General features: G+C 65.1%; 39 protein-coding genes and 1 pseudogene. 16 read left to right on the top strand and 24 right to left on the bottom strand.

Annotated features, from left to right (window positions below; genetic code table 11):
• Window positions 1-102 precede the first annotated feature (102 nt).
• The 6 genes from D0Z08_RS00390 to D0Z08_RS00365 all read right to left on the bottom strand — a co-directional run bounded on the left by D0Z08_RS00390 (window position 103) and on the right by D0Z08_RS00365 (window position 6,047).
• Entirely contained in the window at window positions 103-747 is a 645-nt protein-coding gene (locus tag D0Z08_RS00390) for an HAD family hydrolase (protein ID WP_245993437.1), read from the bottom strand.
• A gap of 38 nt (window positions 748-785) precedes the next feature.
• The gene (locus tag D0Z08_RS00385) at window positions 786-1,499 is read right to left on the bottom strand and encodes an LOG family protein (protein ID WP_118921559.1); all 714 of its coding nucleotides are present in this window, start codon (window positions 1,497-1,499) and stop codon (window positions 786-788) included.
• Between the two features lie 100 nt (window positions 1,500-1,599).
• Window positions 1,600-2,421, bottom strand: coding sequence for a DUF1097 domain-containing protein (locus D0Z08_RS00380; RefSeq protein ID WP_245993435.1), 822 nt, complete (start codon window positions 2,419-2,421; stop codon window positions 1,600-1,602).
• Between the two features lie 38 nt (window positions 2,422-2,459).
• Window positions 2,460-3,482, bottom strand: a complete 1,023-nt coding sequence (locus D0Z08_RS00375) for a carbon-nitrogen hydrolase family protein (protein WP_118921555.1) — start codon at window positions 3,480-3,482, stop codon at window positions 2,460-2,462.
• A 16-nt stretch (window positions 3,483-3,498) separates the two neighbouring features.
• Window positions 3,499-4,512, bottom strand: coding sequence for an SIS domain-containing protein (locus D0Z08_RS00370; protein WP_118921553.1), 1,014 nt, complete (start codon window positions 4,510-4,512; stop codon window positions 3,499-3,501).
• A 62-nt stretch (window positions 4,513-4,574) separates the two neighbouring features.
• Window positions 4,575-6,047: a nicotinate phosphoribosyltransferase gene (locus tag D0Z08_RS00365; protein ID WP_118921551.1), complete on the bottom strand. Its 1,473-nt coding sequence runs from the start codon at window positions 6,045-6,047 to the stop codon at window positions 4,575-4,577.
• A gap of 201 nt (window positions 6,048-6,248) precedes the next feature.
• Between D0Z08_RS00365 and npdG the strand changes: the two genes are divergently transcribed.
• On the top strand, window positions 6,249-6,923 hold the full coding sequence (gene npdG / locus D0Z08_RS00360) for an NADPH-dependent F420 reductase (RefSeq protein ID WP_118921549.1): 675 nt from the start codon (window positions 6,249-6,251) through the stop codon (window positions 6,921-6,923).
• A gap of 61 nt (window positions 6,924-6,984) precedes the next feature.
• Here the strand turns inward: npdG and D0Z08_RS00355 are convergent, their stop codons facing one another.
• From D0Z08_RS00355 to D0Z08_RS00340, 4 genes are all read right to left on the bottom strand, one after another.
• On the bottom strand, window positions 6,985-8,007 hold the full coding sequence (locus D0Z08_RS00355; protein ID WP_118921547.1) for a LacI family DNA-binding transcriptional regulator: 1,023 nt from the start codon (window positions 8,005-8,007) through the stop codon (window positions 6,985-6,987).
• 157 nt (window positions 8,008-8,164) lie between these two features.
• Window positions 8,165-8,698 carry a pyridoxamine 5'-phosphate oxidase family protein gene (locus tag D0Z08_RS00350; protein ID WP_147381268.1) on the bottom strand — a complete coding sequence of 178 codons (534 nt, stop codon included), beginning with the start codon at window positions 8,696-8,698 and terminating at the stop codon, window positions 8,165-8,167.
• A complete protein-coding gene (locus tag D0Z08_RS00345; RefSeq protein WP_118921543.1) occupies window positions 8,695-9,204 on the bottom strand; it encodes a hypothetical protein in 510 nt (169 codons plus the stop codon). The genes D0Z08_RS00350 and D0Z08_RS00345 overlap by 4 nt, the downstream gene beginning before the upstream one ends.
• 3 nt (window positions 9,205-9,207) lie before the next feature.
• Complete coding sequence (locus D0Z08_RS00340; RefSeq protein WP_118921569.1) at window positions 9,208-10,677, bottom strand: aldehyde dehydrogenase family protein; 1,470 nt, start codon at window positions 10,675-10,677, stop codon at window positions 9,208-9,210.
• A gap of 186 nt (window positions 10,678-10,863) precedes the next feature.
• Between D0Z08_RS00340 and D0Z08_RS00335 the strand changes: the two genes are divergently transcribed.
• The 3 genes from D0Z08_RS00335 (at window position 10,864) to D0Z08_RS31840 (ending at window position 13,622) form a co-directional block, all read left to right on the top strand.
• Window positions 10,864-11,784: a pseudouridine-5'-phosphate glycosidase gene (locus D0Z08_RS00335; protein ID WP_118921541.1), complete on the top strand. Its 921-nt coding sequence runs from the start codon at window positions 10,864-10,866 to the stop codon at window positions 11,782-11,784.
• A 2-nt stretch (window positions 11,785-11,786) separates the two neighbouring features.
• Window positions 11,787-12,767 carry a ribose-phosphate diphosphokinase gene (locus D0Z08_RS00330; protein ID WP_118921540.1) on the top strand — a complete coding sequence of 327 codons (981 nt, stop codon included), beginning with the start codon at window positions 11,787-11,789 and terminating at the stop codon, window positions 12,765-12,767.
• Window positions 12,768-13,175: 408 nt separating this feature from the next.
• Complete coding sequence (locus D0Z08_RS31840; protein WP_182481073.1) at window positions 13,176-13,622, top strand: hypothetical protein; 447 nt, start codon at window positions 13,176-13,178, stop codon at window positions 13,620-13,622.
• Between the two features lie 254 nt (window positions 13,623-13,876).
• Here D0Z08_RS31840 and D0Z08_RS00320 read toward each other — a convergent pair whose 3' ends face one another.
• The 3 genes from D0Z08_RS00320 to mftA all read right to left on the bottom strand — a co-directional run bounded on the left by D0Z08_RS00320 (window position 13,877) and on the right by mftA (window position 16,218).
• Window positions 13,877-15,568: an AMP-binding protein gene (locus D0Z08_RS00320; protein ID WP_118921538.1), complete on the bottom strand. Its 1,692-nt coding sequence runs from the start codon at window positions 15,566-15,568 to the stop codon at window positions 13,877-13,879.
• A 268-nt stretch (window positions 15,569-15,836) separates the two neighbouring features.
• On the bottom strand, window positions 15,837-16,106 hold the full coding sequence (mftB, locus tag D0Z08_RS00310; protein ID WP_118921536.1) for a mycofactocin biosynthesis chaperone MftB: 270 nt from the start codon (window positions 16,104-16,106) through the stop codon (window positions 15,837-15,839).
• A gap of 7 nt (window positions 16,107-16,113) precedes the next feature.
• Window positions 16,114-16,218, bottom strand: coding sequence for a mycofactocin precursor MftA (gene mftA, locus D0Z08_RS00305; RefSeq protein WP_118921534.1), 105 nt, complete (start codon window positions 16,216-16,218; stop codon window positions 16,114-16,116).
• Window positions 16,219-16,355: 137 nt separating this feature from the next.
• On the opposite strand from mftA, the gene D0Z08_RS00300 reads away from it, so the two are divergent.
• The gene (locus tag D0Z08_RS00300; RefSeq protein WP_118921532.1) at window positions 16,356-17,468 is read left to right on the top strand and encodes a Zn-dependent alcohol dehydrogenase; all 1,113 of its coding nucleotides are present in this window, start codon (window positions 16,356-16,358) and stop codon (window positions 17,466-17,468) included.
• Between the two features lie 105 nt (window positions 17,469-17,573).
• On the opposite strand, the gene D0Z08_RS00295 is transcribed toward D0Z08_RS00300, so the two are convergent.
• The 3 genes from D0Z08_RS00295 to D0Z08_RS00285 all read right to left on the bottom strand — a co-directional run bounded on the left by D0Z08_RS00295 (window position 17,574) and on the right by D0Z08_RS00285 (window position 22,138).
• Entirely contained in the window at window positions 17,574-19,070 is a 1,497-nt protein-coding gene (locus tag D0Z08_RS00295; RefSeq protein ID WP_118921530.1) for an aldehyde dehydrogenase family protein, read from the bottom strand.
• Window positions 19,071-19,180: 110 nt separating this feature from the next.
• On the bottom strand, window positions 19,181-20,431 hold the full coding sequence (locus tag D0Z08_RS00290) for a hypothetical protein (protein ID WP_147381266.1): 1,251 nt from the start codon (window positions 20,429-20,431) through the stop codon (window positions 19,181-19,183).
• A 45-nt stretch (window positions 20,432-20,476) separates the two neighbouring features.
• Window positions 20,477-22,138 (bottom strand): sigma-54-dependent Fis family transcriptional regulator, encoded by a 1,662-nt coding sequence (locus tag D0Z08_RS00285; protein ID WP_182481072.1) that lies wholly within the window; start codon window positions 22,136-22,138, stop codon window positions 20,477-20,479.
• A gap of 265 nt (window positions 22,139-22,403) precedes the next feature.
• Between D0Z08_RS00285 and D0Z08_RS31835 the strand changes: the two genes are divergently transcribed.
• On the top strand, window positions 22,404-22,613 hold the full coding sequence (locus D0Z08_RS31835) for a hypothetical protein (RefSeq protein WP_118921526.1): 210 nt from the start codon (window positions 22,404-22,406) through the stop codon (window positions 22,611-22,613).
• Between the two features lie 435 nt (window positions 22,614-23,048).
• Here D0Z08_RS31835 and D0Z08_RS00275 read toward each other — a convergent pair whose 3' ends face one another.
• Complete coding sequence (locus tag D0Z08_RS00275; protein ID WP_118921524.1) at window positions 23,049-24,314, bottom strand: PucR family transcriptional regulator; 1,266 nt, start codon at window positions 24,312-24,314, stop codon at window positions 23,049-23,051.
• 251 nt (window positions 24,315-24,565) lie between these two features.
• On the opposite strand from D0Z08_RS00275, the gene D0Z08_RS00270 reads away from it, so the two are divergent.
• The 6 genes and pseudogenes from D0Z08_RS00270 (at window position 24,566) to D0Z08_RS00245 (ending at window position 29,964) form a co-directional block, all read left to right on the top strand.
• A complete protein-coding gene (locus tag D0Z08_RS00270; protein WP_118921522.1) occupies window positions 24,566-25,411 on the top strand; it encodes a cupin domain-containing protein in 846 nt (281 codons plus the stop codon).
• A 522-nt stretch (window positions 25,412-25,933) separates the two neighbouring features.
• Window positions 25,934-26,107, top strand: a pseudogene (locus tag D0Z08_RS00265) (DUF255 domain-containing protein); the annotation flags it as partial.
• A gap of 487 nt (window positions 26,108-26,594) precedes the next feature.
• Window positions 26,595-27,152 carry a hypothetical protein gene (locus tag D0Z08_RS00260; RefSeq protein WP_182481071.1) on the top strand — a complete coding sequence of 186 codons (558 nt, stop codon included), beginning with the start codon at window positions 26,595-26,597 and terminating at the stop codon, window positions 27,150-27,152.
• A gap of 51 nt (window positions 27,153-27,203) precedes the next feature.
• Entirely contained in the window at window positions 27,204-28,811 is a 1,608-nt protein-coding gene (locus tag D0Z08_RS00255) for an IS1182 family transposase (protein ID WP_118921520.1), read from the top strand.
• A gap of 176 nt (window positions 28,812-28,987) precedes the next feature.
• Window positions 28,988-29,341 (top strand): hypothetical protein, encoded by a 354-nt coding sequence (locus D0Z08_RS31830; RefSeq protein WP_182481070.1) that lies wholly within the window; start codon window positions 28,988-28,990, stop codon window positions 29,339-29,341.
• A gap of 101 nt (window positions 29,342-29,442) precedes the next feature.
• Window positions 29,443-29,964, top strand: a complete 522-nt coding sequence (locus D0Z08_RS00245) for a flavin reductase family protein (RefSeq protein ID WP_220453943.1) — start codon at window positions 29,443-29,445, stop codon at window positions 29,962-29,964.
• Window positions 29,965-30,256: 292 nt separating this feature from the next.
• On the opposite strand, the gene D0Z08_RS00240 is transcribed toward D0Z08_RS00245, so the two are convergent.
• The 6 genes from D0Z08_RS00240 to D0Z08_RS00220 form a co-directional block, all read right to left on the bottom strand.
• Complete coding sequence (locus D0Z08_RS00240; RefSeq protein ID WP_118921516.1) at window positions 30,257-30,778, bottom strand: hypothetical protein; 522 nt, start codon at window positions 30,776-30,778, stop codon at window positions 30,257-30,259.
• Between the two features lie 273 nt (window positions 30,779-31,051).
• Window positions 31,052-31,900 carry a mycofactocin-coupled SDR family oxidoreductase gene (locus D0Z08_RS00235; protein ID WP_118921514.1) on the bottom strand — a complete coding sequence of 283 codons (849 nt, stop codon included), beginning with the start codon at window positions 31,898-31,900 and terminating at the stop codon, window positions 31,052-31,054.
• An 83-nt stretch (window positions 31,901-31,983) separates the two neighbouring features.
• Window positions 31,984-32,838 (bottom strand): dioxygenase family protein, encoded by an 855-nt coding sequence (locus D0Z08_RS00230; protein ID WP_118921512.1) that lies wholly within the window; start codon window positions 32,836-32,838, stop codon window positions 31,984-31,986.
• 11 nt (window positions 32,839-32,849) lie between these two features.
• Complete coding sequence (locus tag D0Z08_RS00225) at window positions 32,850-34,433, bottom strand: 4-hydroxyphenylacetate 3-hydroxylase family protein (protein WP_118921510.1); 1,584 nt, start codon at window positions 34,431-34,433, stop codon at window positions 32,850-32,852.
• A gap of 36 nt (window positions 34,434-34,469) precedes the next feature.
• On the bottom strand, window positions 34,470-34,613 hold the full coding sequence (locus D0Z08_RS31825; RefSeq protein ID WP_182481069.1) for a hypothetical protein: 144 nt from the start codon (window positions 34,611-34,613) through the stop codon (window positions 34,470-34,472).
• Between the two features lie 7 nt (window positions 34,614-34,620).
• The gene (locus D0Z08_RS00220; RefSeq protein ID WP_118921563.1) at window positions 34,621-37,206 is read right to left on the bottom strand and encodes a flavin-containing monooxygenase; all 2,586 of its coding nucleotides are present in this window, start codon (window positions 37,204-37,206) and stop codon (window positions 34,621-34,623) included.
• A gap of 447 nt (window positions 37,207-37,653) precedes the next feature.
• On the opposite strand from D0Z08_RS00220, the gene D0Z08_RS00215 reads away from it, so the two are divergent.
• The 4 genes from D0Z08_RS00215 to D0Z08_RS00200 all read left to right on the top strand — a co-directional run bounded on the left by D0Z08_RS00215 (window position 37,654) and on the right by D0Z08_RS00200 (window position 41,151).
• Entirely contained in the window at window positions 37,654-39,291 is a 1,638-nt protein-coding gene (locus D0Z08_RS00215) for a long-chain fatty acid--CoA ligase (protein WP_118921508.1), read from the top strand.
• A gap of 66 nt (window positions 39,292-39,357) precedes the next feature.
• Entirely contained in the window at window positions 39,358-40,197 is an 840-nt protein-coding gene (locus D0Z08_RS00210; protein ID WP_220453941.1) for a beta-keto acid cleavage family enzyme, read from the top strand.
• 54 nt (window positions 40,198-40,251) lie between these two features.
• The gene (locus D0Z08_RS00205) at window positions 40,252-40,689 is read left to right on the top strand and encodes a tautomerase family protein (RefSeq protein ID WP_118921506.1); all 438 of its coding nucleotides are present in this window, start codon (window positions 40,252-40,254) and stop codon (window positions 40,687-40,689) included.
• Window positions 40,690-40,758: 69 nt separating this feature from the next.
• Entirely contained in the window at window positions 40,759-41,151 is a 393-nt protein-coding gene (locus tag D0Z08_RS00200) for a tautomerase family protein (RefSeq protein WP_118921504.1), read from the top strand.
• 488 nt (window positions 41,152-41,639) lie between these two features.
• Here D0Z08_RS00200 and D0Z08_RS32520 read toward each other — a convergent pair.
• A partial coding sequence (locus D0Z08_RS32520) for a hypothetical protein (protein ID WP_220453944.1) occupies window positions 41,640-41,907 on the bottom strand: 268 nt, incomplete at its 5' end.

Raw genomic sequence — 41,907 nt, 5'->3', positions numbered from 1 at the left:
ACTTACGGAGTGCCTTTCCGCTGGGGCTTCTTGGACTGTCGCAAGAACAAGAATCCCAAGCAGGACGGGCACTTCCGTGCTTTCAGCCCAGGTGTCGCCGGGTCACCGACGAAATGCCGAGGCTAGGGGCTGCTCACTAGCGGAGGGTAGCGTCAGGTCTGCGTGGGCGACTTTGTCGGGATTGATGTAGGGGTTCGGGATGGCGATGCAGCGCAGACCGGCTGCCTGGGCGGCGCTGACACCGTGGGGCGTGTCCTCGACTGCTATCGCGGCATGCGCGGCAAGCCCGAGTCGTCCCAGGCAGAGCTTGTAAACCGCCGGGTTCGGTTTGGGTACGTCCACCTCATCACCACAGGCGAGCACCTCGAAGCGATCTAGGACCCCCACCCGCTCCAGGTGCTCTACGATCCAGGCTCTAGGCGAAGACGAAGCGACCGCCAGTCGCAGGCCCAACTGGTTTGCTTCCTGTAGCCAAGCGCCGACTCCAGGGTTCAATTCAAGGTCCTCGTGGAGCCCGGCCCGGAATGCCAGCCGACGCTTTTCGCTGACATCCCGACGGAAGGATGGGCCGACCGCATCTGCGAGCTTCGCGAATCGTTCCTCCGTGACATCGCCGCCGTGATCCGCGAAAAAGCCTTCCTTTGAGATCTCCAGACCCCATGCAGCCCACTCGAAGGTCCAGCTTTGAAGGAGCGTTGTCTCGGTGTCGATCAAGAGACCGTCGAAATCAAAGATCACCGCTTCCACGCGGCGCTCGGGACGTGGCGACCTCAACGGCTCTGAGTTCACGAGGCGCAGCCGGGCTGGGCGTCAGACATGATCTTGACGGCAAGGTCGATATCGTCGGTGCTGGCAATCAGGTCTAGGTCTTCCACCGCGATGTTCCCGTGTTTGACGACTCGTGCGCGTAGCCAGTCGATGAGGCCGGCCCAGTAATCGACGCCGATCAAGACCACTGGGAACGCGGTGACCTTTCCGGTTTGTGCCAGTGTGAGTGCCTCGAATACCTCGTCGAGGGTGCCATAGCCACCTGGTAGCACGATGAAGCCTTGAGAGTACTTGACGAACATCGTCTTGCGGACGAAGAAGTATCGGAAGCTGATTCCAAGATTGACGAAGTCATTGAGTCCTGACTCGTAGGGCAGTTCCACGTCGAGCCCCACGCTCCGACCGCCAGCCTCGTAGGCACCTTTGTTGGCAGCCTCCATTATGCCCGGACCGCCACCGGTTATTACCGCGAAGCCTGCATTCACCAACTTTGCCGCCACTTCTTCGCCGAGCTTAAAGAAGGGATCATCGCTGCTGGTGCGCGCGGACCCGAATACGGAGATTGCGGGACCAAGGTCAGCCAAGGCGCCGAACCCGTTGACAAATTCCGACTGGATGCGAAGGACTCGCCATGGGTCGGTGTGTATCCACCCGGGCTCGCCGCCCCTCGAATCAAGTAGTTCCTGGTCATCAGTCGAAGATGACTGATGCTTTGCGGTTGTGCCCGCCATTGTTGAACGCCTGGCCACCACGTAGTTTCCCTTTCAGCTAGTGACGACCTGGTCTTGCGCGGTTGGGCGGCGGGCCGGGTGAGTCGGCATATCCGCCGGGTTAGCGACCCTTGACTCGGGTGCCCTGCCGTGTGTCGACTTCCGCTTCGGCCATGTCATCAACACCAGCCTGCCTTTGTCGCGCGAAGAAACTTGCGAGCTTGACCGACAGCACGCCAAGGACGACGCCGCAGAACAGACTGGCTGTGACACCCGCCCACACCCATCCGAACGGCGTCGAGATCACTCCGCCGAACGCGCCGGTTCCTGCCGTCGCAGGGTCGCTCAACGAGTTGACTGTGTTTTCCGACCCACCGCCGCCGGGCGTCCAGAAGTCCAGACCAGTAGCAATCCAGTAATAGAAGACAGCCGCGAAGGCACCGAAACTAGCCGGTACATATGTCCATTCGTCGAAGACGCCAAGGATGATCAACGGCACTGACATCACTCCGACCCAGACTGCGATACCCCAGAAGTCTGGGAAATCCGCTGTTTTGGACGAGAGCGCCATCGTCGCGAGCGCCGCCAAACCGCCGGACAGGATCGCGGTTCCCACTTTAACGACCGCTCGGTTGTCCGCTCCCGCAGCAAAGAAGAATCCCCATCCGATGAAACCTGCCGGCACGATCAACTGGAAGTTCGCCGGTAGTTCCAGCCCATTGCCAAGATCTCCTGCGGTAACCCAGTGGAAACTGAAACTCAAAGCGAAGTGAGTCCAGGCGTACGCGAGGATTCCAACGACAATTGCGAGCGGAAGCGTGGCCTTGATCTTCTGAAGCATTTTCGACACCTTCTTATCTCTGGGTGGAATGTTGTCTTGCTGGCTTGAAAGCTGCGACGTCTTGAGCGCGAAGGTGTCAGGCGCCGCGCTCGGTTGGGACAAGGGCGATTCGTTGGTATCGCGAAGACGCGCGCCGTGCCCTAGTCGCCACGTGTGCAAGGGTGTTGCTCAGACCTGGTTTGACTGCGAGCGGCTGTCGCCGAGCGGGCAACCTTGGGCCGTCCTTGTCTGGCATGCACATCGTCTTGCTCGACGAGATCGCTCGATGCCGTTGACACCTTCAAAGTAAAGAGGTCTCCTCGTGAGTAGTGACCGACGACGTCGAAGTCGAGTTGGCTACGAGCGATTTCGTCGAAGTCCAGGGTCGCGGTTAGTACGGCTTCCCCTGAACGCTCGGGGCCGGCCAACACGTTGCCGAGCGGATCGACGATCATGCTGCCCCCAGTGGTGAGAACCTCGTCCGACGGCACGTCCAAGGGGTAGTCCGGGGGGTAGTCGCTCCTCTTGCTGAACTGGTTGGAACTCAGGACGAAGCACCGCCCTTCCAGGGCGATGTGCCTCATCGTGGCCTCCCAACCATCTCGATCGTCTGCTGTTGGTGCGCACCAGATGCGAACGCCCTGGCTGTACATGTAGGTGCGCAGCAACGGCATGTAGTTTTCCCAGCAGATGGCGACTCCGACCTGCCCGTGTCGCGTCCGCACCACCGGCGGGAGGGACAGGTCGCCCTGCCCCCACACCACACGTTCGGCTGCCGTCGGAAGGAGCTTCCGTCGCCATCCGATCAGCCCGTCGCCCGGGTCGATGACAAGAGCAGTGCAGTAGAGAGTCCCTCCCGACCGTTCAATGACGCCCATTAACAGTGTCATGTCGGTGTCGCTCGAGATGCGTTGCAGTTCAGCGACCTGAGGCCCGTCCAACTCGACGGCCGCTCCGTGGTACCGGCGGTACCACTCGCGACCCTCGGCGCTACGGCGACCAACCGTGGCACCGAAGGTCATGCCCCTGGGGTACCCGCCGAGAAACGCTTCAGGGAAGAGCGTCAATTTGGAACCGTCATGAGCCGCCTGCTCGGCAAGTCGCCGTGCGGTCTCGAGCGATGCGTCAGGCTCAAACGGCACTCCCGCGGACTGGACGACGGCGACGGTGAGCGCATTTGTCACGTCGGCGCGTCCGTCCTCACAGGCGGATACCGGTCATGACGGTCCGCCAAGGCTCGCGGCCGCCATGCATCGTGTCGGGATCGGTCCCGCGCTTCCTTGCAAGCTCGGCCGTCAGGCGTTGCAGGGGGAGGATGCTGCACATCGGCTGGAGGAGCGGATGGGGTGTAACGAATCCCAGGCCGCTCGAGTCCTCGTCGCGCATCACCCGGATCGTGATCATCCCCAAGTCCTCCAGGACCTCGCCGAGCCTGTTCATCCGTCCGCCGTCGTCGTGCGGAGGATCGATCAGGATCCCAGCAATCCCCCGGTGGTAGCTCGCCGGCGTGCCGTGGAGAGCGAACTCCGGCGACATACCCTCGGTCCACATCCAAGCGCCCTCCTTGATCTTCAGGGCGGCCTCCTGCGCCGTGGCGAGATCGATGCCGAACCCGACGATCAGAAGGGCTTCGAGATCGGCGACATGAGATGCAACCCCAACGGGATCCCCCATGCTCAATGTCTTCTCCAGGGCTCCTGGCAGTTCCTCCAGAGCAGCGGCGAACTCACCTCCCGACGTCGTGTCGAGGGAAACGGCGAGCTTTGCCAGAATCGCCAGAGAGCTGAGATACGAGACCGTGAATGTGCCGGCCGTCTCGTCCGGGCATGCGCGGACCGTGAAATCGGCGGCCTGCTCAGGAGCCGCCTCCCCGACTACTGCCAGGGTCCTCGCTCCTGCCCCCCGCGCCCTCGCGAGGGACGCATGAGGGAAGGTCTTCGTCCCTCGGTGACTGATGACGACCGACTGCTCATTCGGCAGTATCGTCGACCAAGTCCCATAGTCATGAGCATCTACCGCACGACTGCGGACTGCGCCGTTGCTCAGCGTCGTGACCCAGTCCGAGGCGATCCGGGCTGCATGGAGCGAGGTGCCTACCCCGACAAAGCTGACGGGATGGCCAGCGTCGAGAGCTGGGACGTCGAGATCCGCGATCGTCTTGCCGACGATCTCGGGGATGGACGCAATCTGGGTATCCAGGTTGAAGGAAGTCATTAAACACTCATTTCTAGCTGCGGGGTCGTGTCGAGGTTCCGCCATTCGGGTGCCTGTGCCTGCTATGCATTGACGCCGCGCGTGGCCGCGTCCACCTGCCGTGCGGCCCTGATCTCGGCGACCGCGTCGACGTAGTAGGACTCCGGCACCTCCTTCTCACTGTTGGCGATCAGCTCGTCGAACTCCCACATCTTCAGCAGTTTCCCGTTGCGGAAGACGGGCTGAAGAAGGTTTTGCTCTGCAGGCACAGAGTCTCGGCGAACCGTCCGGTAGTCGTCGCCGTCCTTGACAAGCGCTAGGCGGCCACCCTTTGAGTGCTTCACACCGTCACCAGATGGCGCCTTCGACACGTCCCGCCACTCTCCGTTCACACATACGGCGTTGACCTTCATCCCGAAGGCCATCGTGTCCCGGTTGACGTGCTGGAGTAGGCCACCGCCCATCCCGTAGACAGCGTTGTCGATGGCAAGCCCGCGTCGTTCGAGTTCCATGAGGATCTGCGGGAACGAGTGCCGGGTCACGCCATCGCCCTGGACGACCTTCACGCAACTCGGCAGGACCTTGAAGCCCTTCGAGTTGACCGTGTACCCGAAGGAATCCATCAGCCACTCAGCCGTGTCAGCCGTGACCTGTACAGGGTCGCCCGAGTCCGGCCGGATGCCCACCAGTCCAGGGAAGTTCTCGACCGTCTCCTTGAGCTCTCCGCCGATGATGTTCTTCACGGCGTGCTCGTGGTTGTAGGTATCCGTCAGCACGATGGCGACGCCGACGTGTCGGTACGTGTCCAGCATGTTCTTAATAGCCTCGGCCTCGTTCTCGCGACCCCACGACGACAGGACGGCGTGCTCCGTGTTGGGCCCAGAACTGCTCGTGTAGCCGGCGTTGTAGTAGCGCTTCGCCGCCACGATCCCTGAGATGGTGTCGGACTGACTGAAACTGACCAGACTGGCCAGCCCACCGAGCGCGGCCGACTCGAGAGAGCTGACTCCACGTGCGCCGTAGTCGTGGAGGACCCGACGCGCCAGACCATCGGAGTCTGAGGTTGCCTCGGCGACGTCCCGAATCTGCTGCTTGGCCCGCCAGGCGACCGTACCGACGGTCATCGGGTACCAGATGGCGCGGATCAGTGCGGTCTCGATGAAAGTAGTGACCCAGTGATACTTCGGGTCAGTGTTGACGACTTGTAGTAGCACGTTCCGAATCGGAAGCACCGTGCCCTCCGGCACCGCCTCGATCTCCAACGGCAGGTAGCCGTCGTGGTCCTGCAGGATGCCCATCCAGATGTCGCGGTTGAAGTGCATCCCCTGCTCGCGGGCGATGAACTCCGCCTCGTTGATGTGCTCGAGGGTGACCGGCTGCGAGAGGTACTCCCGAAGGAACGCCTGCAGGCCCACGAACATCCCCGCGGGGATCTCTCCGCCACGAGCCTCGATGTAGGCCGACACGTACTCGGTGCCCGGCGGGTACAAGGCGTAGTGGCAGTTCTTGTAGCTGTCGGTGTTGGTGATGATGTTGTGGAAGTCGAACTTGCTCATCGCTCACTCCTGGATAGAAACGATTCGAGGTGGCGCCAAACTACACAAGTTCTAGAGCCCTGGGAAGAGGAATGGAAAGGTTTCTAGTATGTTACGTGTCGAGGTGGGACGACACGTCACGACAGCGTGGCAGTTCTTCGCACCCCTGTCTTGGAGTCGAGGTGGATGCCGTCCACGACCCACCCTTAGTTGAGGAGACACGTGGCTTTGCAAACCATCGCAGTCATCGGCGGTACCGGCCCGCAAGGCAAGGGCCTGGGGCTGCGGTTCGCCCAGCACGGCCACCACGTCCTGCTTGGCTCGCGCTCACCGGACCGTGCGGAAGCGGCAGCTGCAGAAATCAACGCGAAAAGCCCGGCAGCCCCCCGCGCGCAGGGGGGCACGAACTCGGATGTCGCAGCCGCCGCCGACTTGGTCCTCCTCGCCATCCCCTTTGCGGGGCACGATGAGATCGTTGGATGCCTGACTAAGGCGCTTGCCGGCAAGATCGTGATCTCGTGTGTCAACCCGCTGGCCTTTGACCGCTCTGGTCCCTACGCCCTCGGGGTGGACCACGGATCCGCGGCCGAAGCCGCTGCCGTCCTCGCTCCGGAGTCCCAGGTCGTGGGCGCGTTTCACCACGTCTCTGCCTCGGCTCTCTGGTCCGACCGGCCTTCCCTGCACCATGAGGACGTCTTAGTGTGCGGCGACCACGAGGAGGCCAAGTCGGTGGTCCAGGAGCTCGCCCGGAGCGTCACCGGACGCCGAGGCATCGATGCCGGCCCGTTGCGGATGGCACGTCAGTTAGAACCGTGGACCGCAGTGTTGATCTCCATCAACAAGAGATACAAGACCCAGAGCGGTGTCCGTATCTCCGGGATCGACGGGTCGCACTGAGTGCGCCCGACACCGGCGTCGGGCGCCAGCTATCGATGAATCTCGTCCGGGCCGCCCACCCTTAATGCGTTCGCGTGGCACAGGTATCCGGTGCCGCCACCGAGTCGCGGACGACGAGCGTCGTCGGGAGTGGGGAACTGACGTCCGCGCATTCACCGCCGTCAAGCAGCCTGAACAGGGTGTCCGCCGCCAGCTGGCCCATCGTGCGCGCAGGCTGACTCACGGTCGTCAGCCCTGGGGTCACGAGCTCGGCGATTGGAATGTCGTCAAAGCCGACAATGCTGACGTCCCCAGGTACTGCGAGGCCAAGGGCCCGGCAGTGCTTGAGCACACCCAGCGCCATGAGGTCGTTGGCGCAGATGAACGCCGTGGGTCGGGCCGAGGCTGGTCCCTGCAGCAGCTCGGAGGCGATCGACGCTCCCGAATCGATCCTGTGATCGCCAACTCGCACCGTGACGCTGTGGAGAGGGACCTTGTAGCCAGCAAGCGCCTCCTGGAACCCAAACATCCGCTGTTCAGAGGTCCACAGAGCCTCAGGCCCACCGATGATGGCGACGCGCGTGTGCCCGAGGGCGAGTACATGTTCAGCGGCCGCGCGCGCTCCGCCTCGGCTGTCAGCAACCACACTAGGCACCTCGAACCCGCGGATCCGCTCATCGACCATGACCACCGGGCCAGCCTCAGCGAGCTCGAGAGCCAAGCTCAAGGTCATCCCCTCGCCGCCAGGTAGATAGATCAATCCATCCAGCCTCTGGCTGCGAAGGAGTCGCGCGTAATACTGCGTCGGCCGGTCAATCGCCTCTGGGGCACACAGGACAACGAGTGCCTCTTGCTCGGCCGCGGCCTGCTCGACCCCCTCAGCGACCAGTGCGAAGAACTGGTTGCTGAGATCGGGCACGATGAGACCGATGGTGGCTGTTGACTTGTTGCGCAGCCTGCGCGCGGACTCGTTCGGCGTGTACCCCAGCAGACGTACGGCGTCCAGTACTCGGGCTCGACGAGCGCCTGCAACCGGCCCGCTGTCGTTCACCACGTAACTGACAGTGCTGAGCGAGACGCCAGCCTGCCGCGCGACGTCCTTCATTGTCGGGCGTCGCGACGTCTCCCTCTCTTGAGAGTCCTCGCCTCGTGACGGGCTCATGCCAGCTCACCTGCTCACTGAAAAGGGGTCCCGAGTCTTCAACCTGACTGACAGGTCGATCCTATGTGAGGGCGGTTGAACCGAAGGGGTCTACGGAGGTTTACCCGCGCTCGCCGCCCCGTTCGTAGAGCCTACTGGCTAGCTGGCGTGGGAAGGTGTGCCGCTCCCTACCCTGGGCATGGGTGTTCTCTCGGGAGTCCCAGCCGACCATCTTCGTGGGAACGAGCTCGAAGTAGCGTCGACCTGACCATTCGCCGAACTCGAAATAGGACTCCGCATGCGGGTGTCCGACGTAGAAGTACTTTTCGAACAGGAGATCAGGCATCACGCTAACGATCGCCGGGTCCGTCACTTCTTTGGCCTCGCCGACTATCGTCAGGCCGCTGAGGGACCTGTAGTCATCGCCCTGGTCAACGACCGCCGAGAACGCTCGGCCCGCTTTGAAGTTGTCACCATGGCGGCTTGAGTCCACCACCATAATCAGGCGTTCGCCGGTAACCGCATACCAGATAGGCGAGAGGTAGATCGAGCCGTCCTTATTCAAGGACGCGACGCGCATCGTCTTCGCTTGACGAAGATACGCCCACCGTTTCGCTTTGGGGAACACGTTGTGCCGAATTCGGTCTTCCGTCACGAGACTCCCCCTCGCGCCGCGACCAGCTGGGCGCCGTAATCCCGTGCGCTCATGCCCTTGCGTGGCGACGGCCCACTGGTCCAAAAGAGCATCGTTCTGATCTCGGTCGGCACCCAGCGATAGTGGTATCCCGCGGGCAAGAAAAGGTGCTCACCCGGCCCCGCCTCGAGAGTCACCTCTGCACCTACCGAGTCGACTGCGTCAACCCGGATAACCCCTTCCAGGCAGTACTGCGTCTCGTCGAAATTCGCGGGGAACCACTCGTAAGGTGTGGCATCTACCTCGATCCAACAGTATCCGTGTCGGAAGTACCGGGCATCATCGCGTTCCCTGGTCAAGAACACGACGCTCTCGATGCCCGGACTGTAGGTGAGAAGCGGGAGGGAGTCGATTTCAGCCTGATCGATGACTCGTGGGTACCGGCGCGCATTCGGGGCAGACGCGTCGTAGCCGCCCGAACCATCATCCTGACCGTCATCGACCGGAGCAGTCGAGAGATCCTGCATATGTCAGCTCACATCCCCGAACATCGATTTGATCTCGAGAAACTCGCGAACTCCGTGCGCCCCGGCCTCCCGACCGTTGCCCGACCTCTTGTACCCGCCGAAGGGAGCGAGTGGGTTGGCTGAGGCGCCGTTGATGTGGACCATGCCCGTGCGCATCCGCCGCGCGACCGCCTTCGCGCGATCGGGGTCGGCAGCTGAGACCATGCCGGCAAGCCCATAAGGGCTGTCGTTCGCAATCTCCACGGCCTCGTCTTCGCTGTCATAGCCGATCAGCGTGAGCACCGGGCCGAAGATCTCCTCACGCGCGATGCGCATGTCATTGGTGGCATCTGCAAAAACCGTGGGCTTTGCATAGAAGCCCTGCTCGAGCCCCTCGGGCCGTCCCGTCCCGCCGGTGACGAGCGTTGCCCCTTGGTCGATGCCCGACTGGATGAGGTCCTGAACTTTGTCGAACTGCGCCTGCGACACGAGCGGGCCCAGTTCGGTCGACTCATTGGTCGGCGACCCCACGATCAGTCCCTCCGCGTACTCCTTCGCGATCGCCGCCGCCTGCTCCATCAGCTCGTTAGGCACGAGGATCCGCGTCCCAGCGTTGCACGACTGGCCGGAGTTCACGAACATCTTGGCAATGTCCCTCTTGAGGACGGTCTCGAGGTCGACGTCCTTCAAGATGATGTTGGCCGACTTGCCACCCATTTCCTGAGCCACTCGCTTGATGGTCCCGGCCGCACGGCGTGCAACATCGGCTCCCGCTCGCTCCGAGCCAGTGAACGACACCATGTCGATGCCCGGGTGCTCAGATATCGCAGCCCCCACCGTCGGCCCATCGCCTTGCACCAGATTGAAGACGCCGGCCGGCACCCCCGCCTCCTCCAGCACGGCGGCGAACATGATCCCGCTCAACGGCGCAATCTCAGACGGCTTGACGACCATGGTGCAGCCTGCCGCCAAGGCGGGGCCCACCTTCAGCGCCATCTGGTTGAGCGGCCAGTTCCACGGCGTAATCAGGCCGCAGACTCCAATCGGCTCGTACCGGACGGTCGTCGTGCCCAGTTGCTGCTCAAACTCAAACTCCTTCAGGGCAACCAGCGTGTTCTTGAGGTGACCGAGTCCCGCAGGTGCCTGCCGGGCGCGGGCGACGGTGATCGGCGCCCCCATCTCCAGACTCACGGCCGCCGCGATGTCTTCCAGCCGAGACTCATAGATGGTGATGACCCGTTCTAGCAGCGCCACGCGCTCCTCAACGCTGGTCGCCGCGAAGTCCGGAAACGCCGTGCGAGCAGCCCGCACCGCGGCATCGACATCGGCCTGGGACCCGAGGGTGATGGACGCGACCGGGCCCTCGGTGGCCGGGTTGATGACCTCGAGGGCCGTAGAACCCATGGGCTTGACCCACTGTCCACCGATGAACGCGTGGTCAAGGTGTCTCGCGACCGCCTCGGGAAGGTTCAGGGCTGCAGTCGTGTCAGTCATGGTCATGTTCCTGCTCCGATCATGTTGGCGTGTGGTTCGAAGTGGTGAAGTAGAAACGTATCAGAATCAATCCAGACGGCCAATCTGAGCGTCTCGCGGGCGCATCTGCACCACTTGCGCGCAACATACTAGAAAGGTTTATGGTAGGGTCCGGCGCCAGTCGTACCAACGAGAGAGGAACACCGCGTGTCGCAGATCGTGTACAGCGCAGAGGTTGCATCTGCCTTGGCTGAGCATCGACCGATCGTCGCCCTCGAATCGGCCACGTTGAGGGCCTTCGCCAACTCCGATGGTCTTGAAGTTGCCCGGGAGTCGGAGGAGCTCATCCGCAAGAACGGCGCAGTGCCCGCAACGGTTGCGGTGACCGATGGACGAATCCACGTTGGTCTCGAGACGGAGCAGTTCGAGCGCCTGTCAACAGCAACGAACTACAAGAAGATCGGCGCGCGGGAGATTGCCTCGTGCCAAGTCCTGGGACAGACAGGCCTGACAACGATCGGAGCCACGATCGCTGTCGCGAAATTGACCGGGATCCGGTTCAGTGCGGCGAGCGGACTGGGCGGGGTCCATCACGGCTACGCGGAGCGACCAGACATCTCGGCGGACCTCGGTGAGATGGCGACAGCGCCCATTCTCGTCGTCGCTAGCGGCGTCAAGTCGTTCCTCGACGTCTCGGCCACCGCGGAGGTGCTTGAGACGCTGTCCATTCCGGTGCTGGGCTGGAGATCAGACTCGTTGCCGCTCTACTACGTTGCCGCAGGTGGACCACCTGTCTCAGCGAGGGTCGAGGAAGCCCGAGAGGCTGCTGCGATCGCTTGGCATCACTGGTCCACCCTCAAGCGCAGCGGCGGGATCCTGCTGGGGTGCCCTCCGGCGGCCGACCTATCTGAGGTAGACGAGTACATCGCTGACGCTCTCAGAGCGGCCAGGACCGAGGGAATCGCCGGCCCAGCGGTGACGCCGTTCGTGTTGGCTCACGTGCACCGTCGCAGCGAAGGCCGTTCGGTGGAAGCCAGTAAGCAACTCATCCTCGACAACTCGGCCCTAGCTGCCGAGGTGGCGCTCGCCTATTCGGCAGTGGCCCACGATCTCGACAGCAAGGAGTGATCGTGACCGGACTCAAGAGAGCTCCTTACAAACACCTCATGGTGTTCAGCGGTCGGGCGCATCCTGAGCTTGCCGAAGAGGTCGTCTCGCTGCTCGGGACCGATCTGGTGCCGCAGTCGGCATATGAGTTCGCGAACTCCGAGATCTACGTCCGCTACGAGGAGTCGGTCCGCGGCTGCGACGCGTTCGTGATCCAGAGCCACACCGCGCCGATCAATGAGTGGATCATGGAGCACCTGATCATGGTCGACGCACTAAAGCGCGCGTCCGCTAAGCGGATCACCGTGGTGATGCCGTTCTATGGCTACGCCCGCCAGGACAAGAAGCACCGTGGCCGCGAGCCCATCACCGCCCGGTTGATGGCAGACTTGTTCAAGACCGCCGGTGCCGACCGGCTGATCACCGTGGACCTGCACACCGACCAGATCCAGGGCTTCTTCAACGGACCGGTCGACCACCTGATGGCGCTGCCGATCCTGGCCGACCACGTCCGCGCCAAGTACGGCGACCAACTGCTGGCCGTCGTGTCGCCGGACGCTGGCCGGATCAAGGTCGCGGAGCAGTGGGCGTCCCGGCTCGGTGGCGTGCCGCTGGCCTTCATCCATAAGAGCCGCGACATCGACCGGCCTAATGAGACCGTCGCGAATCGGGTCGTGGGCGACGTCGACGGCCGGCTGTGCGTGCTGGTCGACGACATGATCGACACCGGCGGCACCATCGCCAACGCCGCTGACGCGCTGATGGCTCAGGGCGCGGCCGGCGTGGTCATCGCCGCGACCCATGCGATCTTGTCGGAGCCCGCGGTGGACCGGCTCAAGAACTGCCCCGTGCAGGAGGTAGTTGTCACCAACACCCTGCCCCTCTCACCCGACCGAAGGTTCGACAAGTTGACCCAGCTCTCCATCGCCCCCCTCGTCGCGCGGGCGATCCGCGAGATTTTCGCGGACGGCTCAGTCACCTCGATCTTCGACGGACGCGCCTAGTGGCCCCGCGCCCAACGCCGAAGTCACTTACCCGCGCGACCGGACACCTATGCGGGACTTTGGCGCGTCTAACAAGCAGCCACGACTTGCGACCACGGAGGGATGGCAACTTGCGTGCGTGACCCCATCGGTCACCTACTTCTGGACAGCCCCAACCGGCCGGCGGTTCGAGGTTTCCTTGATGATGCACTTTCCGGCTCCCCTTTGTTGTCAACCGGTGGTCTGTGGGGTCCTGGGTCGAGTGGTCTTCCGGGAGGGCCGCGGTAGTTGTAGCGGCGGTTTCGCGGGCCCGGGAAGTGGCTGATCCGAAGTGTCGATGTGCGGGGGCAGGTCGACCGCGCTGGATGTTAGAGACGCCCCGCAGTGCCCTTCCGGGCCCGTGCTAACTGGCTCAGTCGCGCTGGTGAGTTGGGTCCGTTCGGCGTCGACGAGGAGTTGGCGGTAGATGGCGTCGGAGATCCTTCGCTTCAGGCAGCGCAGTGCTTCGAGCCTGGTCTTGCCGGCGGCCAGCTTGCGCCGGTCGTCTTCTCCCACGACAACAACAACGCGAAGTTCAACCAGGCCCACCTCTACCTGATCAACCCGGACGGGACCGGCTTGACCCAGATCACCAACCACACACCGCAACATCTACCCGGATTGGGGACCGGCCGGGTAGCGGGCATGCAAGCGGGAGTCGAATTTCTGATCGTGTGGAACAGGCTGAATCCCAAGGCAGAGGGACGTCTTACCGGCCCGCCTCTGGACTGCAACGGCGAATGCCACCAGTGCGGCTATCACGTTCATAGCGGCTGGGAGGACCTCACCGAGAAGCAGCTCGACCAATACGACGCAGCGGACAAGCAACCGCGGTGATAGCAATCGTGATCGTCGTCGCCGGCATCCTCGGCACGCTATAGCTGTACGGGTTCATTGGCCCGCGCCCGTGGCGCTGATCCTCGGCCCCGCTGAATGGGGCCACCAAGAGCCGACTGCGCCATCGCTCTCCCCGGCGTGTGCCGCACGCTGTTGCCGTTCGTCCTTGTCACGCGACGATCTTCACCAGGCGCTGCACAGATCCGAACACAATGGCGTCGGGCGACTCAGGACGTGCGAGCACGCGGTCGCAGTCAGCCTTTGAGCTCGGGGAACTGGTCGTCCCGGAACTCGGTGTCGGCTCCCCCGAACTCCTGTTCACGACCTCTGAGCTCGACTCGGCGGATCTTGCCGCTGATTGTCTTGGGTAGTTCGAAGAACTCCAACCGCCGTACGCGCTGGTAGGGCGCGAGATGCTCCCGGGCGTACTTCAAGATGGCGAAGGCGGTCTCGTTCGTCGGCTGGTGACCGGGTGCGAGCGCGACGTACGCCTTGGGTACTGCCAGGCGGACGGGGTCCGGAGCCGGAACGACTGCCGCCTCGGCGACGGCGGGGTGCTCGATCAGCACCGACTCGAGCTCGAACGGGCTGATCTTGTAGTCGCTGGCCTTGAACACGTCGTCGGTGCGTCCGACGTAGGTGATATAGCCGTCGTCGTCCATCGACGCGACGTCGCCGGTGTGGTAGTAGCCGCCGGCCATGGCGTCGGCGTTGCGCTCCTCGTCACCTCGGTACCCGGTCATCAGTGTGAAAGGGCGCTGGGACAGGTCGAGACAGATCTCACCCTCGTCAGCGGTTGGCTGCCCGGTCAGCGGATCGATCAGCACAACGGGTATGCCGGGCAGCGGGCGGCCCATCGAGCCGGGCTTCACGACTGCGCCGGGGGTGTTGCCGATCGAGGCCGTGGTCTCGGTCTGGCCGAAGCCGTCGCGGATGGTGAGGCCCCACTTGCGTTCGACCTGCGCGATGACCTCGGGGTTGAGCGGCTCACCGGCGCCGATCACTTCGCGAAGCGATCCGCGGCCGCCAGATAGGTTGGTGTTGATGAGCATCCGCCACACCGTCGGCGGCGCGCAGAACGTCGTGACATGTTGGTCGCGCAGCACGTCGAGCAGGGCGGCAGCGTCGAAACGGACGTAGTTGTAGGCGAGGATCGTCGCCTCCGCCAGCCACGGTGCGAAGAAGCAGGACCACGCGTGCTTGGCCCAGCCGGGCGAGGAGATGTTGAGGTGCACGTCACCGGGCTGCAGGCCGATCCAGTACATGGTCGAGAGGTGACCGACCGGGTATGTCACCTGGGTGTGCTCGACGAGCTTCGGCCTGCTCGTCGTACCGGAGGTGAAGTAGAGGAGCAGCGGGTCACTCGGTGCGGTGCCGGGATGCGGCACCGGCTTGGCCCCGAGCACGTACGCCGCGGTCAGGTCCTGGGTCGTGAGGATCCGGTAGGAGCCGGCAACGTCGACGAACTTCTCCAAGTCGTCCGGGTTGCAGATCACGAAGCGGGCCGAGCCGCGTTCGATCCGGTCCACCAGCTCGGCCGGACCGACCGCGGTCGTGGTCGGCATGATCACCGCCCCGAGCTTCATCACCGCGAGCATCGTCTGCCACAATTCGACCTGGTTTCCAAGCATGATGATCACCGCGTCGCCCTTGCGCACGCCCCGCTCAGCCAGCCAGGCGGCTACCTGGTCGGAGCTGCGGGTCAGCTCGTCGAAGGAGTACGCCGCCGAGGCGCCGTCCTCCTCCACCACAACCAGCCCGGGACGGGTGTTGCCCCGGGCGAAGCGGTCGAACCAGTCATGGGCCCAGTTGAACTGCTCCCCGACATCTGGCCAAACGAACTCCTGCACGGCCTTGGAATGGTCGCCCTGCAGGGCAAGCAGATGGTCGCGAGCGGTACGGAGTGCGTCGGCTGCCGTCGTCGGCTTCTCTGGGTTCGTCTCCACGGGTCATTCTCCTGTTCGGGCCGGTTGGACCCGGCGATTGGGACGGGTTGGTAGCAGCGCGCGTGTCGACCTGCCACGCAGGGCACCCAGCCAGAGGCCTGCGCCGTAGGCGAGGTCGTCGAGCCGCCGTGCCGCGGCGAAGCGGACCGGGTCGAGGGCAGGCGCCAGGCGCTGGTAGTCGATGACGGCGCCGAACAATGCAGCTCGCCGTACTCGAACTGCTCCACGAGCGATCCCGTGGTCGGCCGCTCCGCAGCGAGGGCGCTCATTACGCCACCTCCCGGATCATGTCGGCCGACGCAAGACCGCGAAGTGCCTCGGCGTACGCCGGCCACTGCTGCTCCGGCACACCGGCCTCACGAAGGGCCTCCCGGACACACGCAGCGCTCTCGAGTAGGGGTACGGCGCGCACCAGTTCGGGACGCTTGAGGAAGGTCAGCCGCCGGTTCCCGAAGTGGTAGGCCAGTGCGCCGAACGGCTCGGGGCGCAGGGCGACGGCGGGCGAGAGCCTCCACGACTCGTCGAGCATGGTGTTCATCGGGGGCTCAGTAGACGCCGCACATGCCGTCGATCGAGATCTCCTCGATCAGCAGCTCGGCGAGCACGTCGTCAGTGGTCTCCACTTCGGTCTCGGGGCCGTCGTACGTCATGGGTTCCTCCTTGGGTTGGCGAGGTCTCCATCGTTGGCGATGTCGGGCCCCGGTGACTGTTCAGAAGTTGGACAGGCCGCTCCCCCCGCACGGGCAGAGATTGGGAGACGTCTCAACACCACTCACGAGGAGTACCCATGAAGACCAGAGCAGCTGTCATCTACGAAACCGGCAAGCCGTTCGTGATCGAGGAGCTTGAGCTCGACGCACCGCGCGAGGGCGAGGTGCTGATCAAGTACCTCTACGCCGGGCTCTGCCACTCCGACGTCCACGTCGCCCACGGAGACCTCGAGGCGCGCCTGCCCATGGTTCTCGGGCACGAGGGCGCCGGCATCGTGATGGAGGTCGGACCCGGAGTCGACCGGGTCAAGCCCGGGGACCACGTGGTCTGCTCCATGATCCCGAACTGCGGCACCTGTCGGTACTGCGCGACCGGCCGCCAGTCACTGTGCGACATCGGCGCCCAGATCCTCGAGGGCTACCTCCCGGGCGGTCGCTTCCCGATGACCGGCCCGGCCGGCGAGTACGGCGCCATGTGCATGCTCGGCACGTTCAGCCAGTACGGCGTGATCCACCAGAACTCCACCATCAGGGTCGACGACAGCATCCCCCTGGACAAGGCAGTCCTCGTGGGCTGCGGTGTACCGACCGGGTGGGGGTCGGCGGTCTACTCCGCCAACGTCCAAGTTGGGCAGACGGTGGCGGTGTACGGCGTCGGTGGCCTCGGCGCCAATGCCGTCCAGGGCGCGAAGCACGCCGGAGCCAAGAACATCGTGGCTATCGACCCGCTGGAGAACAAGCTCGAGGCGGCGACCCTGATGGGTGCCACCCACACCTTCGCCGACGCAGGCGAGGCCCTGGACGCCATCACCGACCTGACCCGCGGCCAGGGCGCCGACTCGGCGATCCTGACCCCGGACCTGGTCACCAAGCAGATCGTCACCGACGCGTTCAACGCCGTCGGCAAGGACGGGGTGGTGGTCGTGGTCGGCCTCAACAAGCTGATGGAGCCGACGATCGAGCTCCCGGGCTCGATCCTGACGCTGTTCAAGAAAACCGTGAAGGGCAGCCTCTTCGGAGACTGCAACCCGACGTACGACATCCCGCGCATCCTGGACCTCTACATGTCCGGGAACTTCAAGCTCGACGAGCTGGTCACGCGCACCTACACGCTCGACGAGGTCAACCTCGGGTACGACGACCTGCTCGACGGCAAGAACGTCCGGGGTGTGCTGGTGCACGAGCACTGACCGCCCGACACGACGACGCCCGCCACGGTTCGTGGCGGGCGTCGCTGTGTGGTGGTGCCGACGGGCGGACGGTCTCGCCAACCGCCCGCCCGCCGGGTCAAGGGATCACAGAGCGATGTTGACGGCCTTCGTCTGCGTGTAGAGGTCGAGGGCGGCGGCGCCGAGCTCGCGGCCCCAACCGGACTGCTTGTAGCCACCGAACGGGAGAGCGGTGTCAAAGCCGTTGTACTGGTTGACCCAGATCGACCCGGCTTTCAGCTGCTTGGCGACCTTGTGGGCCCGCGAGATGTCCTTGGTCCAGATGCCGGCGGCCAGGCCGTACTCGCTGTCGTTGGCCGCGGCCGCGATGCCGTCGGAAGCGTTGAAGGGCATGGCGGCCACCACTGGTCCGAAGATCTCCTCCTTCACGATCGAGAACGACGGGTCGACGTCGACGAACACGGTCGGCTCGACGAAGAAGCCACGGTCCCCGAACCGCTTGCCCCCGGTCAGCGCGCGGGCACCGTCAGCAAGGCCCGCCTGGAGGTAGCCGGTCACCCTGTCGAACTGCTCCTGAGAGACCAGGGGACCCAGTTGGGTGGTCGGGTCCAGCCCGGGACCGATCTTGACCTGCGAGGCAGCCTCGGCCACCGCGGCGGTGAAGTCGTCGAAGATCTTGTCCTCGACGAACAGCCGGGTGCCGGCGACGCAGGACTGGCCGTGGTTGAAGAGCCAAGCGTTGACCGAGCCGGCGACGGCCAGGTCGAAGTCGGCATCGGCGAACACGATGTTGGGGCTCTTGCCGCCCAGCTCGAGCGAGACCTTCTTCAGGTTGCCCTTGGCTGCATCGATGACGAGCTTGCCGACCTCGGTGGAGCCAGTGAAGGCCACCTTGTCCACGTCGTGGTGGGCGGAGAGCGCGGCACCGGCGTCGCCGTACCCCGTGACGATGTTGACCACGCCGGGAGGGAAGCCGGCCTCCTCGAACAGCTCACCGAGCAGGAGCGCGGTCAGCGGCGTCTGCTCTGCCGGCTTGAGTACGACGGTGTTCCCGGCCGCCAGGGCCGGGGCGATCTTCCAGGCTGCCATCAGCAGCGGGAAGTTCCACGGCACGATCTGGCCGCACACTCCGACCGCCTCCCGCAGCGTGTAGGCGTGGAACTCCGCGTCCGGAGCGAAGGGCATCGACACGTTGACGGTGCTGCCCTCGATCTTGGTCGCCCAGCCGGCGTAGTAGCGGAAGACGTCGGCCGACCACTGGGTGTCGACGACCTGCGCGATCACCGCGGACTTGCCGTTGTCGAGCGACTCGAGCTGGCCGAAGGCCTCAGCCCGCTCGGAGAGCAGGTCCCCGATGCGCCAGATCAGGCGCTCACGTTCTGCTGACTTCATCCGCGACCAGGGGCCCTCGAAGGCCCGGCGTGCAGCCTTGACGGCTCGGTCGATGTCGGTGGCGTCGCCGTACGCGACGTCGGCGAGCTTCTCCCCCGTCGCCGGGTCGAACGTTGCGAACGTTCGACCCGACGCGGCGTCAACCCACTCCCCGCCGATGAGCAGCTTCTTGCTGCCGGCAAGAAACTCGCGGACACGGGGCTGGAGTTGGACTTCTAGAACGGCGGTCATGGTGCGCCTCCTGGTGCGATACCTCGGTGTGTGACCTGGACGTCAACACGCTAGGTACGGTGAGGAGGGGGGAACTGTTCAGGAAGTGAACAGGCTTGAAGCCGCTGGCCCTAGGCCGACTTGCGGGTCGCGAAGTGGCCGCCGAATGCCACCGCGTGCCACAGGACGATCAGGATGGTCCAGTCGATAAACGCCAGCGGGTCGCCGCCGTAGCTTCCCTTGATCGCTGGGAAGTGGAGGACGGACGTCGCCAGGAATCGCGTGAAGACGACGTAGGTAGTGATAGCGAGAACTGCGACCAGGGCGGTCCGAGCCGCCCGGCTGACACCGACTGACCCGGACTCGCCGGGTGCGAACAGCAGGCCGACAATCAGCGCCCAAAGACTGAAGCAGACTCCCAGCTGAGCGGACTCGACCGCCGCCGAGAAAGTCGGGAGAGCCTCGATGCCCGCTGGGACGACGGCCCTCACCACTGCCTCGAGCGCGAGCTTCAGCAGGTAGCCGCCGCCCAGCGTGGCGACCAGGGCAACCAACGCGCGGGCGTGACGGTTGCCGATGCCGGCCCACGGCCAGTTCTGCCACTGCATCGCCGCCACGATCGCGACCACGATGCTGGAGTAGGCCCAACCCAACGCGTCCGGAAGCAGGATCGGAGCGTTCGCGGCGAGCTGAGCGTTGAAGTTGGGGTACACCAGGACGACCACACCGACCAGCGTGATGAAGGCACCGACGAAGAACTGCCCAACACTGGCCAGCGGAGCCGACACGGACTCGAACGGATACCCTCCCCAACTGGCGGAGGCCAGCGTGAAGGCGTAGAAGCCGACAAGCACGATGAACGCCGTCGCTGTGTATCCAGCACCACCCCCGGTTTCAGCCGAGAACGTCGGGTCCCAGCTGCCCACGCCACGGGTGAAGAGCAGTGTCGCGCCCACCCCGATCATCACGGTGGCGGTCACCTGGGCAAGGCCCGCCACTGGTTGAGGCAGGGTGGAGAACGGCCAGTTCGCAAACGTGAAGCCGGTAAACAGGCAACCGAGAATCGTCCAGAACAGCACACAACTGACAACCGGGGCCGAGGCACCCGTGAGACTCCACCGGGGATCGGCCAGAAGCCACCAACTGACCACGGACACTGCGAAGATCACTGCGACGGTCACGACCGGGGTCGCCCGTCCGAATGCGGGGACGCGGGCGGCTTGGGCCGCGGCGACCGTCGTCACGTCCGCTTCACTGCTTTGCTCATACGTTGTCATTGCCCCTCCTGGGGTGAGATGGGATGCAGCGTCGCAGCGAGATGGCCGTGGCGGTCGCCACCGGCATCCAGGTGCGATGCCCGTGGCGAGGCGGGCATCAGCCACGCTAAGGACGGCGAGGAGGGGCGGACTGTTCAGGAAGTGAACAGGTCAGAAGCCGGTGATCTTGAGCGCGCGAATGCGGGCGTACAGGGTGGTTCTGCTGATGCCCAGCTCCTGGGCCGCCTTGACCTTGTTGCCGTCGCAACGCCGTAGCGCCGCGAGGATCGCATCGTGTTCGGCCTGCTCGCGACCCCACAGCTGCCGTGCCCCTGAGCTGGTGCGGTAGGCCTCGGGCAGGTCGGTCAGCGTGACGTCGCCCGCCGACCGGTGCTGGACGACGTGGGCCAAGACGGCCTTGAGCTCGTGCAGGTTGCCCGGCCACGGCCGGGTGGCCAATGACTCGATCACGCTCGGGATGAGCCGCACGTTGGCGGCCGGGTTGAGCTCTCGGATGAGGCGCATCGCGATCTCCGACACCTCGGCGCCACGGTTACGCAAGGGCTTGAGCTCGATGCGCTCGACGATCATGGTGGCCAGGCCGAGGTGGGCACCCCTGAGCTCCTCGAGCTCGATCGTCGTGAGTCCCAGGCGCGGCCCCTTGCCTGCGTCGATGCTCTCCACGACGACCGGCACCAGCGCATCAGGCAGCAACTCGACGTTCTCGAGACAGACCGATCCCGCGGGGTTCGCGAGGCGATCGCGAAGCCTGCGCCCAAAGGCCATCTCGCCCTCCATGGCGGCGTCAGCGCAGTTGAAGTAATCAGCCGAGTCACCGAAGATCCGCCGAGCCTCGGTGCTCCGCCCGGTGCCCGGTGAGCCGTGGATGAGCAGGGGTGTACCGGCATCACCGACTGGTATGACCGGGGCTCGCGGGGAACGGAGGCGGGGTTCGGCGACGGGCTCGAAGTGGAACATCGTCCCCTCTCCGGCGCCGGCGACTCGCGCCAGGTGCACGTGCACCGAGGCACCCGACGAGAGGCTCACCTCCGCGCTACGTTCAGGCGTCCGTTCCAGGTCGTCCATGAGCATCCGCATGAGCGCGTAGTCACCGGGCTCGAGCAGGTCGAGGGCAGCCTTGTTGGTCAGCACAATGTCGTCGCCGAGGGCTGCCACCGCGCGCTGCCGGTGCCGTGAGGCTGATTGGAATGCCGCCAGCAGTGCCCGCTCCGACGCTTTGGCCTGGTCGAGCAGCCGCTGTTCGATGTCCTCCACGGCTCGCACGAGGAACGGCGCGAGCAGTGGGTTGGCATCGGCCGCGATGCCAGTGATGTCGAGGACGCCCTCGATCCGACGGGTGACCGGGTGCCGGATCGGGTGGCCGTAGCACGAGAACCGTTTGAACGACTCGATGTAGTGCTCCGTCCCGTGCACGACTATGCCGTGCCGGGTCTCGATGGCCGTGCCGAGCGCGTTCGTCCCCACCGAGTCCTCGCCGATGTTCGCGCCGTGCCGCAGGCCGAGCGAGTCCATCACGGTCTCGAACTTCGGCTCGTCGAACCAGCGGTACATCAGCCGGCAGTCCCGGTCGGCGAGGAGCAGGCTGTAGTTGGTGCCCGTCAACTTGGCGACCATCTGGTCGAGCACCGGCGAGGCCGCTGTCAACAGGCGGCTGGAGGGATCGATGTCGATGACGGGCAACTCATCGAGACCTTGCAGCTCTGGAGTGATGCCGTTGAGCACGGATCGCTTCCACGACAGCTCGATTTCCGGACGCGCCTGAGTGCTCCCCGAGGCTCCGTCGGACGGCGAGTTCATGATCCTCCAAGCCACGCTAACTCCTCCAGCGTATGCCTGAGATCGCAGACCTGTCATCCCTGTCATCGAGCCTGTCGTCGAGGTGGGCACATGCCCAAGTCTCAGCCACCACACCCCCGTGACCTGTCCAGAAACTGAACACGAATCGGGGAGATTTGGGGCGCACAGTGGATCTATGCCTATTCGTTGGCAGGCCGCTCTGCAAGGGGAAGACCGTGGGCGGCGCAACATCATCAAGCACCACGAACTGGACAATCCGACCTCGAGCAGGTGATCCGTCATGAACAGCATCCCCGCCGATGCGCCAGCCACGTTCGCAGCGCTGCTGCGCAAGGTCCTGCTCGATCTGGCGCGCCGCGAAGACGACAAGGCTATGTCCGAAAGCGCCGCGGTTCCGTACTGGGCACCGCCCCCGTCGTCCGTGATGGGCCACCGCGTTGCCGCCGATGCCCTCCGCTCCGAAGCCGATCGCTTCCTCGAAGCGTCGTGACCAGCCGGTTGGAGGTGAGAGCGATGTACGAGGCTATGACGCAGAACGAGTACTACCTGCGCAACCCATTCGGTTCGCCAATTTGGACTTGGCCGAGGCGGAAAGTCGCGACAGGTGATCGTGCACAACTCTTGTGTGGTGCTCCGTCATGACGTGGCACACCGCGATAGCCGCCAAGAACGAGCTTCGGGTTCTGCTCGGCACCATCCGCAGTGCAGGTGGCATCATCACACGCAGTTGCCCCTGCTCTGTCGGCTTCGTTGTCACCTACGTGACAGTCGGTGATTGATCCGATGGATGAAGAAGGTCTCAGCCCCGATGATGCAGCCGAGATTGCCGCATGGTGGGCACAGGCGATGGCGGCACTTGCGGACCTGGACGCCTGACGGCCAAAAGTCCCCGCCGGGCGCTTTTGTCGCCAATGGACAGGCTCGCTCAGGGCTCCTTGGAAACCAGCACCGCGGGGCCCAGCCATTGGCAGGCGATCAGAGCGAGCTCAAGGTCGAGGCGGTCTTCGTCCACGGGCCGACCCCGTTCCTCGACCGCCCGCTTCAACCGGTACTTCACGGTGTTCTTGTGCAGGTGGAGGCGCGCGGAGGTCGTCGTGTGGCTCCCCTTCTCTGCCAGGAAAACGAGCGTCGTCTCGCGAAGCCGGTCGGCGGACTCGGTGTCCAGGGCGAGCCCGCCAAGCGTGGTGCGGACGAGGCGTCGGGCCGCCTCGAGGTCGTGCACCAGCAGGGAGGCGACACGTACCCCGGGGTCGCCGAATGACGTGACTCGTGCGCCCCGGTCACTGGCCACAAGTGCCACCTGCTGTGCCCGGCACGCCTCGAGGTGGGTCGCCCGGAAACCACTCGGCCCCGCCGCCGGGGTGCCGAGCGCCACGCGCACCTGCGGGTCGATCCCTGCCAGGCTGTCCTCCAGCTGCCGCGGGTCGGGCATCTCTACGTCGGCGTGGACGGACAGCCAGGCCCAGCCGGTGGCCCGGTCCTTGGGCCAGAACATGGGCGTCCCCCGGCCGTCGATCGCGCGGTTAAGCCTGGCCACGACGTTCTCCAGCATGGCCAGGTCGGCAGCGACGGCCGCGGGGTCGGCGGTCCACAACAGCACACCCACGTGATGCTGCCGGAGCCGGTGTCCGAGGCCCTTCTCGGCGCTGTCGACGTCGACCGCGTCGCCGACGAGGAGGCGTTCGAGGGTGTCCGCGACGACGGTGCTGCGATGGGCAAGCCAGCGCTCGCGTTCCTCCTGGTACTCCGCCACAACCTGCTCGGAGATCGAGTCGACGTAGCGGTAGGTGACCTGCGCCAGTGCGTGGTAGGACTCCAGCGCCAGGGGGGCGTCGACCGTCTCGACGAGCTTCGCGAAGCCCCAGTCCATCAGCATCCGTTGGCCCAGACGGTAGGCCCGCAGCAGCGCGATCAGTGACACGCCGTGCTGGGCAAGACGCCGAGCATATTCGCGCGCTCCTATCGGCGTGATGACGAAGTCCACGTCGACGACGTTGCGGAGCACCTGGACGATCGTTTCGAGGTTGCTCCGAATGCTGACTCCGAGCAGTTCCACCACTGTCCGGTCGACCGCAAGGTCGGGAACCTGTCGCAGCATCTCCATCTGAAGTTCCTGGGTGAGCTCGTCGAGCTCGTTGCCCATCTTTTCGCCGAGCACGACGCGCTGGGCTGCTACCGCCTCCTCGTCCATGCGCTCTCTCCTCCGGCGTGGTTGTCCCCAAGGAGCAACGCAAATCTCGCCCGTTCATCCTGACAGACCAACCGGCCAGCGTCAGGACCGTCGCGGGGCCAAAGGTCCCCGAACCTCTTGGCCCGCTGGGACAGTGGTGTCGCTCACACGCCGCCCTAGCGTGATGAACGTCAAATCATGTCTCGCCTCGCCCAGCACCGACAACACCTGAAGCGGGTCAACAAGTCGCTGAGGCACAAGGAGGAACCAACATGACCGTCACCAAAGCGGGCACGGGTCGCATTTTCAACGGCTCCGTTGACCCGGCCAAGAACGAATGGGAGCCCTTTGAGTGGGAGGAGCCCACTCTCGGTCGCGCCGAGGCGCAGGGCGAGATCGCACTGTTCCGCCCCGAAGGGACCAGCGGCAATCTGACGTCGGGCCTCTGGCGCTACCACGCTGCTGCGCCGGGCGCGAACGCCGATGGCTCTGGCACGGTTGTGTGGTCGTCGCCGCTCGGCGACGGGTGTGCGGTCGTGCTCGAAGGCTCCGCCGCTATCACGGTCAAGAAGACCGGCAAGCAGTACGACGTGGGGCCTGGTTCGATCGTCTACCAACCCAAGGGGCTGGAGGTGTCCTGGGAGATCAGGGGACCGTACTTCAAGAAGTTCTGGACCACCTGGGACGGCACCGACGCCACCGGCGCGAAGTTCGACGACTTGATCGTCGCCAACGTCAGCGACAACCCCGAGGAATGGACGCAGAACGACTTCACCGAGCCGCTCGAAGGCGACCTCACCAAGGGTGAGTACGTCGTCTTCTGCCCCGAGGGCACGACCGGCACGCTGATGTCGGGTCTCTGGCGTACAGGCAAGGGAATCCCCGGCTGCGAGCCCGACGGCACCCTGACGACCCCCTACACCGCTACCCGCGGGGACGAGACCATCCTCATGCTCGAGGGGGAGGCCCACCTCCGGAACGACGAGACGGGCGAGGAGTGGGACTACCGAGCAGGCGACCTGATCGCTCTGCCGTCCGGCCTCCACGTGACGTGGACCTCCAAGGGTCCGTTCCACAAGAAATTCTGGGTCATCACGAAGGATGCCCTGCCTGCATGATTCCTCCCCGGCCGGCTCGCGGCGCCCGAAGCCCCGCGAGCCGGCCCCCCAAACAGCGGGCGGTGCTCCGGAACCACCTGCCTCAAGTGCGGCTTCCACTTCCCCACTACGCCGAACAGCCCACAATGGCGGTGTTGACCGCAGTGAAGAAAACCACTGCACGTTGACCTGCGCAGACGTAGGTGGGCGCGATCCTAGAGTCCGTTCAGCTTGGGAGGCGCGACCTGCCTGGCCATGGCCGGCGACTCCCACAGCGGCCATGAGCACGGCGCATCGCCGTGCCGTGCGGCCTGTGTCACAGCGCCGCCTTTGATGCGCGAGTCGCGGCGCCATCGCGCCGACCGACAGGCTGTCACTGGTGGTCAGTGGCAGGCAGGGCGGCGGATGATGCACGATGCGCCCTGGTGATACACGTGCCATTGGCCGCCAGTGGCGGCGATCCTCGTGTATCACTCGCGAGCCGTTTCGTGTATCACTCACGTCCTTCTGGATGCTCGACCAAGACCGGCTAGCGTGGGGACCGTGCCGAATCGCCTGGCGTCCGCAACGTCGCCATACCTGCTCCAGCACGCTCAAAATCCCGTGGATTGGTGGGAATGGAGCGAGGAAGCTTTCGCCGAGGCACGGCGTCGCGGCCTGCCCGTGTTGCTGTCCGTGGGCTACAGCAGTTGCCATTGGTGCCACGTGACAAGGCTCACGCTCAGTTGAGCCTCTGTGGCGTTGAGATCCGCTGTTTTGAGCGTCAAATCTGGCCGTAGAGATTCACGGATGGACGTGGCTGGCCACGGATTCCGGGGCTTCGTGTATCACTCTCGTGTATCACTCGCGCCAGCTGACACAACGCCCATTCTGTCGTCCAGGTACCGAAACTGTCCGAGCACCGTTCGATGTGAGGAACATACAGGCGTGACGCGACAGCGGCGTACACCTCGCGGTGCGAGGCAGTGCCGTACTCCTCCGGGATCTATCGGACCAGATTGATCCGCGCGTTCCACGCGGCGGCCTCGATCGCTGCGACGGTCTGTTCAGTCCTCGGCATGCGGTGACGCTATCCAACAGGCCTCATGGGCAGATCGACGAGTAGAGAGCCCGGCTCGCTCCGCACGGCTCGCTCCGCACGGCTCCCTCCGCACGGCTCCCTCCGCACGGCTCCCTTGTCGGCCGTCTGCCGTAGGTTCCAGCCATGAACCGCTGGTACGAGCGCCCCGAGGGGGAGTCGCTGGTCCTCCGCAAGGTCCCGCGGCTGGCCAGCTGGAACAAGTCCTCCCACCCCGACCAGGTCCGACTGCGCGAGTACCTCGAGGACACCGCCTACCTGCTGCGCCCGTCCCTGCTGGACGGGCCGTGGGCACTCCGCCTCGATGTCGGACTTCCCGGGGGCCGTGATCTCACCGACATGGCCGACCTCGACAACTACGTCCACCCGCTCGCTGCGCACCTGCGAACAGACGACCTGGTATCTGTGTGGTGCACCAAGCGGCTCGCCACCACCTCCACGGTGCTCGTGGCACCAGCCCGAGAGAGCAGTCCGCCGGCGACGGTGTTCACGGTCCGCACCACGGCGTCCTCTCAGACGACCGCGTACAAGGAGCAGGTTCGGGCGGCGGTTCTCGGCGCACCCGAACTCCCAGACGGCGCCGTCCGCCTACAGGTCTCGTTCGCTGTCGGACCGCGCCGGAACTGGCTGAACCTGTGGAAGCCGACCATCGACGCACTGGACCCGCTGCTAGGAGACCGCTGAACAAAAGGCGCGCCTGCGTGCCGTGGGCGTGATCCCTGAAATACTTGTCTGGTGCAGGGACGAGCTGATGACCAGCGCGATGTGTTGGACGTGGAGTCGGTAGCGGGGCACTTGTTGCCGGCGGGGAGCGTGTTCGCGTTCTTGGCCGAGCATCGGCACAAGCTATTTCCGGCCGAGCTGTTCTCTGAGCTCTTTCCCTCCAGGTTGGGTCGGCCGTCGCTGCCGCCGGAGATGATCGCCTCGGTGATCGTGTTGCAGACCTTGCATGGCCTGTCGGATCGCGAGGCGGTCGAGGCGGTCACGTTCGACCTGCGGTGGAAGGCCGCGTGTGGGTTGGCGATCGACGCGACGGCGTTCCACCCGACGGTGTTGACGTACTGGCGTCGCCGGTTGGCGGCGAGCGAGCGTCCGCATCTGATCTTCGAGGTGATCCGCGAGCTGATCGCCACCACCGGTGCGGTCGCTGGGAAGCAGCGTCGGGCCCTGGATTCCACGGTGTTGGACGACGCGGTCGCGCGGCAAGACACCGTGACCCAGCTGATCGCAGCGATCCGCCAGGTGGGTCGCGACGTCGCCGGGGCGAAGGACCTCATCGGTGCGCACTGCACTCGGCTGGCTGCGCTGACTGGACAGGACTACGCCGCCACCGGGAAGCCGCGGATCGCCTGGGACGACCGCGCCGCTCGGGAGGAGCTGGTCACCGCACTGGTCAACGACGCGCTTGCCCTGCTGGGTGTCCTCGACGTCGAGGCGATCACCGAAACGGGCGGAAGGCCGGCTGAAGCGGTCGCCCTGTTGGCGCTTGTCGCCGGGCAAGACGTCGAACCCGCCGAGGGCTCCGATGGCACCGACGGCCGGTGGCGGATCGCGAGGAAGACCGCGCACGATCGGGTGATCTCGACCGTGGACCCCGACACCAGGCACGCCCATAAGACCCGTGCGGACCGCCGCGACGGTTACACCGCTCACATCGCGGCCGAGCCCGACACCGGCTTGTACACCGGTGTGGAGCTGACCAAGGCTTGTGGTGTCGAGAACTCTGACGCCGCCGTCGGCACCCGGCTGCTCGCCGAGGACCCCACCCTCGACATCGCCGAGGATCAGCGCAAGGAAGCACTGGCCGACTCCGCCTACGGCACCGGCCAGGCGCTGGCTGACCTCACCAAGGACGGCTGGTTCCCGATCATCAAGCCATGGCCCCTCATACCCCCGGTGCCCGGCGGGTTCACCGTCGATGACTTCATCCACGACCCCGACGGTGCGCAGGGCGCAGGGACTCTGACCTGCCCTGCCGGGCACACCCGCACGCTGCCTCCGAAGCGCCACGTGACGTTCGGAGCGATCTGTCGCAGTTGCCCCCTGAAGGAGCGCTGCACGACATCGAAGAACGGCAAGGCGACCAACGTTCACGAACACGACCTGGTCCACCGCGAGCACCGTCAGCGCGCGAAAGACCCCGACTTCCAAGCCGTCTACCGCCAACACCGCCCGATGGTCGAGCGCTCCATCGCCTGGCTCGTCAGAGGCAACCGCCGCGTCCCCTACCTCGGGATCGAGAAGAACAACAACTGGCTCCACCACCGCGTCGCCGCACTCAACCTGCGCCGACTGCTCGCCATGGGCCTCACCGTCCAAGACGGCGCCTGGGCCCTGGCCTGACCACCCCGCTGGCCGGCCGACCGCCGCTGCACACGCCCCAAGGGCCTCGGGTCGACCAAAAGGCGGGCGGAACAATCCGGTGCCGCACCCAATGGTGCCAACTCAAACCCGCCGCTCGACGGCCGTCGCCAGGTTCCGCCCGCCGCCCACGCCATCAACCGAGCCGAGATGACGTCTTGTTCAGCGGTCTCCTAGGCATCGATGCGGTGGTGGTGCTGCCGTTCACCGCGGACTTGGCGGCCCAGACCGCGGCTGACTTCGTGGCGTCTGGCCTGGTGGACCGGCTCGGGGCGCAACTCCTCGTGGTGGGCGACCATTTCCGTTGTGGCCGCGGTGGCGAGGGTGATGTTTCGCGTCTGGACGAGATCGGCCGCGAGCACGGAATGCAGGTTGAAGCCCTCGACCTGGTCGAGGCCGCGGGTGCGCGCTGCTCGTCCACGGAAGTACGCCGTCGCCTGGCACGCGGCGACCTCGAAGGCGCCCGTGAGTTGCTCGGCCGGGACGACGATCGGGTACTCGCGCTGCGATGAGCTCTTCCCTGCCTACGCCGACCGACGTGTCCCGCGACCGAACCGTATTCTCAACCGACGACCCTGGCGTCAACGCCTACCGCCTTCTCACGGCGCTCGTCGTGCCCCGTCCGATCGCTTGGGTCTCCACGCTCTCGGCGCAGCGGGCGCACAACTTGGCGCCGCACTCCTTCTTCACGGTCGCCTCCGCGCGTCCGCCGATCGTGCAGTTCACGTCGGTGGGTGAGAAGGACACATTGCGCAACGTGCTGGAGACGGGTGAGTTCGTGGTGAGCCTGGCCCCTCTGGCGCTCATGGACAAGGTGAACGCGACGAGTGCGGCGTTCGCGCCGGGCCTCGATGAGGCCGCGGCTGTGGGCGTGGTCATGGAAGCCTCATCTGTGGTCGCGCCCCCACGGGTCATGGAGTCGCCCGCGTCCCTGGAGTGCCGCCTGCACTCGACGGTGCCGCTGGGTGAGTCGACCTTGGTGCTGGGCAACGTCGTCGCTGTCACCGTGCGACGTAGCGTGCTGGTGGACGGTCATCCGGCGATGGAGCGCCTCCAGCCGGTTTCCCGGCTCGGCCGCAACGAATGGGGGCTGCCGCCAGAGGTGGTCGCTCTCGAACGTCCGATGCATCCGTAGCATGTGCTGCACTGAAGGAACCTCAAACGAGCGATTCCCACCCGCGACTGAGCTGTAATCTTTCATCTCTCACTCGTCATGGTGCCGGCTGGTCCGCAACGACGACTCGGCGAGATGCGAACTCGGCGATCACGTGCGGCCGACGAGGATCCCTCGCTCCCGTTCGGGTTCAGGGAGAGGCGCACAGAGCGGCACGCATTCGGCCGTGCGCCCTTCTCTGAACCCGGAGTGCACGCAACCGAGCGGCCCGCCGGGTCCGGCGGGCCGCCGCTCCGGTCACGAGTCCTTGGTCCTACAGCTCCCGGCGGGGCCGCAGACTGATGGCGGCGAGGACAAGGGTGACGATGAAGCCGATGATGACGAGGTAGCCACCGATGCGCAGGTTCTTGGCCTCATCGATGAAGTCCCCCCAGGACAGGGGCCCCTTCAGGGCGAGCGTGGTCACTACGAGGCCGACGACGCTGGCGACGACAAGGAGCCAGGCCAGCGACCGCCGAGGCGCCACCGCGAGCGCCACGGCCAGCACCGACACCGCGGCGACCAGCATCCACCCGAGCCACGAGAGGTACGCGTCCTGGATACCGTTGGTTGGGACCATCCCGCCCGCGGTCAGGTCGTGAAGGTCCCCGAAGCTCAGCGTCATTGCAGGTACCTGTGCCGCCGGGTTGGCCGGCACGTAAAGCCAGCCCGGTCCCACGAGCGAGGTCACGAGCAGCACTGCTCCTGCGGCAGCGGCGGCGAGCGCGGCCGCCTTCGGCTTGGACGAGATTCGTGCAGGGACACTCGCGACGGACTCGCTGAACGGTGCAGACATTCCTACCTCCAACATGATGTGGCCGCTGTGAGAGCGGCTGCGCCATCTAGGCGCGTCAACAGACCGCCTCTCGATGCCGGGCGCAGTACGAGCGTCGAGGCGGTGACGCTGGTACTCAGGCTGGGGACACCCTCTCGTGCACGCGGTGCCGGTTTCTGTGCGCGCGGTCTTTGAGGAGGAGTGACTACTGGGTCGGCGTCCCCCCGTCCCCGAGCGGCCCGTCGTGCGGGATCTGGTACGGCGCGGGCTGGATCGTGTTGACGTCGAACCGGCTCACCCGTGGCGGATCTTGAAGGGTGCGATCGCCCCGGCATCGATGACAGTGGTGGTACCGGTTACGTAGCGAGCCTCATCCGAAGCCAGGTAGAGGACGGCGTTGCTCACGTCGACCGCGTCGACCCAAGGAATGTTCAGGGCATTCATCGCTGCCATTCCCACTGCGGCCTGCTCGCGCGTTGCCCCCTCAACGCCGCCGAGGAACAGCTTGTAGGAGGCGGGGTTGGCGACCATCGGGGTGTCCACAGTCGCCGGGTGCACCGAGTTGACGCGGATGCCGTACTGCGCGAGTTCGATGGCAAGCACCCGCATGAGACCCGTGACGCCGTGCTTAGCGGCGGTGTAGTGGGCAAGATTTGGGAAGCCGATCAGCCCGGCCACCGAGCTCGTCAGGACGACCGAGCCCCCGCGACCAGTCTCGATCATGTGCGGCACCGCGGCCTTGACTGTCTTCCACGTCCCCGTGAGATTGATGTCGATGACGTCCTGCCAAGTGGCCTCGTCTAGTTCGAGAGCTGGCCCAAAGCTGGCGATGCCGGCGTTGGCGCAGACGATGTCGATGCCACCGAACTCCTCAATGCCCTCGCCGACGACCTCTTCGAGCGCACCGAGGTCGCGAACGTCGGCCCGGCGAGCGAGGATTCGGCGGCCCAACGCCTCTACCTCCTTGACTGTTGCTTCCATGTCGTCGGTGTTCGCGCCGGGATAGGGGACGGTGTCGACGTCGCCGCAGATATCGACCGCGATGATGTTCGCCCCTTCCTCAGCTAGACGGACGGCGTGGGCGCGACCCTGGCCGCGTGCCGCACCGGTGATGAAGGCGACCTTGCCCTCTACTCGACCCATGTGTGTCACTCCGTTCGTACGTCGTTTGCGTATGGCCTGTTGGGAACTAACGAGATCCGTCTCTAGGGGTCAGGACTGGACACTCATGACTGGGGCTCGAGCTCGAAGTCGTAGGAGCTGCGGTGCACACCCGTGCCGTCGTCCTGTGGGTCGATGACCAGTTCGGGCTTGGTCGCCTCGGCGACATCGGAGTCCAGCCACTCGCCACCGGCGAAGTAGAGCTGGGTCGTGACGGGCCGGTGACCTTCGGCGCGCACCTGGATGTGCAGGTGCGCTGGACGCCACGGGTGCCAGCCGGCAGCCTCGATCAGCTGCCCGGTCGGCCCGTCGTGCGGGATCTGGTAGGGCGCGGGTTGGATCGTGTTGATCTCGAAACGGCCCTCGTGATCGGTCACGACGACACCGCGCAGGTTGCCGTCGGGCACATGCGGCGCGAAACCGGAGTAGTAGCCGTCGGCGTCGGCCTGCCAGAGGTCGATCTCGGCTCCTCCCAACGGCGTACCGTCGATGTCGCGGACCTGGCCCTCGAGCACGAGCGGCGTGCCTCGCTCGTCGTCGCGGCGCGGAAGCTGGCACGTCGAGCCCAGCTTCACCTGGTCGGGCAGGTAGTACGGGCCGAGGATCGATCCCTTGGTGCCGTGCTGGGTGCTCGCGACCTGCGCCTCCACGGCGTGCTCGACGAAGACGTCCATGAACAGTGGCCACTCGCCGCCGTCACCAACAGCCATGAGCCACGCCTTGGCAGCCTGGAACTCGGGGTAGGTGACGTCGTACTCCTCGATGGCGCCGTGCACGCCCTTGAGGACCGCGGTCACGATGGCCGCCACGCGCTCCGGAGGCGTGTCTACGACGGTGAGGCCGGCGGCCACGGCCTTGAAGTTCTCGCTGGCGCTCGCGCCCGAGCCTGCTGCTGTGGGGGACTCTTGGATGGTGCTCATGTCGACGTTCCTCATTTCCGGTTCTGGATGCGGCTGACGTCCGCGGGGCTGATCAGGTCGGGGACGGTCCAGCCGTCGAGGTCGTACTCGGCCATCATCGATTCGGCGAACCCCTTCATCGCGGCCGTCTCCCCCTGCGCCTCGGCGGCGAAGAGGATCTCGGCCTTCACGTTCTCGTGGTTGCCGGAGTAGTTGCGCTCGTAGAGCTCGTGGCGGCCACCGAACTCGGTTCCAACGGCGTCCCACAGGGCCTTCATCACCTTGACCCGGTCGACCGCGTCGTAGCCGTTCGAGCCCCGGACGTACTTGTCGAGGTACGGCCGGACCTCCGGGGTCTTGAAGTCGACGGCGTTGGAGTTGAGGTAGATCAGGCCCGACGCGACGTCCTGCATGATGATCTCCCTGACCCGCGGGTAGGCCTGGATCATCAGCTGGCGGTAGACCAGGCCATAGTCGAGCTTCGGCAGCACCGTGCCGTTGGGCCCCTGGTCTGGGTTCAGGGCCATCGCGTCGGCCAGCGCACGGAAGGCGTTGCGGTAGCCGATGACCTCACCGACGCGGGTCTGCACACCACGGAAGTCCTTACTGCCCGTGGCCTCCAACGCCTTGAGCAGCAGGCCGGCGATGAAGTCGAGCTTCACCGAGAGCCGGATGCAGCCGTGGAACGTGAAGCGCGGGATGAACCCGGACTGGGGGAAGAAGCCGTTGATCTTCTCCACGTCGCCGTAGACGAAGATGTTCTCCCACGGCACCAGCACCTTGTCGAAGACGAAGATGGTGTCGTTCTCGTCCATCCGGCTCGACAACGGGTAGTCGAAGGGGCTGCCCATCACGTCGGCGGCCATCGTGTACGACGGACGACAGATCAGCTTCACGCCCGGGGCATCCATCGGCACCGTGCAGACGATCGCGTACTCCTTCTTCTTGATCGGAAGGCCGTAGTGCGCGATGAAGTTGTAGTTGGTGATCGCCGAGCCAGTGGCCACCACCTTGGCGCCGGAGACGATGACACCGGCGTCGGTCTCCTTCTCGACCCGCATGAAGACCTCACCAGCCTCGTCCGGCGGCAGGTCGCGGTCGACCGGCGGGTTGATGATGGCGTGGTTCCAGTAGGTGAGCCGCTCCTGGCTCTCCTTGTACCAACGCTTCGCGTTCTCCTCGAAGGGCGCGTAGAACTCGGTGTTCCCGCCCAGGGTGCCGAGGAAGCTGGCCTTGTAGTCGGGGCTACGACCCATCCAGCCCCAGGTCTGGCGAGCCCAGGCCTCAATGGCGTTCTTGTCGGCGACCAAGTCAGCAGAGCTGTGCGGCGCCCGGAAGAACGGGTGCGTGAACCCACCGTTTCCGGTGTCGGTCGGAACGGTCAGCACGCCGGCGCCCGACACCGCGTCAGCGTGCAGGGAGTCGTAAAGACGCGCGGTCATCCTGACCGGGTTGCGGAACGCCGGGTGCTCGGTGACGTCCTTGACGCGCTCGCCGTAAATCCAGATCTCGCGGTCGTCCCGGATCGACTCGATGTACTCATCACCGCTCATCGGGCGGACGTCGTTGAGTCCTTCCTCGACGGTGCTGAGCTTGCGATCCTGCGTTGCGGTCATGTGAGGTTCCCCTTCGATGGGTGGTGAAGTACGTGGTCAGGCCGGGGTCGGCAGGACAGCCGACTCGGCCAGCGGGGTGAAGACCGCGGTCGCGTCGAACCAACCCCGGTCGGGGTTGTCGATCGAGCCATCCCAGTGGACACCTGTCTCGAGCGGACTGAGGTGACGGAACGCACCCACGCATCGACTACACGACTGAAGTTGCGGCGACCTGCTCTGCGGATAGCCGCAATGCCAGGAAGTCGCTGATGGCCTCCTGGATCTCGGCGACTCGCGGAATCGCACCCGAGAGCGAGTAAGCCGTGTGGAACAGACCGTCGAATCGCCGGCACACGGTCGGCACCCCGGCCGCTTCGAGCGCGCTCGCGTAGTCCTCGCCCTCGTCCCGCAGCGGATCCACCTCCATCGTGATCACCAGCGCCGGGGGTAGCCCGGACAGGTCGGCAGCGAGTGCCGGGGCCACCCATGGCGAGGTCACCTGCATGGGATCGCCGAGGTAGAGCGACACCATCCGCGCTCCCAACTCGGACGTGAGAATGGGCCCCCATGCAAAGATCCGTCGGGACTCCGTCTCCGCCATCGGGTCAGTCAGGGGCGTGACCAGTACCTGCGCGCACAAGTGCGGACCGCCTTCGTCACGTGCGCGCAGCGCCGCGACCGCGGCGAGGTTTGCGCCGGCACTCTCCCCGCCCACCGCGATCCGCGCAGGGTCACCGCCGTACTCGCCGATGTGCTCTGTCACCCAACGCAACGCAGCCATCGTGTCGTCGATGGCCGCCGGGAACGGATGCTCGGGCGCCAGCCTGTAGTCGGGAGACACGACAACAGCTCCCACTCGCTGGGCGAGCGCTGCGCACGGCTCGTCGAATGAGTCCAGGCTGCCCCCGATCCAACCGCCGCCATGAAGGAAGACAACGACAGGAAGTGGACCCTCGATCGCGGGCCGGTAGAGCCGCGCGGTCCGCACACCTGAATCGATCGGATAGCTGAGGTCGCTGATCGTGACGTCAGCAGGTATCGGCAGCTGCATGAGCCGGAACCCCTCCATCGCGGCACGCGCCTCATCGAGGTCGCACTCCTCGAGGGGCTTCGCGCCCATGTTCATCAGACCGGCCAGCAGGAACACGGCCGAGCCGTCGAGCCTCATCGTGTTCGGAAGAGAAGTGTCGCCACCATCGAACGAGAACCCTGCGTAGCCCATCGCCTCGACTTCTGCGCAGATGGCCCGGTACATCGGGGCGCCGGTGAACAGGTACATGGGCGTTCGCGGCTTGCCCGGGATGTTTGCGCCCATGTACCAGCTGGTCGCGGTTGGGAACAGCGTCGCGTCGGCAACCTCGCGCACCAGCTCGTTGTAGCGCTCCTCGGCTGCCTCTGTGACTTCCGCGGTCGTGTGGCCCCTGGCATCTGCCTGCGCGATCAGGCCGCCGACGAAGTCGACACTGTCCTCGATCGCGAGCGGGTTGTTGAACAGGGTTGCCGAACTCTGCGGTCCGTTGATGTGGAACAGGTTCGGGAACCCGTGCGTCGCCATGCCGATGTAGGCGCGCTGGCCGTCCGCCCAGTGCTCAGTCAGCGTCCGACCGTTGCGGCCGACCACACCCATCCGCATCAGCGCGCCCGCCCCGACGTCAAACCCGGTGGCGAGCACGATGACGTCGAACTCAAACTCACGGTCAGTGGTCGCGACTCCGCGCTCGGTGATGCGCTCGATCGGCGTGGCCCGGGCGTCGACAAGTCGTACGTGCGGCAGGTTGAACATCTCGTAGTAGTCGATCTCGAACGGCGGCCGCTTGGTGCCGTAGGCATGGTCCGTGGGACAGAGCAGTTCCGCGACCTCGGGGTCCTTCACGCGCTCGCGAATCCGGTCACGGATGTAGTCCGCGGCAGTCGCGTTGGCCTCTGGATTGAAGATCAGGTCGTAGTAGGTGGAGGCGAGCATCCGGAAGCCGCCACCTTGGTAGTACTTGTCGTAGACCTTGCGCCGCTCTTCGGGGCTGTCCATCAGCGCCGACTTGACCGCCCGCGGATATGGGGCGCCGGCGATGCTGTCTCTCGACTCCACCCGCCGCGTTTCGTAGTTGGCGACGGCTTCGCCGAACTCCTCGTCGCTGAGTGGACGGTTTCCCAGGGGGCACGCGAAGTTCGCGGTGCGCTGGAAGACGGTCAACTCAGCGACCTGCGGAGCGATCGTCTGGCTGACCTGGATTCCAGTGGACCCGGTTCCGATGACCGCGACGCGCTTGCCGGCCAGGTCGATGCCCTCGGCAGGCCACCGACTCGTGTGGATGACCGTGCCACGGAAGTCGGCCTCACCTGGAAACTCGTTCGCCTTGAAGACAGAGAAGGCACCTGCAGCGTTGACGAAGTATCGCGCGACTGTGACATTGCCGTCGTCCGTCGTGACCGTCCAGCGCTCAGTGCTGTCATCCCACACCGCGGAGGTGACGCGCGTGTCAAACCGGAAGCTGCGTCGCAGGTCGAATCGTTCGGCGACGTGCTCCAGGTAGGCGAGGATCTCCGGCTGGGCCGCGTACCGCTCGCTCCAGCGCCACTCCCGCTGGAGCGCCTCGTCGAACGTGTAGGAGTAGTGGATGCTCTCGAAGTCGCAGCGGGCACCCGGGTACCGGTTCCAGAACCACACGCCGCCGGGTCCGGGTGCGGCTTCAAAGCCCTGCACCGACAGACCCTGCAGATTCCGAAGACGGTGGGTTGCATAGAGGCCGGCGAAGCCCGCACCCACGATGGCGACGTCTACATGTTGCTCGTTCATGTCCAGGAGCATGGCTGCGTGTGACCGTCACCACAGGCGTCGACGTACCGACTGCATACCTGTTCAAGTACCTGTCCTCGTCGCCGGAGTCGGCAGCGAGCTACAGAACCAGTGCAACGTCGGCGCTTCGCCTGCTCTTAGCGGATGCCCGTGTTGACCAGATGCGTCGATGGTTTCCGGGTCCCGCGGGCTCCGGCTTCTCACCTCCGGACGTGGCCGATCTGATGGCCCGTTTCCCACCAACCCTGACCCGCCACCGGCCGGGGGCGCTCCCGGTGGTGCCCTGCGACGCACGCACAAAGGGCGCTCAGGCTCTCTTGGGTCAGATACCCATCCCGGTACCCGTCTTTGTACCTGCTCGCGTCCGAAGGGGTCGTCGCAGCGAAGCCTCGGCTTTAACCTCCGAGCAAGTGGCCTATCAGGAAACTCGAGAAAGAATGGTCGCACATGCTGGGCACCATGCAGGACGAACAGTTGTCGCTCGCGACGCTACTGAAGTACGCGGCAGATTTTCAGGGAGACCGGACCGTCTCGACCTGGACCGGCGACGGAGTTCGCACGCAGACCTTCAGGGAGCTGGGCTCGGATGCCGCCCGACTCGCAAACGCACTGAGGGGCTTGGGGATCGGTGAGGGCGATCGAGTCGCGACGTTCATGTGGAATAACAACGAACACATGATTGCCTACATCGCTGTTCCTGCGATGGGCGCAGTACTGCATCCGCTCAACGTTCGGCTCTTCCCCGAGCAATTGGTCTACATCGCGAACCACGCGGAGGACCACGTCGTCATCGTTGACGCGTCGCTTCTTTCCCACTTCTCAGAGCTTCTCCCCAAGTTGAAGACCGTACGCCATGTCATCGTGGCGAACGGCGACGCGGCGAAACTCACGGCGCCCGCCGGGGTGCAGGTCCACGCATGGCGGGACGTGCTCTCCGAGCAATACGACAGCTACGCTTTCCCGGTCCTCGACGAGCGCTCCGCTGCGGGCATGTGTTACACCTCGGGTACTACCGGCGAACCGAAGGGCGTCGTCTACACCCACCGCTCCAACTGGCTGCATTCCATGCAACTTGTCGCTCCGAGCGGGTTCGGCTTCACTGCCGGAGACACGATCTTGGCCATCGTTCCGTTGTTCCATGCCAATGCCTGGGGAATTCCCTATGCCGCGCTTATGTCGGGCACAAGCCTGCTGCTTCCCGACTGCTTCCGCCAACCCGAGCCACTGCTTGCGATGATGGCCGCCACCAAGCCGACCTTCGCGGCCGCTGTGCCGACCGTCTGGAGCGGAGTGCTAACCGCACTCGAAGCGAATCCCCAAGACATCTCGCACCTGCGTACCGCGGTCGTGGGTGGCGCAGCCCTGGCGCCGGCCATGATGCACGTTTTTGAGGAGAAGTACGGCGTGCGCCTGCTGCACGTCTGGGGTATGACCGAGACCTCTCCATTGGGGACCGCTGCGCACCCTCCGGTCGGTACAGCCAAAGAGGAGGCTTGGTCCTACCGCTACACGCAAGGTCGATTCCCCGCGGCGGTCCAGGCCAGGCTCACGGCCTACGACGGCACCGCCGTGCCGAACGATGGCGTCTCGCTCGGCGAGCTGGAGGTGCGGGGGCCATGGGTGACCGGTGCCTACTACTCCCCTGGGGAGAGCCTGGTCGACCCCGAAAAGTTCCGCGACGGGTGGCTCCGTACGGGCGACGTGGGGACGATCTCGCCCAACGGATTCCTTTCCATCGCCGACCGGTCCAAGGATGTCATCAAGTCTGGTGGGGAGTGGATCTCGTCGGTGAACCTGGAGAATGCGGTCATGGCGCATCCTGCCGTTGTCGAGGCGGCGGTCATCGCCGTGCCGGACGAGAAGTGGGACGAGCGTCCGCTCGTAGCGGTGGTCGCCGCGGAGAACACCTGCGTCACTCCCGTGGACCTGCGCAACCATCTGGTCACCGATTTTGCCAAGTGGCAACTGCCGGAACACTGGGCGTTCGTGGATGAGGTCCCCAAGACGAGTGTCGGAAAGTTCGACAAGAAGCGCCTGCGCGACATGTACGCCGCGGGTGAGCTCACGGTCGCGACCCTGGCTTGACGCTCTGCTCCTCCGCAACCAAACCGGGACGAGCATAGAAATCTATCAATCACCAACCTCAGGAGCATGATGGCTGTCGTGGTCACCGTGGCACCGGTCGGTCCTATCGCCATGAAGGCAGACAATCCACACCTTCCTACCCAGCCTGGCGAGATCGCAGATGCGGTCGTCGAGGCTCATCAGTCCGGTGCGGCAATCGCTCATCTTCACTTTCGTGACGTGCGCGACCGTCCTACTGCGGACCTAAAGATCGCTCGGCGCACTATCGAGATGATCGCCGATCGATGCCCGGTTCTCGTTCAGGTGTCAACCGGCGTCGGACTGGACGTGCCGTTCGCTGACCGCGCCGCCCTTGTAGAGCTCCAACCGCGAATGGCGACGCTCAACCCATGTTCAATGACCTTCGGCTCAGCCGTCTTCGATAACCCGCCCAAGGATGTGAGGCGGCTGGCCGCACGCATGCGCGATCTCGGCGTGAAACCGGAACTGGAGATCTACGACTCGGGTCACCTCGATGAGTGCCTCCGACTTCGAGACGAGGGGTTCGTCGACCCCGACAGGATGCAGTTCTCGATCGTCCTGGGCGTCAGAGGAGGAATGGCTGCCACCGCAGACAACCTTCTGGCGATGGTACGCCGGCTTCCGCACGATGCCATTTGGCAGGTCGTGGCCGTGGGCCGCGAGAACCTCCGCCTGACTGCCTTTGCTCTCGCCTTGGGGGGCAACGCCCGCGCCGGCCTCGAAGACACTCTCTACATCAAGCGCGGCAAGCTCAGCCAAGGAAGTCGGCCACTGGTCGACCGAGCTGTACGGCTCGCCACCGATCTAGACCTCCAGGTCGCTTCCGTGGAGGAAGCCGAGCGCCTGCTTGGCCTTGGACAGCCGAAGGCTTCCGGAGCCCGCTAGAGCGACGACAACCAGCACTGCTTCCTCCTACCGAAACCGACCAAAGGAGACTCCATGCCCATCGTTCGTATCTCGCTTCCGAAGACGACTCTTGATCACGCCCAGCACATAGGCCAGTGCGTATACCAGGCCATGCGAGACACCATCGGGATCCCGGAAGGTGACAACTTCCAAGTGATCTCGCAGCACGAGCCAGGCGAACTGGTCTACGACCCATCGTTCTATGGCATCGAGCGAAGCGCCGGCTTCATGATCATCGAGGTCACTCTCGCCCGCGGCCGAGCACCCGAGGTTAAGCAGCGCTTCTACCACCGGATCACTGAACTTCTTTCGGCTGAGTGCAGCGTCCGGCCCGAGGACGTCATGATCACGCTCTTCGAGATCGGGCCCGGCGACTTCTCACTCGGTGAAGGCAAGGCCCAGTTCCTCGAGAACCTCCCGCCGCACCTACAGGAGCTGGGGGCCCAGCCCTCGGAAGCTCCGACCAACTAGCAACCCCGCTCGGTCCGCGACGCGGTTGTTGCTGCGTTCTATCTACCTACAACCCATTCAGGAGGATCAATGCCGCTTTACCAGTTCACCATTACGAAGGGCAGCCGGAGCTCGCAGCGCAAGAACGAGATTGCCAAGGCGATCACGAAGGCGCACTGTGACGTCACCGGCGCCCCCGCACGGTACGTCAACGTTTTCTTCACCGAGGTCGCCGAGGATGACATCTACATCGCCGGCGAACCGGTCTCGGGCACCCGGATGGTCGGCATCGTCCGACGTCGAACGGAGGAGCAGAACCGCAAGCTGCTCATGGCGCTCGGTGAGGGCTGGGCGTCTGCCACCGGCGAGCCGCTGAAGGACGTAGTCATGGCGATCGTCGAAATCCCTGGCTACCAGGCCCTGGAGGACGGCGTGCTGCTCGGCGAGGCCGAGGACGACGACAAGCTGGTCGGGGCGCACTAGGTGGCTGGTGCCGAACAGGTGTGTCCAGGCACGGTGTCGCTGCGTTGGGTCCACTGGCGCCGTCCCAGACGGTTCTAGACGGTATGACGTGACCCGGTCCGTAGGACGGGGTTGCGGGCCGGGGCCTCACTCACAAGATTCGTGGCAAAGACCGCCACTGGACGGGGCCTCATCGGATCTTGCATGCCCCCACGGAAGGCATGCGGCCCCTGTCCTCGCCCGCTTGCAGCGGCAACTTCGACGTCTCGCAGTTGGCTGGTAGGTCAGGCGGAACGCTAGCGACCCCCGCCCGCATCCCGGCCGGGGGTCGTCTTATTGTCAGGTTAACCTTGACTGAGGCGGACTGGTGTGGGCAACAATGTAGCCAGCCGGTCCTTTACTCCCTCCCGGACCGGTTAGGCCCTTGATCGGCCCATGGAGCAGGCCGATCGCGCCGCTGCGACCCCCGACCCGCTATCTCGGGGTCGGGGGTCGTCTCGGCGTGGGGGTCAGTGCACAGGCTTGATGCGCTGTGAGTCCTGGCCAAGGCGGTAGGCGTTGTGCTCACGCTCGATCAGGTCGTCGTCCAGCTCGAAGAGAAACTGCGCATGGTCTGGGTGGCGCCGCCGATCGCGAACAGCATGGCGAACTGAATCGCCCTGGGTTTCTTGGAGGCTCCTGACCTTGGAAACGAGGATGGAGCTATGCCGAAGGAGCAGGTGCCCGGGAAGCCGCAGACGCGGCGTTACACCCCGGAGGAGAAGGCCGCGGCGGTCC

This window comes from Nocardioides immobilis (assembly GCF_003515065.1).
Taxonomy (GTDB): Bacteria; Actinomycetota; Actinomycetes; order Propionibacteriales; family Nocardioidaceae; genus Nocardioides; species Nocardioides immobilis.
The sequence above is the reverse complement of the archived record's forward strand: the minus strand, read 5'-3'. Positions and strand labels throughout refer to the sequence as shown.

Coding starts and splice junctions, on each gene's coding strand:
- D0Z08_RS00275 (WP_118921524.1), bottom strand. CDS start 24,314: ATGGACGAGGAGGCGGTAGCAGCCCAGCGCGTCGTGCTCGGCGAAAAG.
- D0Z08_RS00370 (WP_118921553.1), bottom strand. CDS start 4,512: ATGACTTCCTTCAACCTGGATACCCAGATTGCGTCCATCCCCGAGATC.
- D0Z08_RS00215 (WP_118921508.1), top strand. CDS start 37,654: ATGCTGGGCACCATGCAGGACGAACAGTTGTCGCTCGCGACGCTACTG.
- D0Z08_RS00260 (WP_182481071.1), top strand. CDS start 26,595: ATGAACCGCTGGTACGAGCGCCCCGAGGGGGAGTCGCTGGTCCTCCGC.
- D0Z08_RS00365 (WP_118921551.1), bottom strand. CDS start 6,047: ATGAGCAAGTTCGACTTCCACAACATCATCACCAACACCGACAGCTAC.
- D0Z08_RS00385 (WP_118921559.1), bottom strand. CDS start 1,499: ATGGCGGGCACAACCGCAAAGCATCAGTCATCTTCGACTGATGACCAG.
- D0Z08_RS00205 (WP_118921506.1), top strand. CDS start 40,252: ATGCCCATCGTTCGTATCTCGCTTCCGAAGACGACTCTTGATCACGCC.
- D0Z08_RS00230 (WP_118921512.1), bottom strand. CDS start 32,838: ATGAGCACCATCCAAGAGTCCCCCACAGCAGCAGGCTCGGGCGCGAGC.
- mftA (WP_118921534.1), bottom strand. CDS start 16,218: ATGACGTACGACGGCCCCGAGACCGAAGTGGAGACCACTGACGACGTG.
- D0Z08_RS00295 (WP_118921530.1), bottom strand. CDS start 19,070: ATGACCGCCGTTCTAGAAGTCCAACTCCAGCCCCGTGTCCGCGAGTTT.
- D0Z08_RS00345 (WP_118921543.1), bottom strand. CDS start 9,204: ATGCAGGATCTCTCGACTGCTCCGGTCGATGACGGTCAGGATGATGGT.
- mftB (WP_118921536.1), bottom strand. CDS start 16,106: ATGAACACCATGCTCGACGAGTCGTGGAGGCTCTCGCCCGCCGTCGCC.
- D0Z08_RS00340 (WP_118921569.1), bottom strand. CDS start 10,677: ATGACTGACACGACTGCAGCCCTGAACCTTCCCGAGGCGGTCGCGAGA.
- D0Z08_RS00355 (WP_118921547.1), bottom strand. CDS start 8,007: ATGAAGGACGTCGCGCGGCAGGCTGGCGTCTCGCTCAGCACTGTCAGT.
- D0Z08_RS00300 (WP_118921532.1), top strand. CDS start 16,356: ATGAAGACCAGAGCAGCTGTCATCTACGAAACCGGCAAGCCGTTCGTG.
- D0Z08_RS31835 (WP_118921526.1), top strand. CDS start 22,404: ATGAACAGCATCCCCGCCGATGCGCCAGCCACGTTCGCAGCGCTGCTG.
- D0Z08_RS00270 (WP_118921522.1), top strand. CDS start 24,566: ATGACCGTCACCAAAGCGGGCACGGGTCGCATTTTCAACGGCTCCGTT.
- D0Z08_RS00220 (WP_118921563.1), bottom strand. CDS start 37,206: ATGAACGAGCAACATGTAGACGTCGCCATCGTGGGTGCGGGCTTCGCC.
- D0Z08_RS00240 (WP_118921516.1), bottom strand. CDS start 30,778: ATGTCTGCACCGTTCAGCGAGTCCGTCGCGAGTGTCCCTGCACGAATC.
- D0Z08_RS00225 (WP_118921510.1), bottom strand. CDS start 34,433: ATGACCGCAACGCAGGATCGCAAGCTCAGCACCGTCGAGGAAGGACTC.
- D0Z08_RS00200 (WP_118921504.1), top strand. CDS start 40,759: ATGCCGCTTTACCAGTTCACCATTACGAAGGGCAGCCGGAGCTCGCAG.
- D0Z08_RS00210 (WP_220453941.1), top strand. CDS start 39,358: ATGATGGCTGTCGTGGTCACCGTGGCACCGGTCGGTCCTATCGCCATG.
- D0Z08_RS00235 (WP_118921514.1), bottom strand. CDS start 31,900: ATGGGTCGAGTAGAGGGCAAGGTCGCCTTCATCACCGGTGCGGCACGC.